Origin of the sequence: Lactiplantibacillus herbarum (assembly GCF_001039045.1) — a bacterium.
In the GTDB taxonomy this organism is placed as follows: domain Bacteria; phylum Bacillota; class Bacilli; order Lactobacillales; family Lactobacillaceae; genus Lactiplantibacillus; species Lactiplantibacillus herbarum.
Genome location: NZ_LFEE01000016.1, coordinates 1 through 55,871, shown reverse-complemented (window position 1 = coordinate 55,871; position 55,871 = coordinate 1). Strand labels below are relative to the sequence as shown.

General features: G+C 41.4%; 72 protein-coding genes, 1 tRNA gene and 1 pseudogene (1 of these 74 running past the window's edge). 9 read left to right on the top strand and 65 right to left on the bottom strand.

Annotated elements, in window-relative coordinates; all coding sequences use genetic code 11:
* The 48 genes from ACG95_RS04820 to ACG95_RS04610 form a co-directional block, all read right to left on the bottom strand.
* A protein-coding gene (locus ACG95_RS04820) for a tail protein (protein ID WP_047999422.1) crosses the window boundary here: on the bottom strand, positions 1–1,778 show its beginning. The gene continues 3,919 nt to the left of window position 1, outside the view; 1,778 of the gene's 5,697 nt are visible here — the first part of the coding sequence; the start codon lies at positions 1,776–1,778; its stop codon lies off the left edge, out of view.
* Positions 1,779–1,793: 15 nt separating this feature from the next.
* Positions 1,794–2,114, bottom strand: coding sequence for a hypothetical protein (locus tag ACG95_RS04815; protein WP_047999421.1), 321 nt, complete (start codon positions 2,112–2,114; stop codon positions 1,794–1,796).
* Positions 2,115–2,161: 47 nt separating this feature from the next.
* Entirely contained in the window at positions 2,162–2,563 is a 402-nt protein-coding gene (locus tag ACG95_RS04810; protein WP_047999420.1) for a DUF6096 family protein, read from the bottom strand.
* Positions 2,564–2,665: 102 nt separating this feature from the next.
* The gene (locus tag ACG95_RS04805; RefSeq protein ID WP_047999419.1) at positions 2,666–3,145 is read right to left on the bottom strand and encodes a phage tail tube protein; all 480 of its coding nucleotides are present in this window, start codon (positions 3,143–3,145) and stop codon (positions 2,666–2,668) included.
* Between the two features lie 16 nt (positions 3,146–3,161).
* Entirely contained in the window at positions 3,162–3,527 is a 366-nt protein-coding gene (locus ACG95_RS04800) for a hypothetical protein (protein ID WP_047999418.1), read from the bottom strand.
* A complete protein-coding gene (locus ACG95_RS04795) occupies positions 3,527–4,078 on the bottom strand; it encodes a hypothetical protein (RefSeq protein ID WP_047999417.1) in 552 nt (183 codons plus the stop codon). The genes ACG95_RS04800 and ACG95_RS04795 overlap by 1 nt, the downstream gene beginning before the upstream one ends.
* Positions 4,071–4,430 (bottom strand): hypothetical protein, encoded by a 360-nt coding sequence (locus tag ACG95_RS04790; protein WP_047999416.1) that lies wholly within the window; start codon positions 4,428–4,430, stop codon positions 4,071–4,073. The genes ACG95_RS04795 and ACG95_RS04790 overlap by 8 nt, the downstream gene beginning before the upstream one ends.
* Complete coding sequence (locus ACG95_RS04785) at positions 4,427–4,762, bottom strand: phage head-tail connector protein (RefSeq protein WP_047999415.1); 336 nt, start codon at positions 4,760–4,762, stop codon at positions 4,427–4,429. Before ACG95_RS04785 ends, ACG95_RS04790 begins: the two co-directional genes overlap by 4 nt.
* Before the next feature lie 11 nt (positions 4,763–4,773).
* Positions 4,774–4,947, bottom strand: coding sequence for a hypothetical protein (locus ACG95_RS04780; RefSeq protein WP_047999414.1), 174 nt, complete (start codon positions 4,945–4,947; stop codon positions 4,774–4,776).
* An 11-nt stretch (positions 4,948–4,958) separates the two neighbouring features.
* Positions 4,959–5,969 carry a major capsid protein gene (locus ACG95_RS04775; RefSeq protein ID WP_047999413.1) on the bottom strand — a complete coding sequence of 337 codons (1,011 nt, stop codon included), beginning with the start codon at positions 5,967–5,969 and terminating at the stop codon, positions 4,959–4,961.
* Positions 5,970–5,983: 14 nt separating this feature from the next.
* Positions 5,984–6,334, bottom strand: coding sequence for a hypothetical protein (locus tag ACG95_RS04770; RefSeq protein ID WP_047999412.1), 351 nt, complete (start codon positions 6,332–6,334; stop codon positions 5,984–5,986).
* Positions 6,335–6,346: 12 nt separating this feature from the next.
* The gene (locus tag ACG95_RS04765; RefSeq protein ID WP_047999411.1) at positions 6,347–7,021 is read right to left on the bottom strand and encodes a capsid assembly scaffolding protein Gp46 family protein; all 675 of its coding nucleotides are present in this window, start codon (positions 7,019–7,021) and stop codon (positions 6,347–6,349) included.
* Between the two features lie 169 nt (positions 7,022–7,190).
* Complete coding sequence (locus tag ACG95_RS04760) at positions 7,191–7,784, bottom strand: hypothetical protein (RefSeq protein ID WP_047999410.1); 594 nt, start codon at positions 7,782–7,784, stop codon at positions 7,191–7,193.
* 290 nt (positions 7,785–8,074) lie between these two features.
* On the bottom strand, positions 8,075–8,362 hold the full coding sequence (locus ACG95_RS04755) for a hypothetical protein (RefSeq protein ID WP_047999409.1): 288 nt from the start codon (positions 8,360–8,362) through the stop codon (positions 8,075–8,077).
* A gap of 1 nt (position 8,363) precedes the next feature.
* Complete coding sequence (locus ACG95_RS04750; protein WP_082137302.1) at positions 8,364–10,085, bottom strand: minor capsid protein; 1,722 nt, start codon at positions 10,083–10,085, stop codon at positions 8,364–8,366.
* Between the two features lie 3 nt (positions 10,086–10,088).
* Positions 10,089–10,385, bottom strand: a complete 297-nt coding sequence (locus tag ACG95_RS14170) for a ribosomal-processing cysteine protease Prp (RefSeq protein ID WP_082137301.1) — start codon at positions 10,383–10,385, stop codon at positions 10,089–10,091.
* Positions 10,306–11,817 carry a phage portal protein gene (locus ACG95_RS04745; protein WP_047999408.1) on the bottom strand — a complete coding sequence of 504 codons (1,512 nt, stop codon included), beginning with the start codon at positions 11,815–11,817 and terminating at the stop codon, positions 10,306–10,308. Before ACG95_RS04745 ends, ACG95_RS14170 begins: the two co-directional genes overlap by 80 nt.
* 11 nt (positions 11,818–11,828) lie before the next feature.
* A complete protein-coding gene (locus ACG95_RS04740; RefSeq protein WP_047999407.1) occupies positions 11,829–13,100 on the bottom strand; it encodes a PBSX family phage terminase large subunit in 1,272 nt (423 codons plus the stop codon).
* Positions 13,087–13,959, bottom strand: coding sequence for a terminase small subunit (locus ACG95_RS04735; protein WP_047999406.1), 873 nt, complete (start codon positions 13,957–13,959; stop codon positions 13,087–13,089). Before ACG95_RS04735 ends, ACG95_RS04740 begins: the two co-directional genes overlap by 14 nt.
* Positions 13,960–14,001: 42 nt before the next feature.
* Complete coding sequence (locus tag ACG95_RS04730) at positions 14,002–14,193, bottom strand: crAss001_48 related protein (protein ID WP_047999405.1); 192 nt, start codon at positions 14,191–14,193, stop codon at positions 14,002–14,004.
* 35 nt (positions 14,194–14,228) lie between these two features.
* On the bottom strand, positions 14,229–14,492 hold the full coding sequence (locus ACG95_RS04725; protein ID WP_047999404.1) for a DUF6275 family protein: 264 nt from the start codon (positions 14,490–14,492) through the stop codon (positions 14,229–14,231).
* Positions 14,493–15,261: 769 nt separating this feature from the next.
* Positions 15,262–15,321, bottom strand: a tRNA-OTHER gene (locus ACG95_RS14360).
* Between the two features lie 98 nt (positions 15,322–15,419).
* Positions 15,420–15,848, bottom strand: a complete 429-nt coding sequence (locus ACG95_RS04720; protein WP_047999403.1) for a transcriptional regulator — start codon at positions 15,846–15,848, stop codon at positions 15,420–15,422.
* Between the two features lie 12 nt (positions 15,849–15,860).
* Positions 15,861–16,013 (bottom strand): hypothetical protein, encoded by a 153-nt coding sequence (locus tag ACG95_RS14515; RefSeq protein ID WP_160300360.1) that lies wholly within the window; start codon positions 16,011–16,013, stop codon positions 15,861–15,863.
* 36 nt (positions 16,014–16,049) lie between these two features.
* On the bottom strand, positions 16,050–16,277 hold the full coding sequence (locus ACG95_RS04715) for a hypothetical protein (RefSeq protein WP_047999402.1): 228 nt from the start codon (positions 16,275–16,277) through the stop codon (positions 16,050–16,052).
* Between the two features lie 12 nt (positions 16,278–16,289).
* Complete coding sequence (locus tag ACG95_RS04710; protein ID WP_047999401.1) at positions 16,290–16,628, bottom strand: hypothetical protein; 339 nt, start codon at positions 16,626–16,628, stop codon at positions 16,290–16,292.
* 30 nt (positions 16,629–16,658) lie between these two features.
* The gene (locus tag ACG95_RS04705; protein WP_053072680.1) at positions 16,659–17,141 is read right to left on the bottom strand and encodes a hypothetical protein; all 483 of its coding nucleotides are present in this window, start codon (positions 17,139–17,141) and stop codon (positions 16,659–16,661) included.
* 11 nt (positions 17,142–17,152) lie between these two features.
* Positions 17,153–17,392 (bottom strand): DUF3850 domain-containing protein, encoded by a 240-nt coding sequence (locus tag ACG95_RS04700; RefSeq protein ID WP_047999400.1) that lies wholly within the window; start codon positions 17,390–17,392, stop codon positions 17,153–17,155.
* Positions 17,392–17,631, bottom strand: a complete 240-nt coding sequence (locus ACG95_RS04695; RefSeq protein WP_047999399.1) for a hypothetical protein — start codon at positions 17,629–17,631, stop codon at positions 17,392–17,394. The genes ACG95_RS04700 and ACG95_RS04695 overlap by 1 nt, the downstream gene beginning before the upstream one ends.
* A gap of 4 nt (positions 17,632–17,635) precedes the next feature.
* Positions 17,636–17,911 (bottom strand): hypothetical protein, encoded by a 276-nt coding sequence (locus ACG95_RS04690; protein ID WP_047999398.1) that lies wholly within the window; start codon positions 17,909–17,911, stop codon positions 17,636–17,638.
* Positions 17,901–18,362 (bottom strand): hypothetical protein, encoded by a 462-nt coding sequence (locus tag ACG95_RS04685; RefSeq protein WP_047999397.1) that lies wholly within the window; start codon positions 18,360–18,362, stop codon positions 17,901–17,903. Before ACG95_RS04685 ends, ACG95_RS04690 begins: the two co-directional genes overlap by 11 nt.
* Positions 18,363–18,528: 166 nt before the next feature.
* Complete coding sequence (locus tag ACG95_RS04680; protein WP_053072678.1) at positions 18,529–19,014, bottom strand: YopX family protein; 486 nt, start codon at positions 19,012–19,014, stop codon at positions 18,529–18,531.
* A 26-nt stretch (positions 19,015–19,040) separates the two neighbouring features.
* A complete protein-coding gene (locus ACG95_RS04675; RefSeq protein ID WP_047999396.1) occupies positions 19,041–19,553 on the bottom strand; it encodes a hypothetical protein in 513 nt (170 codons plus the stop codon).
* Positions 19,554–19,700, bottom strand: a complete 147-nt coding sequence (locus ACG95_RS14510) for a hypothetical protein (RefSeq protein WP_160300359.1) — start codon at positions 19,698–19,700, stop codon at positions 19,554–19,556.
* Positions 19,700–20,146 (bottom strand): DNA N-6-adenine-methyltransferase, encoded by a 447-nt coding sequence (locus ACG95_RS04670; protein WP_047999395.1) that lies wholly within the window; start codon positions 20,144–20,146, stop codon positions 19,700–19,702. Before ACG95_RS04670 ends, ACG95_RS14510 begins: the two co-directional genes overlap by 1 nt.
* A 159-nt stretch (positions 20,147–20,305) precedes the next feature.
* Complete coding sequence (locus ACG95_RS04660) at positions 20,306–20,539, bottom strand: hypothetical protein (RefSeq protein WP_237756454.1); 234 nt, start codon at positions 20,537–20,539, stop codon at positions 20,306–20,308.
* A gap of 201 nt (positions 20,540–20,740) precedes the next feature.
* Positions 20,741–21,526 (bottom strand): ATP-binding protein, encoded by a 786-nt coding sequence (locus tag ACG95_RS04655; RefSeq protein ID WP_047999392.1) that lies wholly within the window; start codon positions 21,524–21,526, stop codon positions 20,741–20,743.
* Positions 21,526–21,798: a conserved phage C-terminal domain-containing protein gene (locus ACG95_RS14995; protein ID WP_420324095.1), complete on the bottom strand. Its 273-nt coding sequence runs from the start codon at positions 21,796–21,798 to the stop codon at positions 21,526–21,528. The genes ACG95_RS04655 and ACG95_RS14995 overlap by 1 nt, the downstream gene beginning before the upstream one ends.
* Positions 21,799–21,902: 104 nt before the next feature.
* The gene (locus tag ACG95_RS13955) at positions 21,903–22,232 is read right to left on the bottom strand and encodes a helix-turn-helix domain-containing protein (RefSeq protein WP_053072674.1); all 330 of its coding nucleotides are present in this window, start codon (positions 22,230–22,232) and stop codon (positions 21,903–21,905) included.
* 41 nt (positions 22,233–22,273) lie between these two features.
* Positions 22,274–22,972 (bottom strand): putative HNHc nuclease, encoded by a 699-nt coding sequence (locus tag ACG95_RS04645; RefSeq protein ID WP_047999391.1) that lies wholly within the window; start codon positions 22,970–22,972, stop codon positions 22,274–22,276.
* 58 nt (positions 22,973–23,030) lie between these two features.
* A complete protein-coding gene (locus tag ACG95_RS04640) occupies positions 23,031–23,702 on the bottom strand; it encodes a DUF669 domain-containing protein (RefSeq protein ID WP_047999390.1) in 672 nt (223 codons plus the stop codon).
* Positions 23,703–23,704: 2 nt separating this feature from the next.
* Entirely contained in the window at positions 23,705–24,367 is a 663-nt protein-coding gene (locus tag ACG95_RS04635) for an AAA family ATPase (protein WP_047999389.1), read from the bottom strand.
* Positions 24,368–25,228, bottom strand: a complete 861-nt coding sequence (locus ACG95_RS04630) for a DUF1351 domain-containing protein (RefSeq protein ID WP_047999388.1) — start codon at positions 25,226–25,228, stop codon at positions 24,368–24,370.
* Positions 25,229–25,375 carry a hypothetical protein gene (locus ACG95_RS14580; RefSeq protein ID WP_173425504.1) on the bottom strand — a complete coding sequence of 49 codons (147 nt, stop codon included), beginning with the start codon at positions 25,373–25,375 and terminating at the stop codon, positions 25,229–25,231.
* A 179-nt stretch (positions 25,376–25,554) separates the two neighbouring features.
* On the bottom strand, positions 25,555–26,019 hold the full coding sequence (locus tag ACG95_RS04625) for a hypothetical protein (RefSeq protein ID WP_047999387.1): 465 nt from the start codon (positions 26,017–26,019) through the stop codon (positions 25,555–25,557).
* Between the two features lie 166 nt (positions 26,020–26,185).
* On the bottom strand, positions 26,186–26,461 hold the full coding sequence (locus ACG95_RS04620; protein ID WP_047999386.1) for a hypothetical protein: 276 nt from the start codon (positions 26,459–26,461) through the stop codon (positions 26,186–26,188).
* A gap of 11 nt (positions 26,462–26,472) precedes the next feature.
* A complete protein-coding gene (locus ACG95_RS04615) occupies positions 26,473–27,198 on the bottom strand; it encodes an ORF6N domain-containing protein (protein ID WP_047999385.1) in 726 nt (241 codons plus the stop codon).
* Between the two features lie 15 nt (positions 27,199–27,213).
* Positions 27,214–27,423, bottom strand: coding sequence for a helix-turn-helix domain-containing protein (locus ACG95_RS04610; RefSeq protein ID WP_047999384.1), 210 nt, complete (start codon positions 27,421–27,423; stop codon positions 27,214–27,216).
* A 241-nt stretch (positions 27,424–27,664) separates the two neighbouring features.
* Here ACG95_RS04610 and ACG95_RS04605 point away from each other — a divergent pair, with 241 nt between their 5' ends.
* From ACG95_RS04605 to ACG95_RS04570, 8 genes are all read left to right on the top strand, one after another.
* Positions 27,665–28,060 carry a helix-turn-helix domain-containing protein gene (locus ACG95_RS04605; protein WP_047999383.1) on the top strand — a complete coding sequence of 132 codons (396 nt, stop codon included), beginning with the start codon at positions 27,665–27,667 and terminating at the stop codon, positions 28,058–28,060.
* A gap of 9 nt (positions 28,061–28,069) precedes the next feature.
* Positions 28,070–28,546, top strand: a complete 477-nt coding sequence (locus ACG95_RS04600) for a hypothetical protein (protein ID WP_047999382.1) — start codon at positions 28,070–28,072, stop codon at positions 28,544–28,546.
* Between the two features lie 81 nt (positions 28,547–28,627).
* Positions 28,628–29,689 (top strand): LPXTG cell wall anchor domain-containing protein, encoded by a 1,062-nt coding sequence (locus ACG95_RS04595; protein WP_047999381.1) that lies wholly within the window; start codon positions 28,628–28,630, stop codon positions 29,687–29,689.
* Between the two features lie 43 nt (positions 29,690–29,732).
* Positions 29,733–30,608: a hypothetical protein gene (locus ACG95_RS14725; protein ID WP_237756453.1), complete on the top strand. Its 876-nt coding sequence runs from the start codon at positions 29,733–29,735 to the stop codon at positions 30,606–30,608.
* Positions 30,609–30,681: 73 nt separating this feature from the next.
* Positions 30,682–31,131 carry a hypothetical protein gene (locus tag ACG95_RS04585; protein WP_152668286.1) on the top strand — a complete coding sequence of 150 codons (450 nt, stop codon included), beginning with the start codon at positions 30,682–30,684 and terminating at the stop codon, positions 31,129–31,131.
* A gap of 98 nt (positions 31,132–31,229) precedes the next feature.
* Positions 31,230–31,646 (top strand): hypothetical protein, encoded by a 417-nt coding sequence (locus ACG95_RS04580; RefSeq protein WP_047999379.1) that lies wholly within the window; start codon positions 31,230–31,232, stop codon positions 31,644–31,646.
* Positions 31,647–31,835: 189 nt separating this feature from the next.
* Positions 31,836–32,981, top strand: a complete 1,146-nt coding sequence (locus ACG95_RS04575; RefSeq protein ID WP_047999378.1) for a tyrosine-type recombinase/integrase — start codon at positions 31,836–31,838, stop codon at positions 32,979–32,981.
* A 119-nt stretch (positions 32,982–33,100) separates the two neighbouring features.
* Complete coding sequence (locus ACG95_RS04570; RefSeq protein ID WP_047999377.1) at positions 33,101–33,748, top strand: deoxynucleoside kinase; 648 nt, start codon at positions 33,101–33,103, stop codon at positions 33,746–33,748.
* Between the two features lie 192 nt (positions 33,749–33,940).
* On the opposite strand, the gene ACG95_RS04565 is transcribed toward ACG95_RS04570, so the two are convergent.
* The 7 genes from ACG95_RS04565 to pepV form a co-directional block, all read right to left on the bottom strand.
* Positions 33,941–34,624 carry a glycerophosphodiester phosphodiesterase gene (locus ACG95_RS04565; protein WP_047999376.1) on the bottom strand — a complete coding sequence of 228 codons (684 nt, stop codon included), beginning with the start codon at positions 34,622–34,624 and terminating at the stop codon, positions 33,941–33,943.
* A gap of 20 nt (positions 34,625–34,644) precedes the next feature.
* A complete protein-coding gene (locus ACG95_RS04560; protein WP_047999375.1) occupies positions 34,645–36,009 on the bottom strand; it encodes an extracellular solute-binding protein in 1,365 nt (454 codons plus the stop codon).
* Positions 36,006–36,848 (bottom strand): carbohydrate ABC transporter permease, encoded by an 843-nt coding sequence (locus ACG95_RS04555; RefSeq protein ID WP_047999374.1) that lies wholly within the window; start codon positions 36,846–36,848, stop codon positions 36,006–36,008. The genes ACG95_RS04560 and ACG95_RS04555 overlap by 4 nt, the downstream gene beginning before the upstream one ends.
* Positions 36,848–37,813, bottom strand: coding sequence for a carbohydrate ABC transporter permease (locus ACG95_RS04550; RefSeq protein ID WP_047999373.1), 966 nt, complete (start codon positions 37,811–37,813; stop codon positions 36,848–36,850). Before ACG95_RS04550 ends, ACG95_RS04555 begins: the two co-directional genes overlap by 1 nt.
* Positions 37,788–38,894 carry an ABC transporter ATP-binding protein gene (locus ACG95_RS04545; RefSeq protein ID WP_047999372.1) on the bottom strand — a complete coding sequence of 369 codons (1,107 nt, stop codon included), beginning with the start codon at positions 38,892–38,894 and terminating at the stop codon, positions 37,788–37,790. The genes ACG95_RS04550 and ACG95_RS04545 overlap by 26 nt, the downstream gene beginning before the upstream one ends.
* Before the next feature lie 451 nt (positions 38,895–39,345).
* Complete coding sequence (locus ACG95_RS04540) at positions 39,346–39,852, bottom strand: universal stress protein (RefSeq protein WP_047999371.1); 507 nt, start codon at positions 39,850–39,852, stop codon at positions 39,346–39,348.
* A gap of 29 nt (positions 39,853–39,881) precedes the next feature.
* On the bottom strand, positions 39,882–41,285 hold the full coding sequence (gene pepV / locus ACG95_RS04535) for a dipeptidase PepV (protein ID WP_047999370.1): 1,404 nt from the start codon (positions 41,283–41,285) through the stop codon (positions 39,882–39,884).
* Between the two features lie 125 nt (positions 41,286–41,410).
* Here pepV and ACG95_RS04530 point away from each other — a divergent pair, with 125 nt between their 5' ends.
* Positions 41,411–42,250: an NAD(P)H-hydrate dehydratase gene (locus tag ACG95_RS04530; protein ID WP_047999369.1), complete on the top strand. Its 840-nt coding sequence runs from the start codon at positions 41,411–41,413 to the stop codon at positions 42,248–42,250.
* A 61-nt stretch (positions 42,251–42,311) separates the two neighbouring features.
* Here ACG95_RS04530 and ACG95_RS04525 read toward each other — a convergent pair whose 3' ends face one another.
* From ACG95_RS04525 to ACG95_RS14575, 10 genes and pseudogenes are all read right to left on the bottom strand, one after another.
* Complete coding sequence (locus ACG95_RS04525; RefSeq protein WP_047999368.1) at positions 42,312–43,052, bottom strand: pseudouridine synthase; 741 nt, start codon at positions 43,050–43,052, stop codon at positions 42,312–42,314.
* Positions 43,053–43,059: 7 nt separating this feature from the next.
* The gene (locus tag ACG95_RS04520) at positions 43,060–44,730 is read right to left on the bottom strand and encodes a putative polysaccharide biosynthesis protein (protein ID WP_047999367.1); all 1,671 of its coding nucleotides are present in this window, start codon (positions 44,728–44,730) and stop codon (positions 43,060–43,062) included.
* A 237-nt stretch (positions 44,731–44,967) separates the two neighbouring features.
* Positions 44,968–46,257 (bottom strand): hypothetical protein, encoded by a 1,290-nt coding sequence (locus ACG95_RS04515; RefSeq protein WP_047999366.1) that lies wholly within the window; start codon positions 46,255–46,257, stop codon positions 44,968–44,970.
* Positions 46,258–46,445: 188 nt separating this feature from the next.
* On the bottom strand, positions 46,446–48,233 hold the full coding sequence (locus tag ACG95_RS13945; RefSeq protein WP_053072672.1) for a CapA family protein: 1,788 nt from the start codon (positions 48,231–48,233) through the stop codon (positions 46,446–46,448).
* Between the two features lie 38 nt (positions 48,234–48,271).
* Positions 48,272–49,777, bottom strand: a complete 1,506-nt coding sequence (locus ACG95_RS04505) for a Mur ligase family protein (protein WP_047999365.1) — start codon at positions 49,775–49,777, stop codon at positions 48,272–48,274.
* Between the two features lie 309 nt (positions 49,778–50,086).
* Positions 50,087–50,284 carry a hypothetical protein gene (locus tag ACG95_RS04500; protein ID WP_047999364.1) on the bottom strand — a complete coding sequence of 66 codons (198 nt, stop codon included), beginning with the start codon at positions 50,282–50,284 and terminating at the stop codon, positions 50,087–50,089.
* Between the two features lie 21 nt (positions 50,285–50,305).
* Entirely contained in the window at positions 50,306–51,814 is a 1,509-nt protein-coding gene (locus ACG95_RS04495) for a glycosyltransferase family 4 protein (RefSeq protein ID WP_047999363.1), read from the bottom strand.
* An 11-nt stretch (positions 51,815–51,825) separates the two neighbouring features.
* On the bottom strand, positions 51,826–53,331 hold the full coding sequence (locus ACG95_RS04490; protein WP_047999362.1) for a glycosyltransferase: 1,506 nt from the start codon (positions 53,329–53,331) through the stop codon (positions 51,826–51,828).
* A 17-nt stretch (positions 53,332–53,348) separates the two neighbouring features.
* Positions 53,349–54,983: a hypothetical protein gene (locus ACG95_RS04485; RefSeq protein ID WP_047999361.1), complete on the bottom strand. Its 1,635-nt coding sequence runs from the start codon at positions 54,981–54,983 to the stop codon at positions 53,349–53,351.
* A 140-nt stretch (positions 54,984–55,123) separates the two neighbouring features.
* A pseudogene (locus tag ACG95_RS14575) lies at positions 55,124–55,871 on the bottom strand (hypothetical protein); the annotation flags it as partial.

Here is a 55,871-nt window from a genome sequence, read left to right as displayed (position 1 = left end):
CCCTCTGGCGTCGCTTGTTTATCTTGCGCCGTAAAGGTCTCATGCGGCTGCTTATCGTATGAAGAACTGCTGTCATTATTGTTGCTATCCAAAACGTTCAATTCATCAAAGCCCATCAAGGATTGCATCAATTCTTGATTTTTCTTCTTCGTAGCTTCCATTGCGGCTTGAGCCTTTTTATTAGCCACATCAATTTGTGCATTAGTAGCCTTTACTTGGGCTGCGCCCTGTTTGTTAGCCGCTACAATCTGTGCATTAGCTTCGCGCACTGATTTAGCTTGGGCTGCGTTTTGCTTTCTGATTTCCTCATTGGCCTTCTTAACAGACGCTGAGGCTTTACTAGAAGCACTGGCCGTATCGTTCATTGCCTTAGACTGTTCATACAATCCTTGGGCACCTTGTCGAGCTTTAGAATAGCTCATGCCCGTTAATGCTGATGAGACCTGTGCTAGCCATGATGTTGCCTTAGACAAGGCTGACATCAACGCGTTAACGGCAGGTAAAACGAAATTATAAATTGGATAGAACGCCGTTAACAGATTAACCTTGATTTGATTCAGACTGCTAGCAAACTGTGAATTAGTCTTAAACGCTGTCAGCATACCCGAAGCCAATTGCGTTAATCCTTGATAAAGCAATCCAAACACAATCAACTGTGACGGCAAATATCTTAATTGCTGAACAATCCCGCCCATGGATGAGCTAGCACGTTTAGCGCTTGAAGACGCCTTATCCATTGAAGAGCTGCTACTGTTACCAAAACTACGCATCCGATTAGTTGCGTTCTGAATGCTACTACCCATTCGACTAAACCAATTAGAGGGTCCTTTTCCAGCACCAGAAGACTCATTGGTAGCAGTCTTTGCAGCATTACCATAACGGCTCATCTGACTAGCGGATTTACTAGCAGCCGCACCAGATTCCCCCATTTCAGTATTAAGCTTAGCAACTACTGATTTAAGTTCATCTCCGCGATCAGATACATAAGCATAGGACTTGTTAAGTTCATCATTAGAATTGATAAGCTTGTTCATTTTATCCCGCGTACTCATGATTGATTTTTCAAGCGCGGTGCTTTGTTTAGTTAGCCGGTCACTAGCTCCCATTGTTTTTATGGAGTCTTGGACATCTCGGTTTGAGCTTTCCAACGCTTTCAACTGACGCCGATAAGTTTCAATCTTAGCTTCGTTCTGATCCATTGCCTTAGCAATCTGTTTAAGCGAGGTTGGCACCTCATTAAATTCACTTCGCATTGATTGAGCTAAAGCTTTTGCTTGATTCTGATAACGTGTCATTTGAGCCTGTGCCGTTGCTATCTGACTATCAAACTTCACACCTTCAGTACCGCTCTGTTGAGCACTACCCAACGAACTTTTACGATTCATCAAGTCACGCATCTTCGCCTGAGCAGCGCGGGCTTGATTCATTTTTGAATTGATTTCAGACAACATCGATTCAAGGTCTTGCTTAACCTTGGTCCGACTACCACTAAACATCTTGCTGGTAGCCTGACCAACTTTAGCCGATCCATTGGACGCAACGCTACTCATCTTCTCAAACGTACCGCCAAGTGTTTCGTTAAGCTTAGTCAACTGTTCTTTAATGGCTTGAACACCCTTGGACATGTTCATAGACTCTTCAGTCTTCTCCATACCAGCTTTAGCACTATCCGCGGTCTTACCCATGAATTTATCGATCATTGGTTGAATCTTAGCAAATTGTGCTTCCATTTGTTCGGTATTGACTTTAAACAGCACTTCAAGTTCTTCTAATTCCACGTTAATCCCTCCTCTCTATGTATTCTTTAGTTTCCGTAACTCTTTAATCTTTTGTGCCTGTTGCATTAATTCAGCTTGGTCAGCTTGCCATTCAGGTACCGGCTCAACTTGCTTAGGTGCAGTGATCTTAACAAACGGATATGCCTCTTCCACCTTTGGCATTTTACTAGGGTCATTAAACGCATACGCCATCATCTCAGCTTGCTTATGGTCCATCATTGCCCGCATCCGCATGTTTTCCATTCGCTTATGATTGTTAGCAATGATTTGGACCATGATTTCGCCAAAATCAAGTTCCCAAAAGTGATCAGCATCAATCCCAGACTGAACGGCCATCGGATAGATTGCCTGTAGCAGGTCTGAAATAGTTTCGTATTTATCTTCTACAATGTTGAGTCCTGATCCGTCATGTCGTTGTCGAGCGTTACTTCCGATTCCATACTCGTCTTCGAAGCCGAATCCGTCTTGCCGAAAAAACCTGATTCTTGGAATAAATCAGTTAATACACCGAATAAGTCCATTGGCGCATGTCCTTCATCGAAATACTTTTCAAAGGCTTTGAAAATATCCATATCCGTAACGCCATGAGCTTGATTAGTACCTTGTAATACAATCAACATTTCATTCAATGGTGGTAATTTCATCCCGCCGTCTGCACTCATAAACAGTGACATCATTGACTTACCTAATCGCTTTTCAACATTTAAAATATTCCGTGCCGTTACCTTTAGTTCTAGCTGTGTTCCGCCTAAATCAAATTTCTTAGTTGCTTGTTTCGTTGTCATTATAATTCCTCCATTATTTTGAATAATCGTTTCATATCCACCCGCAGGTTTGCTCGTCTCTTACATAGTTAGTGCTAGTTACTTGGATAAAAAACTACTGTCTTAAGCTCCGGCGCTACTACTGGGCGCAGCAACAAAATCGGGACCTTCTGACGTAATTACTGAGATAGTAAAATCAAGCGCACCATTGACGGCAACGTTCCCAACCTTAACGGTATATGAACCAGTAAAGGTTGCGACCATGCCATCAGGATAAGTGACCTTGAATTTGTATTGCTTATTATCACCATCATGCTGCAGAGCAGTGGCAAAGTTAGCGCCCTTATAAACAACACCGAATGCAAGCGTTGAAGTATTTTGAATACCGGGAACGCTCTTCTTTTTAGTGTCTGATAAATCAGTTACATCGATGTTTTCTGGGTCAGCCCCCATATCAGGGATAGTCTTGATACCAGCAATTTCAACAAACGCCGTACCATCCGTTGACATTTCTAACTTGGTACCAGTTGCAGCAAGCCCCGCGCTGGCGTTCGCTGTTGCATCAGCAAATCGTTGTAAATCAAACTTTGTTAATTTCTTCATTGTTTTAATCTTCCTTTCAATTCTGAGATACTCGACGTGTCTCATTGTCAATAACACCAGTAAATCGCAATACAGTTCGATTGATTCCCGCTACATTGCTATCACTGATGTCATTAGAAAAGCCCATGTCACCAAATAGTGACATGAGCTGATTAGTAATACTAGTTAAACTGCCTTCATTGATAAACAAGTCAATAGTGACTGTCCATTCAGTTTGTAACTCTTGTTGGTCACTATCGCGAAAATGAGCTTTATGTGTCGTGTAATAGACCGCACTGGGAAAGATAGTAAAGCTATCAGGGTAGGTAGTTGTAATCTGCTTAATATCAGACACACTCTTAAGCGCCTGATAGACAACTGTTTTAAGATTGACGATTTCCATTACTTACCACCTAACTTTCCCTTAATTGCTTCATTAATACTGGCTTTAATAATATCTGGTGCTTCCTCACCAGCCTGTTTAATAGCGGGTGTCAGAAATTGTCGTGCTGGTTGCCCATTAGTTCGATAGAAGACTTTTCCATTAATTTTGATTTTTGGCATTCCGTAGATTTCGTTAAGATCAATATCAACAGCATCCGCCGGAATGAACCAAGGCGTTTGCCTATAGGACGGTTCAAAACCGTCAGGGAGGTCTTTCTGTGACTCTTGACCAACACGACCGGTACCTAGTTCACGGAACAAAGCAACAGGATCATCAGACCACACTCGCCCAACAACTTTGCCACCTTTATCTACGACTTCGTATTTGAGATTGCGCGATAACTCACCGTTACCGTACTTCACGCTAGACTGTAGTTCTCTAACTGCATAGCCCTCAGCCTTTTCAACAACGTCAAAAGTTGCATCCCAGATAGCATCATGCACAACATCAGGTAATTGCTGTAATTTAGACTTCAATGAACTGTAGCCTTTCCACTCAATATCAGCCATTAACAACACTATCCTTACGCCGTTGCTCTAAAGTAACATTCTTATGTGTGCTGAATGTTTGAATGGAATTAATCAGATAATCAGGTTCAGCATCTTTGCTAACGTTCACGCAAAGGCCCCAGCCTTCCTGTTTACCCTCATTAATCTCATCACCTTGGTATTTGCATGACTTAATATACTTCAAGTCCTTGCCCCAAATTTGAGCGTTCACGGCCCCGCCTGCACTTTGAATATTCATCCACACAGCAACGGGGTCACTCCATCCATTAGTAATCACATTACCTTCGTCATCAGTATTTGTCTGTGGTGACCGCAAGTAAACCGCCACTAAATCGATTGGCCGTAATCTCATGAGAATCGCCTCGTTTTTGCTACGCGATAAGGTGCTAGCGCTGTTTTAATTGCACTCGGCATACCCACTTCAAACGACTGAGAGACGCCGCCTTCTGACCGAGACGTCTCACCTTCAGTCCCTTGCTCGTTGTACATAATAATCGCAAGCTTTTTAGCCTGAATCAGCACCGGCTTGGTCAGCTTTCCCCGCGTATAGTCGAGACACATTTGAATTGCATCATCAAACATGTCAGAGACTATCACAGCGTCTGATGAATCCGATTTTAAACTTAATCGTGTATACAGCCTAGCTAGTTGCTCCGCTTTATCTGGTGGACTTGGGATTGCCATGCTATCACCCTCTATTCTTCGTCTGTAGTCTCTTTGTGTTCGTTATCTACTTGATCATCGTCCTTAGTATCAAGGCAAACGAAAAGCCCATCATTGAACGCGTCTTGCGTAATGGTGAGCTCAGCATCCTTTTTATAACGCTGATCTTTATAACGGACTGGCATATCCTTTACACGTACTCGCATCTAGTTCACCTCTAGGCTAAGACTTGTGCTTGGAATACTTCATCAACAGCAGCAAACGCTGGTAATGCAACGGCTGATGCCTTTTCCCAAGTACCAATTGGATCATGCGTTTCGGTATAGATCATATCGTATACATTCCCAACAGCATTAATTTGAGCAGCACCATTGAATTGTGCTAATTCCTCCGGTGTTGGTCCAAATACTTTGTTGCCCAATGGATCATCGTTCATTAAGACAATTCGGTTTTCTGGGAAATAACGGTTAGACTTACCAGCCGCATCCTTGTATTTTTGATCGTACGTCCGAATAACTGGTAAGCCTTGTGCTTGCATAAATTGGTCGAAGTCAGCTTGACCCAAAGCGCGGGTTGAAGTGCCAAAGATTGCTTGTAATACCTTAGCATTTGTCGTAATTTGACGGTAAACTTTACGGCTAGTTAAGGCTCGTGTTGGTGTAATGTCCATTTTGTCACACCAATCGGTAATGTTCTTAAGAATGTCGACATCCGTGTTATCCCAAGTACTAGCACCAGTCAATGCTTCTTGATGTTCTTCTGGCACTTGATAGTCAACGGTCGAGTTTAACTTACCATCTTCATTAACTAACGTTGTTTTCCCAGTAGCCAACACATCCATAGCCATCTTTTCAACACGAGCAAGTACGCCTTGATTAAGTACATCAAAATCATTGTAAACATAGTTCTTCAAGTAAGCCGCTTCCGCTGGCGTCCGTGGATTTAACAACGCATATAAATCGCGTTCTTTAATCTGCATCTTACGCTTGATCAATGCTAATTCTTCAACGTTATTTTCTGCTGAACGAGAGCCAATTTCAGCCTCGGCATCAAACGCAGCAACTGAAGCAATTACTGGAGTTCGATTCTGACGCTTAAGAACATCAATTGTAAGTGAGTTCACTTTAATTGGTTCAAAGAGTTCATCACCTAACATAGTGGGGTACTGGCGATTTAATGTAAAATCAATCAAATCAGGTTGTGAAAATAAATCTGCAATAGTAGTCATTTACTTATTCCTCCTTAGCCTTGAACCGTAGCGCCAGCAGCTTCATCAACAAAAGTAATCTTTGCTAAAGCTGTCATTGCGGCTGCAACTGGTTCTTTTGGTAACTTCTTGCCATAGATGTACCCTTCAACAATCACGCCGACAGGTTGAGCACCATACGTTACATCTACTTCATCGATCGTAACACCTTCAGCCTTGTCATCATTAGTTGGATATACAGTACCCGCTGGGATGACCTTGTGGCCTCGTGAATCTTCCATTACTGCATAGCTAGTACCATCAACTTGTCGTGGAAATGATACGAACTTACTTGCTGCTAAAAAATTGATTTCGTTTACTACTTCTTCTGGTCGTACATAAGCCATAATTAATTCCTCCTATTTCGTTGTCCAAAGACTGGACTTACCTGATTGTTGTTCCTTGTTTAAAGAATCGGCCGCGCTGGCACCGCCAGACTTAGTAACTGAATCAGCACTCCCCGGTACAGTTGTACCCGATGCTGCGATGCGCTTATTAATGGCCTTCTGGAGACTATCCGTAAACGCCTTACTGATATTCGTATAAGCTTCTTCGATACCTTCATCATTAGCCAGTACATCGTCGCTAAAAGCCGCAATCAATGTAGTTGGTAAATCATCCGTACCTAATCGTTCAGTGAGCTTAGCTTTGTTCTCAACGATTGTGCCATGACGTTGAGCATCAGCTAACTGTTGTGTTAGTTGATCTCGATCATAGGTGGCTTTTTCCAAGTCCGTCATCTTGTCATAATCTTTTTGTTGTTGGTCCTCGTTGGCTCGCTTTTCATCATGCGTCTTAATCGCTGTTTGAATTAGCTTATCAACACTAGACTGCCATTCTTGTTCACTAGCGAACGCCTTGAAAGGCTTGTCAGCGCCATCCTGAGACTTATTAGCATCAGTTGTGTCACTGCCACCTTGCTGTTGCGTGTTGTCGCCAGTATTAGTATCAGTGCCTTGCCCGCCATCACCGTCGGCTCCACCATCGCCATCAGCAAACATTTGTAAGTCCATCTTTAGTTTAAGTAGCTTCATGTTAATTTCCTCCCGCCCACGCATTTCTAATAATTCAGGCCACAAAAAAAGCACCCCATGTATTGCTTTACAGCCCCACACATTGTGCAAATTTGACCGTGGCGTCATCACTAGACCCACGCATGCTTATTTAATTTGAATAGTTTAGTGACTTACTCAGGTCAAAAGCTCATTTATCAACCCTACCACTTTGAATTTCTTTTTTTGCTTTATCCCACTCAGATTTAAAAAAGGCTTGGACATTCTCATCTAGTGCCGTTTCTGCTTCCTTCTTATCTCCCATTGTTATCGGTTCATTAGCAAGCTGCAAATAATCATTCAATTGTTTCGTTATTTTTTCTTTTGGATTCAAATTAAACATAATCAGAGCATAGTTTTTTTCAACTTTTTGTTTTAGCTCTCTATATTCCTTTTTTATCTTATCATCAGCCATATTAGTATGGTTCATTCTATAGTCATACGTCACATTAACTGAAGTTATATAATTTGCAACATGCTCACGCATTTCTTTGAGCCAATCAATTCGGGATTTTGCAATTTGTTCAGCCACCAATTTCTGCTTCTGTCTCACTGAATAACCGATTAATCCTAGCAAAGTTGCGAATATTGTAAAAATTGGAGTATTAATTGTATGCTTACTGGTATCCACTAGCCAATATGTTTTCAACTTAATATCAAAAACAATAATTAGTACAAATAAAAGTACTGGAACTAACCACCATGCATTGTTTCTTAAAAACTTACAATCCGCATCTTTTTCCATAGTTTTTCCACCTTCATCATAATTTTGATTACATTTATAATATAACAAAAGTGGCAAATCATTTTACTTTAATTTAGAAAGAGTTTTTATGATTGATAATCACACTCCTTTAAACACCTTTTGTTCAGATACTTACCCTAACAAAATAACAATCGTCCAACACACAATGGCTGCAATACAAATAGCCGCGAATTGTTGATACTTTTGCCGGTCATCCAATAAACTTCTACTAAAAAGACCCAACAGTGATAAAACCACCGTTAGGCCCATAACTATCTGAAATCCTATCATTATTCATCATCCACATCTAAAGCATAGGCACCATCGTAAATCTTTTGTAATTGAATACCAGTAGCTGTCAAATTTTCTTGCTCTTCATCCATTCCAGATGATGCTTCAAACATGTCTACATACATCATGAAATTGTCAAAAGATTCAAAATCAGCAAAATGTAATGTCACCACTTTATCATTCTTTTTAATCCAATCAGTAGTACCAAATATATCTACTTTGGCTCCTGTATCAGCAATCTTTAGCAGTAGCTCGTAATCGCTTAGTAAAATATCGTATGTGTACATACTATTTTTTCTCCTTGTTTCGGTGTATAGGATTTACTTGAATTATATTCCCAGTCCTAAAGTTCAAGGCGACACGCGTATCTTTGCCTGAATACAACTTAACAGTGTCATCGGTAGAACTGGATATTGCTTTACCATTGATCAACGCATCTTTTATGCCCTCAACATGAACGCCTGTTCGAATTCTTTCAGCAGTGCCATTTGACTTCGGTAATGGGTTATTACTTGAACCAACAAATCGTTCCATGAAATGCTTACTTAAAGATTTAACTGTACATCCATCGAAAGTTGTTACTCCGATAAGTTCTTTGGATGCCATTCTATACAAAGCTCGATAATCCTTGAAATTCATGTGTGGCGACAACATACCTGAAACCCGCTGACGATGATAATCCTGCAGTTCATTCCAGTCCTCATCATTGCGGTACTTCATATTCTGGAAGTTATCGAGTGTAACAGGGACATTTTTATTGTCCATATCATCCTGTAGCTGATGATACTGCTTAGAATCACTACGGTAATTATCTACCTTTTTCTGGCCTAAATCTACTTCTTTGCGACCATGCTCAGCAACTAATCGCTTCTCCCAATCATGGTAGTTCTCATTAGGCTTCAACTTCATAGTCTTACCAGTAATTGGGTCGTTCACCGTACGCGATAACGTGTACTTGCTATCAGCACGATAGAGGATGGCTACAGTCCTACAATTCGGATGTAATGGCGGGTAGTTAACGCCCACACTTGCCTTAGCAACTTCGTAAACCTTACCATCAATATTTCGACAAATTGTTGACGTTCGCATATCAAGCACCGCAACCAATTGATATTGCTTTGAACCTCGTTGCTTCCACTCGTCAAGCTTAGTCTTATTGTGGAAGTAATTAGCTTCGGTACGAATCAAACGTCTAGCGTAATACGCTCCAACATTGAACTCTTTCATCAAAGCCTGCTCCATATCACGTTCACGCATTCCGCTCATTTGTTGAGCAGTAAATAACTCGCCCAATCGTTCGGCGAGTTGGTCCGTATTATGCCAGATTCGTTGTGAATAACTCTTACCTTCGAATGGTGTATCAAGTGCAGCCTTAACGTACTTACCAGACAATTCTTTAAACTGCGTTATCGGCTTATCTGGGGTAGTTTGAACTGCCACTATCTCTTTGTCCGTGGTCGGATTAACAATCCGTTTAACGGATGTTTCAGGCATTTCCTGCTTACTACTACTTGGCAACTCGATATCTTTACCAAACTCACCAAGCTTAATCTCACTATCAGCTTGCTTAAGCCCATCCTGAATAACTTTAGTGTACAAATCAATTGATTGTTCAACTTCAACGCTTGCTGCTTGCTTAACAGCAATATAACTCTTAGCTTTAAGCTCTTCCAGCCTAGTGATACGTCCTTTAGCAGCCATCTGCGACAAGTAATCAGTGACTTGCTTCATAGACTCTTTGTCAGTCACATTATTAGCTAATGCCCGCAACGTAACTAATTCTGTAGGACTCACTTTAGTATTAAGAATCTGCTTAGCTTCCGCCTCGGTAGTTTCAGCATCCCCAAAATATCGTTTGTAGATTTGATTAACTTCACCAGTCAAATAAGTTTGTGCTCGCAAGTATGCTTTAGCGATAATATCCGCCTTAGCATTAGCTGCATCATGCGCTCGTTGCTCGCTTTGTACCGCTCGAAGTTGCCAGTAGTCTAGCTTTCGCTTATCCGTCATCCGTTACACCTCCAAGTTCACCACTCGTAGGTTCTCAGGGTACTGCTCAGCAATGTCTAATAGACCGTGTAACAAAGTGTCACAAAGCACTGTATTCTTAGTATTCGGTTCAATTAGTCCAATAAAAAGGCCACCGTCTTCACTGACAGTGGCTTGTGATAGTTCATTAGTAATTGCTTGGCTCAATACTGAAACGGCTGCACATACAATGTCATAGCCCTTATTGGCCTGATGTGCGTGCCCCGTTATTTGGTAGCTTACTATCCGGTTTGTCTTGTACTGAAACTTTGCCAGAATCATCCGCGGCCACCTCCTGCTTATCAGTCTCCGGCTCACCACCAATTGCTTGCTGTTGTAGCTTGATGGCCTTTTGCTTTTCCTGATCCAACATATTCATTAATTCCTGAGGATCATTCGTTCCCGGCAACCATCCCAATGCTACAAGTTGTGGAATGACGCCTTCCGAGTTCTTAATATTGCTAATAATATCTGCCATGTTAACTGGAATATCAGGAACAATCGTAATTGGGGCGCCCGTAGCATCTACCTTTTGACCTTCAAACGTTAGCAAGTTCTGCATAAGCTGTAATCGTTGCCGAATACCACGTGTCAAATACCGCTGCTTAGTCGCTAGTAATTGAAGTAGACCAAACAGTTTATATTTCATTGCTTCACCGCTAATCGTACCTGCAAAGTTCTCATCATTCATATTAGGAACGTATGACGTTTGATGAATGTCGTCTTTAATTGACTTCACTAATACTTGTAGCTGTGATTCATCGAAGCTCTTAGTTAGCCATTCAACGCCAGCACCTTGATCACCTTTGCCAGGTGCTTCAAGTACACCATCTTTTAAGTTTGTTTCCTCACCGTCTTCGCTGTCGAGAGTGAACCCATAAACTACCAGCAATGCATCCACAAAGTTCCGCTTGTCAGTGATACGGTCTGATTGGAGTTCGTTATACGCATCAATCAAGCTAATGGTTTGTTCAAAGTCACCCTGTCGTTCTTCATTATTTCTATATTCAATTAGCGGGACGCCCTTGAAATAATGCTGAATGGCTTTTGGCTTGTCTACTAAATTAGTATCAGATAACACATAGCCTGTCTTAGTTCGGTATTGAATGATCCAGTTTGCCGTATAAATAGTAATTAGATATCCGTTAGTATTGCCCAGCAAGTCTTTCTTTTCAACGTAGTAAATCCCAAACAATGGATTCTTATCTAAAGTATCATCGGTAACTAGAACGCAGCCACGTGGGTCAATCTTTTCAATAGCTAGCTCAACGGCATCGCTTGACGTTTGCTTAACGTATAGCAACTCATACGCGCAACCAAACACACTTAAATCCTTTTCCAGTTCAGTGTTGTGTGAATCAACATCCATCCGGTCTTGTGCGTCCGTAATAGCTTTAATATCTTTGTCTTTCGCTGGTGCGATGCTAACGGGATTACCAGTTGTAAAGCCTGTAATCATATCAGTAATATACTTCGCATGATTAGTCATAACTTTCTCGTCCGCACGTCCTAATTTTTCACTATCAAGTGTCCGCGTTAAAACGTCTTGATTGCCTTCATAATAATGTTCTAGCGCGTTATAGCGTTCGAGTCGTTGCCGTTGCTGATTGATAGCATAATTGATTACCTCAAAACTTGGATTATCAATATCGCCCGCAAGCTCACGATCAACTGTTACATTAGAACCACGCTTCTCTTTTAAGTCAAATTGCATTCGTACACCTCCTATCCTCTCAATTGTCTTGGCTTCTTAGTTACTCGTGCCTTAATGCCTTCGTGCATGTTGTAGATAGCGTAACGAACCGCATCCATTACATCATCGTTTAGCTTGACTGGCAGCCCTGTGCCCTTGTCCCACACATACATATAAACTTCATCCAAGAAGTAATGATACCCGGCCTTATCAGTACCCACTTTTTTGTTATCCATTGCTTCTTGGACAACAAAAAAGTGGCCTTGCTTCATGCTCTTAGCCACTGACTCAATCCCTGATAATATAGACTTCTTTGCGTTATAGCACTTGATTGCTTCACGCTGGAATCGTGCAACGTGTTCAGGTCGCGCGCTATCAGCCCAGAACTTAATCTTGCCATACCGCTGCTCGATATCCTTAGCAACTTCTACCCAGTAATCAATCTCTTCATACTGCCGGGTATGTTCCTCAACTAGATACGTATTGCCAGCATGGTCATCCGCCATAACAATAATCGTACCCTTATGCTCATAGCCCCAATCGATACCCGCATAATAAGTTAGATTGCTTGGCAGTTTAGAATGTGGAATCATCATGGCTTCCTTATTGAAGTCACGATAAACCATACCTTCACCAGATACCCACAGACCTAAGATAGAACGGTCATAGAACATCCCTGACGGCGTACCGGCTTTCATATTCTCAACGTACTTAGTCGGTAGGAACGTGTTATCATCAATCGTAAAATGGTAGCTGACAACGCCCGCCTTGGGATCCTTATTATCGATGTAACTAGCTTTCAAGTAATGTGTAGGTACATCCGGGTTTGTATCGCATACAATGCGTGCGTCTTGTGCTGAACAACGGTTTAGAATTTCATTGAACACTTCTTCATTAGCAAGACTGGCTTCATTGACATACGCGCCAAATGACGTCATACCACGGATGGCACCAAGCCCAGCAATAGAGCCGGTAAACGTCTGAACAATCTTTACACCGAATAGCGTGAACGAATTATGCTTGTCGAACTGGAAATCAATACCATACTTGTTAGTTAGCTCTTGTAGGACGTTATTCTGTAGCGATTTACTAGAATACCCAGCAAGGATAAACATAGGCTCCTTGACGCCTAATCTATCAGCAACGGCCCGTACTCGACGTAACTCCATTAAAAACACATCATTATCGACTACCGTCTTACCTGAACGCACAGCCCCGTAATTAATCAACAAACGCCAATCAGTCCGCCGCAGTGTCTTTAATACTTGAACTTGCTTAGGCGTATATAACTCATTTATTGCCATCATTGTCACCATCCAACACATTATCTAACTTATCTAGATACTCAGCTACTTTAGTCTCTGTATTATTACCATCAACATTTAAAAGTCGTGCCTTGGCCTCTGCAATATCAGCATCAGCTTTCAGCTTGCGGACTTTCTGTTCGTTGACATTGTTGTCATCATCACCAATCAGCTTAGACAAACTATCCAATGCTTTCTGCTTATCGTACAGTTTGACCACTAAGCCATCCTTGCCACGGTGGATATCCTGTATTAGCGTCCAATCAATCTGATCACTCGGTTTCAAGTAAATGTCAGCAACATGCTTCTTGACTGGATTATCGTCTGTGTCGAGGAACACATTACCATCCGTATCTGCTACTAGTTCTTCATGCACCTTGTAATCTAGTACATCACCAAGGCTTGCAAAAGCCTGCTTAGCATACTCGTTGGTGATATCGTCGATGGTTACGAGCAACTCGGAACGCTGCTGCTTCTTTAACTCAGCGAGTTGTGCCTTTACGCTAACATTGGCTAACATCCTTGCACCACTCGCATGCGCTGTATCATAATCACATTTATAAGCTTTCATATATGCCCAGGTTGCGTTAAACCGTTGCAAATAAAAGAGGCAGAACAGTTTCTGCTTATCTGTAAGCTCACTGTTTGCCTCTAGTTCATCGATTATTTTAGGTGCAACCTTGGGTGCATTCCTTTTACGTTTTGGGTGTACCTCTTTGGTGGTAGATGCATCCCGTTTCCAATGATCGCGTGTTCGCCACGACTTAAGTGTATTGACTGGCACACCACACTTAGCTGAAATAGCTTTGTAAGCCATCCCTGACGCGTAGTCCTTACCAGCCTGTTCTCGTTTATTCATTACATACCACCTGCACCTCCATTTAATAGCTTGATTAATCTATTACTTTTCGAGTAAGTGAATTCGAATTGCTAGCACTTGTGCATATGTCTCCATGGCTTTTGCTTGAATACCGATAAGTTGTCGTTGCGCATCCGGAATCTCTGAGTTACCAGCAGCAGGCCAAGCTTTAGAAATCTTATCCATTAAATCGTCATATTCAACTTGTAACTTCTTCAACAATTCTTTGTTCATAATAATTACCATCCTTTATTTTCTGAATTAAAAAGTTAAATTTTATAGCAAATATTCTCAAACTTCTTGTAGGCATCAAGGTAAATCTCACTCTTATCACCGTTGTAGGTAAGCTCGTAGTACATTCCATCCGGCAATGTGGTACTTGCCATAGCTTTGTTATTCTGTAGTACCTTAGACAGCCAAACAATATATACATCATCTACTGTAACGGCATTACCATCCGTAGCATCTAAATGCTTGGTTGCATAGTCCGAAACTAATTGCTTACACTTTGTAATAAACTTTTCATTGTCCATTTTTATTAACCACCTTTTTATTCTTGTTCAAATTAAAAGCGCCCCGCTTTCGCTTAGGACGCTTCTTCTTATGTTCAGGCCAATTGGCTAAGTCATGATCTATCTTGCGGTCAATGGCCCATTCTAGGCCCTCCGGCGTGCGCTTGATTCCCATTACGACCACCAACCTTCATGACGACCAATCGCCAATAATACTTCGGTGACCAGCGCCACCACGACGATAATTACTAACGTTGACATTGCTGCCACCTCCTACATTTATGTATCAAAAAAGCCCGGGACCGACCGGGCTGCTAAACTAATAAACTCGCCATCAGTTCAAGAGAGGAGCTTCCTCCTTATTTACCCTGCTGGCTATGTGCTCGGTAGGGATTCGCACCCTACATGACTGTTGTAAATAGCTTAGGCACGGATATGGTCGTATTTCAGACTAACTCCACGGGCGAATTACTATCTATTTACTTTTGAAGGCTGGTAGCTACTCGAGCCATTTATGTGCCGCCATTTACCGCTACCTTTGCTCAAACCTTTGTCTCTCACCCGAAGCGTCTGCCTTATTCCGCCACAAGCACCATAATCAGTTTTAGGTCATAATCAGGACTAACGCTAGGTATTACGCTACCCGCGAAGCAACGTGATTGATGTGGAATCGAACCACATACGGAGGCCAATCCGCCCTCTCCCAGTACGTCTACCAGTTACAATCACACCTAGAACATCCACTCGTCATACAGTTTTGGCTCTCATGAGATACCGTTCTGCATAACTATGTCGCTGACGGGGGTCGAACCCGCATCTCACCGTGGCTTACCAATTAGCCCACAACGACTACCAGTCTGTAATTTTTTGGAGTCGTACTGCACTCAATTGCACTTGGCATACTACTAATTTATCATGTTTATAGGGGTCAAAAGTATCAGAATAGTCTCAACTTAGATCATATAATCCCATTCCCCTAGCACAGTCCGCAATGAATTGTGACTTTAGTCGAAATGCATTCGCACGACTCACATTAATTAAATGGTTGGTAATCAAGCCATCAATCGTGTATTGTGGCCGCCTGCAGAAATACAGCTCTTTAATAATAACCTCAGTATCGTTACCCACACCATTCAAGCAATCATCAATTATGTCTCGCTGTCGTTTCAGCGCGTTAATGCGCCGATCCTCATCAATCGTAATCAACGTGTCTAACGTCTGGGTACCATACTTATATTGAGCTTTGCCGCCACCCACGTTATCATCACCCGGTGTCACTGGGTAGCGCAGTTCTTGCTCACGTTCTTCGATATACTTGTCAATCTTTGGATAGTCCCGCAAGATATCCTCCACCTTGCGGATAGTCGAACGTTTCAAGTCCATCCCTCCTCATTCGCATCCGTGGCACTCGATGTAAGTAGCATCCGCCTGATCATCGATGCTCTCAATCCAATAATCATTACCGTGACCATCAGAAAAATATACTTTCGAGTTTATATTTTCACAGCCTTCTAACTGGCTGATTAGTTCTTCAACAGTCATGTCACCCTCCTACAAATTACAAATATTATTTAACATTCATAAGTTCATTAGCGCCTTTTCTATCTCTGCTGGCGTCTTGTCTTCCATGCCATCGAATTCCTTAAACCTGACTGCTCTAATATCAGTCCATGCTTCGGGATCAATGTCATATCCACATACGTCAGGCTGGTATGCTTTAGTCTTAGCGGCAGATACAGAACCTGCAAACACAATAGCATTGCCTGCATCTGGGAAATCATGAATAGATAGCCTATACGCTTTCACTAGCTATTCCTCCTACATAAAATAACGTTCAAACAAATCTCCGTGAATCAAGAATTGCTCACCATTAGCATCCTCGATAATCCGATCATCAAGTTCAATGCTCTGCCTACGATATTGGTTGTCCTTACCATAATTTGCCAAGAAACCATAGCCCCAAACATCATCCCAAATAAGCCCATGGAATTTATAAATTGTTTGCCATGTATGCCTTGGTCTATTATCACGGCTAGCCCGACTATCATCTTGCTCACGCGCTTTTTCAAACTCCGCACGCACTTCTTCACTAAGCCTTTTAGTAACTCTAATCACCTTGAATTCACTCGGTCTTGCGATACATGTTCCAATTTCCAAGTTACTCACTCCCTACATAAAATAAGAATTTTAATTAAAGTTTCGATCACCATGTGATTGAATAATTGCCCAAAGAATCTCTGCTGCAGGTCTTCGACGATGCGATTGTTGGCTTTTGACATCGAATTTTTTACATAATCCCGTCCAAGCCTTGTTAGGACAAAGAATTGCATCAATATTACGTGGGATTTTAAGTTCTGCTTGTAGCTGCTCCGCTAGCTCTGTAGTACAAACCAGATAGTTTTCATCACCGTAGAACGTAAGTCCATGACCTGATTCAAAATCTGCCATCGATGATTTAACCTCATAGAACACAAACGTGCCAAGTTCCACACTAGCGGGCTCGATAACATACCCCGGCGTGTACGGCTTAAAGCCAACATAATCAACTCGGCGTTCGCCCTGCATATTCTTGTCAAAGTTAACCTCTGGGCTCCAATACATGTGATTATTCCTTAACTTCTTTTCGATTAGGCCACTTAACTTGCCAGTGATCTCAGGTCGGTCACTCATTTAAACACCTCCTATAAAAATGGTCTGGTGCTCATCACCACATAACCGGGCTTCTGCTGATAAGAGGTAATGTACGTTACATATGCGGTGATTTCACGTCTCGTATACTTAGATCCGTCCCATTCACGCAACCGAAGCTGGTCGCCAACTTGAAAATCACGGTCGTTGTAGCGGATTTCAAAGTTTTTGATTCCTGCCAGCTGTGCAGCCATGTACTCTGGTGCAATCTTTAACTCATGTACTTTACTCATCATTTCGCCACCTTAAACAGTCGCTCACCGCATTCTGTACAATAGCAATACTTACTGGACTGGGTGCTGGTACTCGTAATGCTGTCGAACATTCCAGAATTGTCAACTGCCTCTCCATCACCACGAAAGCGAAAAATTGTTTCGCCTGAAACTTTCTCAGCTATGAAGAAATCATTCTCCCCACAAACTGGGCAATATGTGGTGTCATAAGAATCAACGTCACCGATTTTAGCTGTCATGTTGTCACTCCCATCCTTGAAAGAAACGATGTTCCTTACCCCAAGCGGTTTTAAAATAACGATTGAAGCACTCATATCGTCGCTCTGGCGTTAAACCATCGTAATAGAAACGATTCTGCTTGTACTTACGTCCTCTGGTGTGCAATGCACGAATCCAATTGCCACTAGGATAGGTGTTCATCATTAAGCGAATAAAACCTAGCAAGTGGTCATCCGTTCTTTCAGCTCTGCGTAAATATTGGAACCACTGTTCATCCGTAGTAATCGGTTTAATCTTCATGCGGTTCCTCCACTTGGTCCCAGTCCAACCACACACGGGCAAAATTATCTTGTAACGATATCCATAGCTCAATAGATTGGTAATTTCTAAAATAGTCTTGAACATCTGTGGGCATATCAGTCTCCACCAACGCAGACGCAAGTGAACGATGCTGGTACTTACATTTCTCAATATAATCAGCAACCGCTTGTGGAATCACCGGCAACTCAGCATACGTCTGCTTAAACACATCATCAGCAATCGCCCAGTGCTCGCCTTTATCCCCTGTGACAATCCAATCGCCGTAATTAATTCTCATATCACTATTTACTGTTGGTAAATGGAACGCTGCGCTAAAAGGTTCTGGCTGTGTTAGCTTATACTTTCTAACGATCTGAACAAACTTAGCATCATTCGTGTCGTTGAACTGCTCAGCCATGATAGTTGCCGTCTTGTGATACATTTTAATCATCACTAGCCCTCCTTAATTTCCTCAATACGCCCTGTAATATAGCTAACTAGTGCCATTAGCACAGCTACACCATAGAAAATGAATAAGTCAAAGTGCGAGGTAATATTGAACATTGAACGCTGCAATATATAGGTGACCAGAAACACCCACATCGCTCTTATATAACTCATTCACTTACCTCCAATAGGTCAGCATTGCGATGAATGTCGCCAATAACTTCAAATTGATTGCTCCAAGAGTCGTGTAGGCACGGTTCAATTAGATGTTGACCCGCTGGTCTTAAGAACACACCGGGACGACCAAACAAATCTCTTGCAACTATTTCATTAATGGTTGGCTTCATCATTAATTCACTAGCATTTGACCACGTCTTAACAATGCTACCAATATAGATTGGCTCGCCTTTAACGTCATCACCCTTACCGGTGTACTGCTCAACAGTCTTACGGTCTACTTCAACCCACCATTTAGGCAAAATATATTCGTCGCTAACATCTTCAACGTCTCCGATAATAAATTTACGATTGCCATAATTAATTAAGTTTCCATATACAAACGCACCATCATAATCAGCGTCAATAGATTCCATCCCTTCGCCATCAACTAACGGAATACCCCTGAACTTCGCAATTATATTTCCCTCTGCAATCATCTTTCAAAACCTCCTTAGCCAAAATCCTAATATAGGTGCTCTTCGACACTCGTTTTTAAGAAGCTATAGAACTCGGCGTATCGGTCAATCTGCTGAACTTGCTCAGTAGCCACCTTATCAAGCTTATTTAACTCATCAAATAAGTTACGGATATGCTGAACATCAAACTTTCCGTCGCAATCAGAATGCAGGAAGAAGTCTTGTAACATAGCAACTTCAACAGAATCATCACGATTACACCGAAGCCAGATATCCTCCCATGGTTGTCTGTCATTCTTTACGTAATATTCAAATCCAAGTGGGATTGCCAGCAACTCTCTAAACTTTTTGAAGCCACCATAACCAATGTCGAAGGTGTCTACCTTAGCATTGGATTGGTCTTCCTCATACTGATCAGATAACTTATCATACACATCACAATCAGCCTTAAACCTTTCAGGATGGTTGCGATAGGCGAAACTATTCGCATCCGGATAGTCCCAGATTCCCTCTGGATCCATTAACTTAGTCCGCTTCTTGGAAATAATTACCAGTCCCATTTAATCACCCACCTTATATGGTGCATACTCATGCTTAACTCGCTCACGTTCTGAAGTAACATGACTGTGCTTGTCCGCGTTCATCCGCATCCGTCGCCGTTTCTTCTTGATAGCTGACTTCTTAGTGTGCTTTCGTTGTTTAGTCATTAGTTGTCTCCTTTAAAAATTACTATTGCTGATGGAAAAGGCGCTGGGGCACTACTAATACCATTAACTTCAAACTTCAATCTTCCACGCAAAAATTCAATATCCGCACTAGGAAAAATATAATCATGCCAATAACTGGTGTCCGTTCGTGACGGTATTAGCATTACCAAACTTTGGCCAGTCCTTAGTCTTGTTTCAGCAGCCTTTCGCACCCACAACTTTAACTGTCTACCATATGGCGGATTCAAGAATAAGTTACCTTCCAATCCCCCCCAATTTTGTTCCAGCGCATTATCCTTGATAGTAAAATAGTCGTTACATTTAGCGTTATTATCACTAGCAGCTAGATCCCACCCAAAATGATACTGTGAATCAAGTTTGTTAAAAAATCTCTGAGGTGTTTCCCAATCTTCTTTATTCGATGTAAATAGTGACTGATTAATCATTTTAAATCCTCCCCGAACGCTTCAAACGCCCGCTTGCGTTCCTCGTTAGTTGGTTCCTTGATGATTATCATGCTGTGCTTTCTTCGCTTTCTCTGCATGCTCCTTCATGCGCCGGTGCTTCCGTTTAATCGTTGAACGCTTCTCAGTGTGTTTAGGCATTTAGTCCTCCGTAATGTAGTATTTGTTCTCGTCAATCGCGCGAATACGTCTATCAATCCAAACGTTACTGTGCTTTAGCTCCCGAGACGTCCTAGTTTTACCATGCTTGCCTTTCATGACTAATTTAATGGCATTATACTGGGTGCGCGTAATCTCCGTGTAATCGCCTGATACGGCCTTAATTCCGGGCATCTTATGCAGGTTAGCTAGTTTGCTAGGAGGTACGTTATCCATGCTGCCATATCTCGCTTCTAGCTTATGAATTACTTCCAGCTCTTTCGACCAATTTTTGCTCGCCATAGACTAACTTCCTTTCAAGCTCTTGTTCGTAATGAGCGTGTATCTCATTCGTACAATTCGGGCATGGGGCAAACGTGAAACCATAACTCCCAAGTGGTTGCTGAACAACTTTACTATCATGACATAATTCACAACTCATACACTTCTGACTCCTTCCATGTTGTCAAACAGCAATTGACAGCTAGTATCCTTAGTATATAGACGATCAACTGTTTTGCCGTCGTACATACTTTCTAATTGCTTACGTGTGTTGTTAGTCGTAATGATGGTTATATGTTTGACTTCGTTATGATCAAAATCGCAACGAGAATTCGCCACTTGATACATCAGTGTCTGCAAATCTTTGTGTACTGGCTTGTAGAACCCTTTTTCAGTTGGCTTACCGCCTTCAGTACCAAAGTCGTCTAAAACTAGAACATCAACGTTTTGCATGTCTTTTAAAACGTATAGTAACCGTTGACGTACGTCCGGTGCTTCGTATTTCTCATTTACCAGTCGTAGCAACTCAGCTGTTGAGACAAACATTGCTGTCTGCCCTACGCTCATTAGCTGATACATAATTGCTAGCGCTAATGATGTTTTGCCAACGCCGGGTCCGCCTGCAAGTGCTACGTTGAACTGGTTAGTCTCTAATTGCCTAGCTAACTTAAATGCTTGATTGCCAAGCTCTCTAGCTTTAGCTTGATTAGGCTGTTTATCAACCTGCCAATCATTAAAGCTAAATCGTAATGGCACACCTCCGGACCAGACTGACATACGATAGTAATACCGTTTCCGATTAGCAATTATGCCCGCATTAGCTCTATCAATCGTTTGATGATCCAATTCTTCTTTAGTTGGCAACTTATTCGTGTCAATGCCTCTAGCCGCTACTACTTTTTTAATCGTGGCTTGATTGAATAGTTTCGTTACGTTTTCCATTATCCAAACCAGTCCTCTCGTGATTGCGGTTGCCGGTTGTTTACTGACTGGTCATTGAGATAACCTTCAAACTTAGATGCTTGAAATAAAGTCACTGGACGCAAGTATTGATTCATTTCAGGATTGTTCAACCACTTAGCGCACTGGTTATCAATAACTTTTTTCATCTCGTCAACAGTAAATCCACCGTCTTTATAACGTGCAATAATCAATCGTTTATTAGCATCAGTGTGTTTGAAATGTTTGTCTGCTTTCTGGTTAAGATAATCAATGACAGTTTTCCAATCGAATTGTTCGGCGTCTGCCGTACTATGTTCTTTATTACTTGTATTATTAACTGTAGTATTAATACTTGTATTATTATCTCTCTGGTTTTTCAGTGTAGGGGTAATCTGGTTTTTAGGTATCCCCCAACCGAAATTCTGATATACCTATGCTCGATTTCAAGTGTACCCTCTTTATAAATTACATCACGTGAAATATGACCATTGATTTCTAGCGCCTTTAACCACGTTTGAATTGTTGACTTAGCCACACCATACAAATCTGCAAAGTAGCTATCACTTGCCCAGCAATACCCTTTTTGATTACATAAGGCTGTTATCTCGCCATACAATAATGACGCTTTTCCCGGAAGGTTATTGTCATACCTAACACTTGCGGGAATAATGGCGTAATAGTTTGGTCTTTCAACTTTTTTCGTCATATCAGTTCCTCCAATCATGGGCATTCCACCCACCCGGTGTATTAGTCACTGCTGTATTTACCTTTCAAGCCAATTCGTTTTAATGTTTCTTTATCTAGTTTTATCCCATCTACTGGTACATGGTACTTAGCGCTGAACTTATCTGGTCCAATCTGTTCAATCTCACCGTGATGCTTCCGGCACAATGCCATGACATAACGTTCTGAATGGTCGACCTTAGTCCTATCGCCACCCGAGCCAATCGTTGACCCAACTACATGATGGATATCAGCACGATTACCACAGATCATACAGACACGGTGACGGCAACACTGAAACAAGTAATACTCTTGATCACGAGGTAATAGCTCATAGCCCTTCTTGAACGGTACGTGCCACTCAAACATGAAGTCGATAACTAGGTCAAGGAGCACATTAGCATCACTCACGGAGGACGTAGTGACGTCTGAGAGACTAATATGCTTGCCAAATGTGAACGCTTCGTATTGCAGATAGAATAGATTCTTTAGAAAATCCGTTGGCATTCCCGACCATGTATAGATATCGCTCAGCAGAGCAAAGAATAGTCGCCGTTGTTGCGGTCTAGCTTTCCGTATATCAGCTAGCTCCCAGTCCATATAGAATTGTCCAGTCGTCCCGCTCACTGTCTCGATATGATCAAGATTAGGCTTCTCATCAAGCATCGTGACCAAGTAGTATTGTCCATCGTCCTCGATTAGCTGCGTTCGTGAGCGTTGCATCTAATCACTCCCATGCAAGGTTGAACTATTCTGCAACTTGGCACTTAGTCTCTCCCAATCAAAAGGGCATGCCGTTGGGCACCTGATCAAATGGTTGCCCGCCATTATATTCAGATCTTGGATTATTAGTCGTAGTCCCGGTATTACCTGATTGATTACCGAAGCCTCCGCTCGGCTGACCGCTTGGAGCACCAAAACCACTGTTAGAACTATTTTGATTACTACCAAAGCCACTACTTGATTGACTACCAAAGCCCCCGGTACTGCTGCCACCTTGTTGACCCTCAGGACGTCGTACCCCATTAGGCTTACTACCATCTTGCATGTATGGTTCGTAACCCTTAACAGTTAGATAGATTTTTCCGTTGTTTCCAACTTCCCAATCCACTGTAATTGCCAACTTGTTACCTACAGCTTGATTGACGAATTGTTCAATGGAATCAAAGGCCGAACCATTTTGGGCGCCTAAGGCTACTGCAATCGTGCTGAAGCGTTTGGCAGAAAGCTTAGCTTTATCCTCGGTCGTGCCATCCCAGATTTCGTTGTCAAAGCGGATCATGCCGCCTTTATACTGGCCGTCCAAAACCTCATAATCGAAGACTGCCATAGGCTTGTTGGTTGATTGGCTTTGCTTGTACTGAGAGCTAGACGCGATGACCACGTTGTATTTTCCCGCTTCCTCAACTGATTGACCAAAAGTATTGCTTGAATCTACTGTAAAAAGTGCCATTGTTATTTATCCCCTTTATTTTGTTTAATTAGTTCGCCTGCTTTGATTAACTTGCGATTGTCAATTCGGTTCTTTGCATGGTTGCCCTGTTCTGGGTCCATGTCGATCATTCGTTCACCACCACTGAGATAGATACGCCCAACTAAATCAAACATGCTCGTAAAGGCGTTAAACGTCTTCTCGTTCAAGTCGGCTTGGAATCGACCTTCGCCACTAATACCTGATGATCCATTATCTAATTGGTGAGCAGTCGCAAATACGGTCTTTCCACTCTCTTTAAGGATGGTGCCTAGGTCACGGAACCATAGTTGCAACTTCTGATAATTCTGCCGGTTGTCCTTCGCAGCATTATCAATGTTTTCTAGTACCAAGTTCTGTAATGCAGTAATGTTGTCTAATGCAATAATCTGATATTTAGCGTTTTGTATAGCACGCATAATGGCCTGTTCAACCATTGATTGAATTTGAGGCATGTCAGCATGTTCGAAAATAATAACATCAACATCTTTATCACCAATAAGCACGTTGCTCGACATATCGAAACTGAACAGTAATTTATGCCCGGTAAATTGTTTAATTAAACTAGTCTTGCCAGTGCCGCCGTCACCATAGATAAAATACATGTTTGGTATTTCTGGAATCTTTCCATCCTCATAAAATTTCATTTATTCCACCGCTTCAAATTTGATTCCGTTCTTTTTCATATAGGTTGCAAGTTCCCACATTTTGTCTTTGGTCGCTGTAATCTTCAAGGTACGAGTCAATGACACTACCTCACCCGTATTGGTATCTACAATCTTCCCGGAATTAGTTTCCTTTTGATGTTCCGCAGCAGCCTGTTGCTCAAGTTCCCGTTGGCGTTGACGTTCCTTAGCCATCTCAACTTGTCGATCAATTGCTTTTAGCAAGTATTGAACATCTTGTCCTTGTTTGAGTTGGTCAATCCAAGGAATCGAATCCACACCGACGGCCTTGGCATAATGCTCAATCATCGATGTGTCATTAGCCAACTTGTCCGCAGTATTCTTAATAGTTGTCATCACTGACGCAATCTCATTTGTGAGCTGTTTGTTAGTCATGGTCTTATTCAGCCAACGAGGATCAAATTCAATTACCTCAATCTCTACGCCATAGTTTGGGGCCATCTCCGCAATCAAGTCCCGCACATCGGTTTCACGCTTCTCACGGCGTTGCTCTTCCAATTCACCTAGTCCAGCGTCAATCGGATCAATAACTAGATCAATACTGGCTTCTAGTTTCTTAACTTCCTTTTCAAATGCTGCTAAAGGCTCGTTATACCCACGTTTAATTTCTTTGCGCCGTTCGTCTAGTGCCTTCTTTAGTTTGTTTAGTCCTGCTCGGACGTTCTTGGTATCTTTGACATTATCCTCAGTGATTACAAGATTAGAATAGCGCGATATATATTGCGCAATAGCCGCTTGCAATCCTTCCAAATTATTGATAATGATTGGTGCTGGTTGATATTCTACTGTGTAATCTGGCAAGTTAATCAATGAGTTATCCATTTAGGCAAGCCCCCGTAGTTTATTTAGTTGTTCGTTGTCAAAGTCTAATTGACGATACAGCTTAGTCAGTGATACAGTGTCACCAATCCAAATGCTGTCAATCAATGCCTTAACAATCGCAATATGCCACTCATACATTTCTTTCATGCTAGCCACCCCCACAGCCGTTGCAAAAGTGATTGCTTGGGCGTATCATTAACTCGAAAAATGATTTGATTTATATCTAATCTCGTACCCGACACTGGTTGCACCCGGTGTTGGGTATTTTGTTGTTCCAGCCAAATTTCAAATGGCTTTCGTGGTACTCTTCGCACTTGAATCACTCCTTAATTAACTACTGATAGCGCTGAGACAAATACATCGAATTGATGCCCTTTGTTTTCAACTACTGCAATCTGCCGTGACGACTTGCCAAATGAGTCCGGCTTGATTGCAACGACTGTACCTACACCACCGTTTAGCAACACTTGTCCAACTGACTTGGCTGTCGGATAAGTCACGCGGTCGCCTACTTTAATTTTTCCATCGGTATACCCCTCTAATTCCAGTAACATGAAATGCCACTTACCATCATCAGTTGTTCTTGGATTCCAATAATTAATACCACGCTCAACTAATTTATCTAAAAAGCATTTACGATATTGCTTACTGCCTTCCTTGGCAATACTGTTTTTATAGATTGTGTATCGAATGGAATTCAACAAGTCAGACTCATCCTTCACAATCTTTTCCCATTGTGCTTCCTTACTACGCTGTTCCAACGCAAAATCAATTTCATCCTCATTACGCATTAGTTTTGCCTCCTAGATTCCAAACCAATTTTTAACTTCGTGACGCTTACACCACAACGCTGTTAACGCCCATGTTAGTAGCACAGTTGCTACCCAATTTGGTAATACAATCATTGTTATTCCTCCATCCAAGCTGTTATCAATTGACGCTGCCCGCGTATTTGATTTATTCCATAATTGATAAAACTGCTTGTTTTAATTCGTTTGGCTCGTAGAACGTCTTAGCTGAATTGGGAATATGACGCTCAATAAGCTTTACTTGTGGTTGTCCCTTAACATACGTGTCAAAATACGAACGTGACATGCACAATATTTCAAATGCTGCTGCACGATCAACTAACAGGTATTCCCTGCTAAGCTTTTCAAGTAATGGCGCTAATATCGCATGAGCCTCCTGCTTAGCAATATCGTCATAATGTTCAACTAAAGCTGTGTCAGCCATTTTAATCACCTCTATTCAATGTCTAAAGCAGTCTGCCGAATAATCGTCTTAGTCGCTGTTGATGGTTCCCAGTCGTTGATGTAGTCCATTACCATTTGATAATGTTTCTTACGCAGCATTGACCGTGAACTAACACCAGCAATCTGTTTAACACCACCGTTGATATCTTTGAATAACTTGCCCCGCTGCTCTTGCGTAATACTTCCAAAACTATGCCCAACTTCTGATACTCGCTGATTAATGCGACGAGACAACGCAACGTAATCTGGATTGGCAATAACTTGATCCTCTTTTAAGCTATGCAAGTCCTGTTCAACGCCGTCTAATCGTTCATTTGTTTCCTCATTAGCATCAAGTGCTAGTTTTGCTAATTCACGCGGTGATGTTGGCAATTTAATTTGTTGTTGTGGACTGAAATAGTTTTCCTCTAATTCATCAAACATATCCCATGCTTTGTCAGTACCTAACATTTTTGAATGACGGCTTGCGCCTCGTTTTGTCCACAAGTAAAGAATATTTGCATTTTTACCAACAAGGTCGAAATCTTCTACCTTGTCCTTAAACTCCTTCAAGAGATTTCCTTGTAAACAAAAGAAATGCTTACCTTCAATGAACTTGTTTTTATTGTTTGCGAAATTTTGCTTAATTGCCGTTGCAGTTGTTTCGTAAAAATTAGCTAACTGTTCAGTCGTTAAAATCAAGTCGCCATTATATTCAATCTGCTGTAATTTATTCATTGCAATCCTTCCTTTTTAATCTTTAATGTTTAAAACTTTGTAGATCTTCTGCCGGATCTCAACTGACTTAGGCGACATATCCGCATGAATAGCACGATTAAGTTGCTGTACACCTTCACCAATCAAATTAGCTAACTCAACTTGACTCATATCACGTTCAAGTAAACCAATTTTAATTTTGTTAGTGATAGCCCTGGCACTAACAATTAATTTTTCTTCAGTCATTCTGTCACCGCCTTGTTATTTTTTAATCAAGTTATTGCATTAATTTAGACAATCGTCTATAATAATGGCATACTAAATAAGACAATAAGTTACGTTCTTACAAGAATGACCCGCCAAAGTTGCCTCTTGTAAGAGCTGTTTAATATTGCTTAATTACTTGATGAATTAACTATAAGACAATTGTCTAAATAAATCAAGATAATTGTCTAAATTAATTTGTCGTATCTGGGAGAATATTGATATGACACTGTTCGAAAATGTAAAAAAATTAGCTAGTAAGCGTGGAATTAGTCTGCTACGCCTAAATGATCAAGCCGGTTTGGGTAAAAACGCTATTTATAAATGGAAAAAACAAAATCCAAGTACTGAAAACTTGCAGAAAGTTGCTACAGTTCTTGGTGTCTCTACTGCTGAGCTAACTGGTGAAGAGGATAATCCTGCACCAAAACATATTGACGTTGAAGACATTGTTAATGAGTCAGCAATGCTCACATCTCGAAATCACGCACTTTCAAATGAAGATCGTACAGCAATTCGAGCTTTACTTGAAACTTACCTAAACAGTAAAGAAGGACAAGACCGCCTACGTAAATTTGGCGGCTATGGTAACGATGGGCAAAAAACTGACAAGAAATGAAGTGATTAGATGATCTATGATACTTTGGACGAAGCGTTAACCGATATGCAGACATTAGGTACGTGGGACCCAGATCGTCTAATTAGCCACTACGGAATAACTTATCACTACACTAATGGCTTGCCTGATAACATTAAAGGCAACTCCATTCCTCTCACTCGAACATTTTTTATTAACGAGAATGTTGCCTCGCCTGTATTTGTTAAATGTCACGAATTTTATCACTGCCTATTAGACGACAGTATTGAACCACTTATAGATACTAGTATGGTTTCCAATAGCAAGATTGAAGCACGCGCTAACAATGGTGCTTACTACATTATGCTTAAGGATTATATTAATATTACCGGAATTGAACCATCCGACTTTGATTTAACACGGTTTGTAAAGTTCTACAATTTAGATTCTAAACATCTACTATTTGTTCGTAACATCGTAGAAAATGCTCTTGGAATCAAAATCAACAAAGGTGTTTTTAGTCTGTAGATTAATTGACCAATAGTCTTATGTCATTAAAAGGTGCCTATGGGGAATTTTATTGGGGAATAAATTTTTGGAGGAAGTATCATGAAAAAGGTTACTTTATTTAGTATTGCAGTTCTATCAGCCTGCACGATTAGTGTTACTACACCACTTCAAGCAACTGCTGAAACCTACTACTCTGCTACTGTTTCTCAACCAGTTGAAGGTGACGTATGGTTCAGAAACGTTGGTGATGGTACAGATACATTAAGTTATGAAAACGGTAAATGGGTACTAGAAATGAGCGACTCTGCCCGTCGTAAGACTGCATACCATCAGTATGTAGTAAATATCTATGAACCAAACACACAAGCAATATCTGAGGCACAAGCAAAACAAGATGCTTATATTGACAGTGCCATTAAAAACCCTAGCCTTTATCAGTCTCTTCCTGATTCTGAGACAATGTCTGTCTATGCTATGAGAGTAACTGATGGTCAAATTTTTAAGGGGACTGTTAGGATTCCAAAGGTGATTGTACCCAATCAGGTACCAATCAAAACGGCTAGTACTTTTGTAAATGATGATGTTCCTGTAATGCTATCAGTTGTAAATGCTGGGTCAGCCACTGACTCTGGATCCGAAAGTGGTAGTGAAAGTTCGTCCAGTGCTAGTTCAGCGGAATCAAATACCTCTAGCTCAGCAACTCAGAGCTCATCGGAGTCCAGTACTTTAAATTCTAATTCAGTCGATACTAGCTCAGCAAACTCATCGACTAAGAGCTCCAAAACTAATACTGATAATCAAGCTCAAAACGATGGAAGCTCCACTGCCACTACAAGTGCAGTGAAAACAACCACAGACAATACTGCATCAGCTACTACAAAGGCAGCAAAGACAACCACAAATAGCACTACACCAACTACTACTAAAACTGTTAGTGTACAATCGTCAGTAGCAAGCTCTGACAATAGTAACAACAAATCAAATAGCCAAGCATCTTCATCAGTAAGCAGTACATCTGCAATTAAGAAAGGCATTAACAATATGTTGCCACAGACCGATGAAGCTAAAAGTAATTTAGTTACTTTCGGTATTCTCACAATGCTTGTTAGCATGATTGGTTTTATTTCCATTTTCCGTTATAAGGATGGATCAAAAATATAATGCTATAACTTGTAATATCACCATGCTTTGGAGGAAAGACACCTTGAAAAATAATAAACCATGTCCAATTGATAAAACACAGCTAACCACATTTAATCAGTATCAATTGCAAGATGGTATTATCTGCCGAAACTGTGCTACCAAAATTGGCTTGATTAACGATAAACAGAACAATCAGATTGCTTTGGCTGCTAAGTCACTATTAACCGTTGCTGTAGCAAATGACTATTACAATAGCAACAAAGCACTAGATATAAACGAATTATTGAATACTTACAATAGCGAGCAGTCTGTTCTCGACTCAGATGATTCTGATGATGAATCATCTGAAGACACTACTACTGATACAGAGCCAAGTGAAGATAACAACCAAGAGTCCTCAGAAGTCACTACCCATAAAACAAAGAAAGAACCGATTTTTTGGAAAGGTGACGGTGCTACTGGGTTTGGATTTGGTGTCGGTGTGGGAATTGCTGTAGGAATTGTCAATATACTATTTCTCCATATTCCTTGGTTAGGACGAATTATATTTATTGCTTGTTGGCTAATCATTGGGCACAGCAAATCATTAAGTGAGCGCGGAGATAAATTCCTAAAAAGCGGAGATAATTCTCACGATTTAAATAGGCATCCAGCGTCTCAGAAAGAAAATAAACCGAAAACAAAAGTAATTTCTGTTGCACAAAACGCTCCTGAAAAATCTAAAATTTCGGGCAAAGCCCCCCATTGCCCGAAATGCAAATCTAATAATATTCAAGTTCTTGACAACAAACGTAAATTTTCTGCTGGTAAAACTATTGTTGGTGGAGTTGCATTTGGTGTCGCTGGAGCTTCAATTGGTGCTTTTGCTGGTAAGCATGGTAAAAGTTATCATGCCATCTGTATGCAATGTGGCAAAAAGTTTCTAATCAAATTATAAACTGAATGGTGATTTTACTCTGATCACTTGGTGGTACACGATTAAATAAATCACGTAAGCATCATTGTCAGGTTTGAGAGAAACCATTTTACAGAAAATGAAAATAGAACAGCGCATCCTAAGTTTAAGATTAAGATGCGTCAATCTGAAAGAATGTGATGTTATTAAACAGGAACCATGGGGACTACCAGTTGTAATCAGTGCGATGATAGCTGCTTTAATTGGAATTGCAACTGCCGCAAAACTATATGGCCTAACTATATCCGCAATTGCTGGTCTTGTCATTATTGCCTTTTGGGGCTGGGTATTATATGACAATTGTAAATCAGTATACACTCGTTTAAGACTATATACTGACCGCATCGAACATGATTACAAAAACGCCAAAGAAAAAGCGGATAAATACGATAATCTACTTCTGCAACAAACGATTATTGTATCTCAATCTAACAATTCAATCGGAACAACTTTGGAATCAACGTCAGATAAATCTAAAAGCCATACTCAGTCCCGAATTGAATAGATTTTTCCACTTCAAAAACAAGTTAGCGTTTACCAATACACAAAAAAGAAACTCTTTAACATTTAAAAATCTGCTATTTAAAGGAAGTTGGAAACAAAGTGGCTGAAATACATGCAGAAAAAATAAACTATTTATATAGTACTGATGAAACTGATAAACCAATAGCAAGGTATGGAATATCTAGCTTCCCTGTATCAAATAATTTCATTTTACAATCCTTGCTATTTGATTTTGAAATCGATAAAACATATCAAATAGTCATTTCTATTAGAAATAGCGAAAATATAAGCATAGTAGAAACGAAAAATATTTATAAATTAGACAAAACTACTTTGAATGATATTAGTTTCACAAATAAAGAGCATACACGAGCCAGTACTGTTATAAAAATTCATACTCCTATTGTGAACATAGTAGCTGAAGATATATATGAGTTTACATTATCAGTTAATGATTCAAACGATATTAACCTCGATACCAAAAAAACTTACGCTGCAATTCAACAAGACAATTAATTGGAGTAATTAATTGTCTATCACTAAAAAAGCACATCCCCTCCCGCCAAGAAGTTAGATGTGCTTCACCTGAAATACATAATAGGGATATCTCTACCCTTTTTACAACTTAAATAATAACGAAAGAAGGTGTTGCCTGCAAGTCCTTATTAATTGACGCTGCCCGCGTAATTAAGGAGAGCTTGAACAATGAAACTAATTAAATCTAAAAAGTATCAAAATATCTACTCGTATGAATCTAAAAAAGGCACCAAATATGCACTTAGGTTCGTTTATTACGACTTTACTGGTAAACGCCACGAGAAACAACAACGTGGCTTCAAAACTGAACTATTAGCCCATAAAGCAGAGTTAGCGTTGGAGATAAAATACGCCAATAATGACGTTCAACAAATACTAGATTCTTCAATGACCGTTGCCCAATGGATTGAGCAATTCGTTGCAATGAACACTGAACATTGGCGCCCAAATACACGCGTTAATTATAAAAACTCATTCAATAGATATGTTATTCCCCTACTTGGAAATAAGCGATTGGATCAACTGACCAAGCCTAAGTACCAGCAGCTTTTTATCAATCCATTATTAGAAAACTTGTCGCCGGCCACGGTCGGTAATCACAATCGAATTATGATGGCTCTCATCAATAGCGCTGTAGAAAACGATGTCCTTGCTAAGAATAAGCTACGTGGTATTAAGCTACCAAAAGGAAAACCACGTCAAGCGCTTAGTAAACAGGACCTTATCAAATTTAATCAACAACTTCCAAAGTCGCAGCCAGAATTCCATACAATTTTTTCATTGTTAGAGCTTACCGGTATGCGTCTAGGTGAATCAATGGCTCTCAGATGGACTGATGTTAATTTTGAGAAGAAAACTGTTAATATCAATAAGACGCGCAATGCACTTGGTACCGGTCCAACCAAAACCATGTCCGGTACTCGTATTATAGCCTTACCACAATCGCTGATTAAATTGCTTAAGCACTATTTACTCATTCAGAAAAAAATGTGTCTTCGACTGAAACTAAGCTTTGAATCTGATCACTTAGTATTCACATCGTCTAAGCATAACGTCCCTCTCAGCAGTGCAATTATTGATTACAATTTCCGCCAAGTTCTAAAAGATTCTGATATTGAATCAGATAAGTATGTTGTCCATAGCCTTCGCCATACCCACGCAACCTATTTACTGAACTCTGGTATCAATCCAGTCGACGTTGCTAAACGTCTTGGGCACTCGAATGCAAACATTACATTAGGCGTTTATGCCCACTCTTTAGATGGCAGTGATCAAGAAATAGCTAGCAAGATTGACAGCATCGTAAATCTATAACTGTGGGACATTTTGCGGGACATTATTAAATTTCCATGTCAAATGGCTTGATATATATGGTATTGAGACCGTTTTTGTTATACAATATGTAGTGCAATTTTTTATAAAGAGGGGCTATCATGGTGATAATAACAGCAGGAATGATTGGTGTCGGCAAAACCACTTTAACAGGGATGATTGCCGATCATCTTGGAACTAAAGCTTTTTACGAACCCGTTGGTGACAACCCAGTGTTGCCACTCTACTACTCAGATCCTAAAAACTACGGTTTCTTATTACAAATTTTCTTCCTTAACAAGCGTTTTGCAATGATCAAGAAGGCATTGGCCGATGACAACAACGTTCTCGACCGTTCAATCTATGAAGATGCCCTCTTTACCGCGGAAAACAATGCGGAAGGTAATATTTCTGATACTGAACTCGATGTCTACTTACAATTATTAGACAACATGATGACCGAATTGACTGAGCTTCCTAAAAAAGCGCCAGACTTAATGGTCTATTCCGAAACCGACTTTGAGACGATTCTTTACCGGATCAAGAAACGCGGTCGCGATTACGAACAATTTGAAAATAATCCTGAACTAGAATCTTACTACTACAAGATGTGGTCAGCTTACCGTAAATGGTTTGATGAATACGATGCTAGTCCTAAGATGAAGATCGACTTACAACATTACGATCTTGAAGATCCTGAGAACCAAAAAGCTGTCTTAGCACAGATCGACGCTGAATTAGCTAAGATTCGCGATACAACTACGGCTTAGTAAGAGTGGGACAAAAGGCGGGTTGCTACCGAGCATAGCCTAGGAATACGAATGATTGTGCATTTTCAATCGTTTGTATTCTTTATGCAACCGAGCGGATGGAGCAGCCTTTTGTCACACGTTTCGACAGTAAATATTTGAAAATGCAAAAAGCGAGTTTGGGCTCAAACCCAAACTCGCTTTTTGTCGTCCTTATACCGTCGCTCTCACACGCCGAGCTAATTCAAAATCATTGGTAATAACCGCCACTGAAGCTGCAAATAACGGTTCCATGGCACTCGGTTCATCAACCGTCCAGACACGTTCGGCAACCCGTTTTACCGGCTGGTAATGTTCCAGATGCAGTCCTTCTAAGTGTTCACTAGCTGCAAACTCATCAGGATTACCGATATGTGCTGAGGTTAAAAAAGCATACTTTTGTTGTGGCTCAAGCTGATAGGCCCGTTGCAACGTCTTGAGATTAAATGACGAGAATACCACTGGATAGACCAGATCAGTTTGCTTAACTAGCTGCAAAACGATCCGTTCAATACCAGGATAGTAATGCCGGTCAGTCTTAAATTCTAAGTTAAGATGAACCGCCTCCCCACTGACTAAGGCCAATAATTCAGCCAGCGCTGGCACAGGTTCCCCATTCGCCAACCAAAACTGTCGTAACTCGTCAAAATCATAGTCTGCGATTGCTCCATGTCCATCCGTGGTGCGGTCAATTTGTTCATCATGCATAATGACCGGCACCCGATCCTTGGTTAAGTGCACGTCAAACTCCAAGCCATCAATCCGTTGACTGATTGCGTAGGAAAATCCTGCTAATGAATTTTCTGGAAACTTCACCGGAACACCCCGGTGCCCATAAATCAACGACGTACTCGTCATCACTATTCAACTCTTTCCAATTAATTACGCCCGTTTGCACGGTTATTTGATTCTAACACTTTATTATACGTGTTTTCAGCGGTCGTCAACGACTTCTTGATATCTTCGCCAGCAAAAATCTGCTGCATGGCATTTTGAATGGCAGTACGAGCTGGCACCCAACCATCGACAAAGACCCCTGAGTTAGTATTATTCGGCTTAGTTCGTGCCAATTGATCACCAGAAACTGCCAATACCGGCGACTTTTTGAAGAGTGCCTTCAATTGAGGTTCATCCTTAGACTGTTTATTGACCGCTAAGTAACCCGTCTTGGCTTGCCAATCTGCTTGATTCTGCGCATTAACTAAGAACTTGGTAAATTCCCAAGCCCCATCTTGCACGGCAGCTGGCTTATCATTGGCAATCCAGAGTGCCGCCCCACCAACCGCAATTCCGTTAGCTTTAGTTCCGTCTGGGCGTGGATAGTACGTGACACCTAGGTCATTTTTCAGCGTCTTATATAACTGACCCGTTAACGCTGATGACTGCATGAAGATCCCTAAGTGACCAGATAAGAATGAGGCCGATTCGTTAGCTGAAGCATTGCCACCAGAACCAAAGTTCATAAAGTCGCCGGCGTCAATGTTTTCTTTGACCCATTCCATCGCCTTAATCGCAGCGGGACTGGTAAAGTCAGCCTTAGTGGCATTCCCCGTATGACCATTGTCATGATTAGTTAGCGGTACGCCAGCATTGGCAACCAATTGTTCAAATAGCCACGAATAAGCTTCCATCGTCATCCCTTTGACCTGACCGTGGGACTTGCTGTGGATTTCCTTAGCCACCCGGGTAATATCACTGTACGTTGGATCAACGGGCGGTGGTGTAATCCCGTATTTGCGTAAAACGGCTTTATTATAGTACAGTGCCGTTTGCGAGGCATTAAAAGTCATTGCCAGTAATTGCCCCTGCCGCATATCAATCGCCTTGGCTCCAGGAATAATCTGATCTAAATCATAGTGATCTCGATCTACAAACTTCTGCATTGGCGTTGTAAAGCCACTGTGATACATCTGACTAGTCGAAATATCCATTGACTGAAATAATGCTGGTGACGCCGCGGTGCCATGGGTGTTCAGAATCTTCTGAATCACGTCATTATAGCCACCTTCAAATTCAGCAACGACTTCATACTTAGACTGTTTACGATTAAATTCCTTAACATAGCTATCCAGAGCCTTTTGTCCCGGGCCCTTCATTTCATGCCAGAAGACAACTTTGGTGCGTCCCGTATCAGCATGTGCGCGCGTTCGGTTGTAGGCAAAGCCCCCTAGTGCTAGCAACACAACCAGTACTCCTACTAACCATTGCCAGTAACGTTGCCACCCTGTTTTTAAACTTGTCATTTTACTGAGCCCTCATTCAATCCAGATTTGAAGTAACGTTGACCCCAGAATAAAACAATTAAGGTTGGGATCACGACGATTGCCGCACTAGCCTGAATCAAGCCCCAATTAGTAGCCGTTTCTTCAGAATGGAGTTGGCGCAACCCATCCTGAACTGGACGAAGCCGATTAGAGAACGTCGTTAGCATTGGCCATAAGTATTGATTCCAACTACCAAGGAAGCTATACGCCGCCAGCGTCAATAAACTGATTTTCGAATAAGGCAACGCTACTTGCCGGTAAAATTGCCAGTGCGATAAACCGTCAACATCAGCAGCTTCTTTCAAGTCCCACGGAATCTGCTTAAACGCTTGCCGCAACATAAAAATACCAAACGCTGAGGTCAAGAATGGAATCACCATGACGGCATAGTGATCAAGTAGGTGCAGTGACCGTACTGTTTGAAAATTCGGAATGACTTCGGCTTCGAATGGTAACATCATCGTTGCCAGTACCACGTAGAATAGCTGCTCGCGATACTTGAATTCCAGAAAGACAAAGGCGTAGGCCGCAATTGATGCGAAGAACAAGTGGGCCGCCATTTGAATGAGCGAGATTACTAAACTATTAAATAAGTAGCGTAAGATGGGAGTCTGCGTGAAAGCATCGTGATAATTTTGCCACGATAAGTGTCCTTGCAACGATCCCTTAGCAATCTCAGTCGTTGGTAAAAAACTTGTCCATAATCCCAATATAAATGGAAAGATAATGACAAATGCTAGTACAGCTAACAGGAGATACTTAAACACGAGTCCGCTTCGGCGCCGAATACTTGCTTGTCCAGCAGTAGTCATTTCCATTAGTAATTCACCCGCTTTGCTAAAAGTTTAAATTGGATTAATGTGATTAACGCAATGATTACCGCTAAAACAATCGATTCCGTGCTAGCTAAGGCATAATTGCCATCAACAAACGCATCACGATAAACACGATAGACCAATAAGTTAGTCGCGTTAGTGGGTCCGCCAGCGGTCATCAGATCAATTAAGCCAAAGCTCTTAAATGATGAGATTAGAGTGATTACCGCAACGAAGAATAACGTTGGTGAAATCATGGGCAGCGTGATGTGCCAGAACTGATAACGTGAATTGGTACCCGCGACGTCCGCAGCATCATACAGCGTTTTGGGAACGGACTGCAACGCGCCAAAGAATATCAGGAATGTAAAACCGAGATGCATCCAAACACTAGTCATAATAACCGCAACCATGGCCCAGTGTGGATCCGTCAGCCAGTTAACCACTGGCAAATGTAACCCAACAGCTAGCTTGTTCAATATTCCAATCGACGGGTTGAACATGAATAACCAAAAGATGGCTGATACGGAAACTGAAACACCCATAGTTGAGGTGAAAATAGTTCTAAAGAACTCGATCCCTTTGATTTTTTGATTCGCAACGGCAGCCAGTAACAGCCCCACAATAATCGTGAAAGTGGCCACACCCACCACGTAGATTCCAGTCGCTTGCAAACTTGCTAAGTAACTCTTAGTCGCTAGCAGGTTCACGTAGTTTTGGAAACCAACAAACACTGTTGGTCGACCAAAGTTATCCGTCAAAAATAAGCTTAAATAAAACGTCCGTAGCATCGGGTAAAAGACAAAGATACTCAATACTAATAATGATGGCCCTAAAAATAGCCACGCGTAGTATTTATCATTACGTTTCAGTTCAAAGTTCTTGATTCCAGCCGTCACTTGACTACCGGTCTCCGGAGTAAGCTGTGGCTGAGGACGTCGCTTACTTGGCCGTAACGAGCTGATCATCAGTAATCCCTCCCTGCTCAACGATTAATTGTTGGTGGTCATCAAATATAAAAGCAGCACCCTTCGCAGTCACTTCAATTCGTTGTTCAATATCAATTTGAACTTGACCGGCCTGAACAATGCGTACTGGAACCCCGCTATCCAAGATAGCCTCAATAATCGTTTGTTCTCCCAACGTCTCCACGTTGATCACTTGGGCATTGCCAGTATCCCCGATCACTGTTGTTGCGATTAGTTGGTTTGGCCGAATCCCTAACGTATAAGTGCCAAGCGCTAGCGGTTCCTTTAACACTACTTTTAAGGCGGAATCTACTCGCAACTCATGTGTAGCTTGCTGTTCAGCCTTGACCGTCAGTAGATTGATCTGTGGCGTTCCGAAGAATTGCGCCACAAAATGGTTAGCCGGATGGTTATAAATATCTAGCGGTGTATCAATCTGCTGAACTTGTTGGTCATTTAAAACCATCACGTGATCGGCCATCGTCATTGCTTCAGTCTGGTCATGAGTAACATAGATTAGCGTTAACCCTAATTTACGTTGAAGCTCACGAATTTCAGCCCGCATCTTGACGCGTAGCTGGGCATCCAGATTAGAGAGTGGTTCATCCATCAAACAGATCTTAGCGTCACTCGCGATTGCGCGTGCTAAGGCAACTCGTTGCCGTTGTCCCCCGGATAATTCCCGGGGTTTACGTGCTCGATACTTAGTTAAATTAACCATCTCTAAAGCTTCCGTCACCCGCTTTTTAATCTCAGCTACCGGCATTTTACGTGCTTTCAATCCAAACGCCACGTTAGCGGCAACATCCAAGAAAGGGTACAGCGCATAACTTTGAAAGACCATTGACAGCTTACGATCCTTAGGTGGAACACCATTCATCACTTGACCATCAATGGCGAGCTGCCCGGCCGTAATCGGAATAATTCCCGCAATCATCCGTAGCAGCGTACTCTTACCACAGCCAGACGGACCTACAATGACAAATAACTCCCCGTCTTGAATCTCGGCATTAACTTCCCGTAACACCGGTTGCGCTGCGTGTTCATACGCCTTCGTGATCCCCCGTAATTCAATTCCCATATCTACTTACCCCTCTACCCCTAATTTGCAATTCACTGAATTACTACTTAAATCATGGCAGACCAACGTATCAAAAATGTGAGGTTGTTGTAAAAATCATGTATGGGTTATGTATTATTTTCATAAAAAATAAGAGTGTGCTAAAAGCCGGGTAGTTTGCGAGCATTAACGTGGAATCAGGGATTATTCCGGCCTGGGGAATGCTCACTGATTTCGGGTTAAGCGGAACAAACTGACTTTTAATGCACGTTTCAAAAGAGTGTGCTCAAAGCCGAGTAGTTTGCGAGCATTAACGTGGAATCAGGGATCATTCCGGGTTGGGGAATGGTCCCTGATTTCGGGCTAAGCGGAACAAACTGGCTTTTAGTGCACGTTTCGACCACTACCGTTCAGAGCACACAAAAAAGGAGCTGCGACATCCGTCACAACTCCCTTCGTATCAAGATAACAATTAAAGCTTATGAAATAATCGTTTGGGCACGTTAACCGTCTTCTGATCCATGTCAGTCTTGACAACTAACACATCACAACTGGCATTACGAATAATGTAAGCCGCGTTCGATCCAATCAAGACTCGTGAAACAGCATTTAAGCCGGTCGCACCAACTACAATCAGCGTCGTCCCATAACGTTCAGGCAACGTGTTTGCGAGCAATGTTTTAGAATTACCTGAGTGTAGATGGACTTGAACATCTTTGACCCCTGCCTCAACAGCTTTCTGACGAGCTGCTGCTAAATTTTGCTTTAGATCAGCCGTCAACTCATCCAATAACTGTGGGGTCGTCGCACCAAAGCCCATCGGCCCCTGCGTCACACCAATAAACTTTTCAGTGTTGATCACGGTCACAATGTCTAGTGCTGCACCCTGCTGCTCCGCAATGGCAATTGCCTTTCTCAAGGCAAACCAGGCTTGCGGACTCGTATCGATACCAACTAGAATCCGTTGTACTTTGGTCATCACGATCACCCCTTAGTATTTGACTGTCCTTACTTATCTTCTGCTAAAACTGCGATTGATTCGGCATAAATTGCCATTGAAGCCATCAATTGATCGATTGGTTGGAATTCATTCGCTTGATGCATCGTATCTTCGGTCTCTGGGAAGAGTGCACCGAATGCAACCCCACGTGCCATCATCCGACCATAAGTCCCACCACCAACGATTTGTGGTTGTGAAGCCGTGTCACCGGTTTGACGACGGTAAACATCCATTAAGTCCTTAACGATTGGATCTTCAGGATCAACGTAATGTGGCACCATGAAGTCGCCTTGGCTAACCGTAGCATTGGCTGGTAATTGTGCTTGAACCTTAGCCGTCAAATCAGCTGGTTCAATGCCCTTAGGATAACGGAAGTTAAGCGTTAAGTCACCACCCTTTTGATGATCGAAGCTGAGTAAGCCGACGTTCATCGTCAAGTCACCCATCACGTCATCCGTGTAAGCTAATGCTAATTGGTGTGCCCGTGAGTCGTCATGTAACTTGTGAGCAACGAAGTCTAAGAATGCAGCTGCATCATCTGCAAAGGCGTACTTAGTCAAGAACATTGCCAAGTAAGTCCCAGCATTGATCCCGTTACGAGGTTCCATACCGTGTGCAGCTTTACCAACAACTTCTAACTGAACGCCTTGATCAACGACCTTGAACTCACCAGTAACGGGTTGTTGGTCTAAGAAGGCCGTGAAGTCAGCAGCTAAAGCTTCGTTATCATCGGTTGTGACAATCGCAATCGCATCACGTGGGACCATGTTTTCACGTAAACCAGCATCGAATGACACTAAGTTAAAGTCACCGTTGTCTTGGTTGCCAAAGTGTAATTTCAAACTAACATTACCCTTTTCACCGTTGATCAATGGGAACATCGCGTCAGGTGAGAACCCTAACGTAGGCGCTGGTTCAACTTCAAAGTAACGTTTCATCCCTGTCCAGTTACTTTCTTCATCGGTACCAACAATGAAACGAATCTTCTTGTTGAGTTTTAAGCCTAATTCCTTAACGATTTTCAAGCCGTAGTAAGCAGCCATCCCAGGTCCCTTGTCATCAGAGACACCGCGGGCGTACATCTTACCGTCCTTGATGGTTGGTTCAAATGGATCAGTGTCCCAACCTTTACCGGCAGGCATTTCATCTACGTGAGCCAAAATGGCTAAGGTTTCGTCGCCTTCACCGTATTCAGCGTAACCAACTAAGTTATCGATGTTCTTAGTCTTGAAACCATCGCGTTCGGCGATAGCCAAGAAAGTCGTCAAGGCTTCCTTAGGACCAGGACCAAGTGGTGCATCGGCCGTTGCCTGACTGTCGTCACGAAAACTTGGCACCCGTAACATGGTGGTTAAATCTGCTAAGTAATCATCCTGATGCTTTGCTGCTTCATTTTTCCAATCAACTGACATTTAAAATTCCTCCCAGATATTATTACCTTAATTTTATCATAGCTGGCGCCAACTTAATAATCTGAAGTAACCGCTTTTAGAAAATGGTATACTCAAACTAAACTTATCTGAAAGCTGGTGAACCGATGCAGCCCATTACAACAACTATTATTGCCGACACCATTACTAAACGACCGGCAGAATCACACAAAGGCTCTTACGGTCGCGTCATGTTAATTGGCGGCAATCAACACTTCGGTGGCGCAATTATCATGGCCGCCACGGCCGCTACTTACAGCGGTGCTGGACTGGTAACCGTTGCAACTGATCCGGTTAATTTCACTAGTCTACATGCCCGACTACCAGAAGCTATGGTACTAGATTATCACGACACGACCTACTTACGCGAGCTATTAGCAGAAATGGATGTGATCGTGATTGGCCCCGGTCTGGGAACCGATGACGTGGCAGCGCAACTACTCTCAATCGTCTTAAGTGACGTTCAGCCTGAGCAACGTTTAGTTATTGATGGCTCGGCACTTACCCTACTAGCCAATCAGCCACAGTCCCTACCAGCCGTTCCCATCGTCGTCACGCCTCATCAGATGGAATGGCAACGCTTGAGTGGCATTCCAATCGCTGAGCAAACCCCGACTGCTAACCGACAAGCGCAACAACGACTAGGCGTTATCGCAGTCGTTAAAGCCCACCGAACCACTGTCTACACGGATCAACAAGTGTGGTTCAATCCGGGCGGTACCCCCGCGATGGCAACCGGTGGTATGGGTGACACCTTGGCCGGCATGATTGGTGGCTTTGTCGGCCAGTTTGCCGACTTCACGAACGCCATTTTAAGCGCCGTCTACCTGCACAGTGCGATTGCTGATGACTTGGCCGCAACGCGCTACGTCGTGTTACCGCACCAGATTAGTGTGGAGATTCCTAAGTATATGTATAAATTAAGCCAAGATCATTCGAGCAACTAAATAAAAGCTCTGGCAACTCATCCAAATGATGACTTACCAGAGCTTTTATTTTACATATTAATTATTCCGCAACCGGCTGCTCAGCATCCGCCTTCAAAGCCTGTAATTCATCGTCCGTCAACGCACGATAGTTACCTGCTAATAGACCGATTGGCAAGGCCAGTGAGCCAAACTTGATTCGTTTCAACTCAACGACCCGTTCACCAAGCGTGCCCACCATCCGTTTAACTTGGTGGTACTTACCTTCATGAATGGCAATCCGAATCGTCGTAAAGTTCTCAATTTCATGGAACGCCACTAATTCAGCTTCCGCTGGTTTTAACAAAGTGCCATCTTTGAGCGTGATGCCCGCATTAAACGTTGCTAGTTGCTCCGCCGTAATCTCACCGGTCACCTCTGCTTCATACAGCTTAGTAACGTGGTGTGCTGGTGACATCAAGGCGTGTGACAAGGCACCGTCATTGGTGATCACTAGGATCCCCTCAGTGTCCTTATCCAAACGACCGACTGGGAACAGATCGTCCCGAAAATCAGTCTTATTGAATAAGTCCATCACCGTTTTGGCCGATGAATCAGTCGTCGCAGTGATCACGCCCAATGGTTTATTCATGACGTAATAGAAATATTCTTGGTAACGGACCTGAACATCGTCCAAACAAACGACATCACTACCAGGATTGATCTGTTGCTTACCAGAAATAACGGGTTCACCGTTAGTCGTGATCTGACCATCCTTAATGAGACGCCGAACCTGGGTCCGCGTTCCAATTCGCATTGCGTGTAAAAATTTATCAATTCGCATAATTCACCTATTTAATTCGTAATTTTCGCCGTAAGCCCGCTGCTCGTGATCCAAGCAACGAGTCTGCCAAACGTGATCGTAGTGCAAGGTAACCATAGACTGCGCCACCTACTGCGACCGCTAAGATAACAATCAGGAACGACTGGGTCTTACTCTGTTCATTTAAAATCAAGTTGAGTAAGTAAACAACGGCCCGTGCTCCCACGTACGTTGCAATGGAATAAACCAAGATCCGATTGATTCTTGGTAGTAACTTCACGTACCGAATCCCAAAGTTCACTTCCAAGTCGTACATCGCCATGGCACTAGCAACTAACATCCCAATCGCCGTCGCAACCAATGGCCCCGCCGTTGAAAGAAAGTAGATACATGGCCACTGAACAATGATCTTCACCAGTAAACCAATTAAGTAATAACGAATAATGTCGCGATTTCGCGATAATCCCTGCATTAGCGCTGAGATAACCGTGAAGAAACCGAGTGTAATTGCCGTAAAGGCTGAAATTTGTAAAATTAAGGTTCCAATCTGATCATAACTGTAAAATAGCGTATTTAAAGGTTGGGCTACGGCAGCCATGCCTAGCGCACCAGGAATCATAATGAACAGAAACAATACGATTGAATCTTCTAATTGTTTCCGAATATTACGCATATTATGACTCGCTAACGATTCTGATAAGAGTGGCACGACCGTCACTGCAATAGCGGAAGCCAGCGAAACGATGATCATAACCAATTTGTTCGAATTAAACGCAAAGTACGCGTATAACGTATTAATCTGTTCGGTACTCAGATGATAAATCATCTTCATCATCGGCTGGAACGTCGCCTGATCTAACAAGCTAAATACCGTAATGGCCGTATCAATGACAATAAAAGGAATCGCTTGAATAATGATATCTTTGAATAACTGACCAATCGGAATGGCAATGTTGTTATTACTCTGTTCAGCTAACAGATTCAACTCTGAACGTTTTCGGTAATAATACCAACCGAGTAATAAGAAACTAGCAGCTGCACCGACAAACGCCGCAAACGTTGATTGGGTAATCGCGCCGACCCAGTCCCCGTTTTGCACCTTCATAATGAAGTAAGTGGCCCCAAGCATGTAGATTACCCGGAAGACTTGTTCAATAAATTGCGAAATGGCGGAAGGAGCCATCTCTTGGTATCCTTGGAAAAAGCCACGTGTCAGTGACATTGAAGGAATAATTACCAGCGCAATCGCTAACGCATGTAGAACGGGAATAACGTCAGGATCATACCCACCAAAGATGGTTGAAATAATCCCAGCACCAAACCACATGACTAGCGCACTGATAATCCCAAACGCCGACGTTAGTAGTAGGCCACGTTTGAACACCCGCTGCCCAACCGCATACTCGTTAACCGCGTTATATTCCGAAATCTGCTTAGAGATGGCGGAAGGAATCCCACCAATCGCAACTAACAGGAAGAAGCTATAAATATTGTAGCCCTTAGCGTATAACGCATTACCCTGCGCATAGTTAGCACCCATCCACAGTCCCCACGGAATAATATAAATCACTCCGAGCACTCGTGAGAAGAGACTACCCGCCGTCATCCAAGCTGATCCACGGACCATCTTCTGATGTGCTTCGGCTTCAGAATTAACGTGCATTCCCTGCGGCTGATTAGCCTTTGGTTCCTCAGACATGTTCGTAACCTACTTTCTTAATTCAATCCTAACTATTTTAGATGAAAAAGCGCTAAGTTGCAATTCAATTCCGGGCTTATCCCAGAGTTTAACTGAACTTTAATGATGATTCGAACAGTTTTATTAAGTAATTCGTCGAACTTAGTGAACTTTAAAGTGAACTTTAAATAGTTAAAAACACTTGTGAATATACAAAAAATGCTGCTAATCACTTAGCAACACCCTTTTCTCAAACTATTAATCGCTCGTTAAGGCATTACCATCTTCATCTAAAGTAAAGTCACCAGTTGAAGATAATCCATTCACGGATAAGACCTTTTCAAATTTAGTCTTATCTGAATTCGTCAAGACATACTTATTCTCGATGTATTGCAGGAATTCGCTTAATGACTGAGCCTTTGATTGCATCATTTCAGCGTAAATAACGCCAAAATTGATCTTATCAATCTGTTTCTCGGTTAACGTGTCATCATCTAGATAGCGTTCAGTTACATAAAAGTTTTCATCTTCACCATTAGAATTAACATCAAGCAAATCATATAAAACCTGTTCAACCGTCATATTTGTTGATTTTCCAAATAAACGGTTAACGCCGTTCAAACTATCCGTTTGTACTTTAGTATCAGTACTACTCATATCGTAGTCATAACGGAACATATCTCCAGCAAACAATGCCAGACCTTCCTTATAGCTCACTTTAAAATTAGTATTGTACCCATAATGTGACGTATATGATCCACTTGGTAAGTTGGCTGTTCTATATAAGTTCCAATGCGTCCATTCATGCATGACATTAGCCATCAAATAACTATCTGTAAATGAACTCAAACTTGTGCGATCAGCTAACACAATGTCTGGTGTCCCACTGCCATCATGACCATTGCGATAAAATGCATTACTTTCATTTAAATGATAGCCACGCTCATAGTAAATATTGATTGGTTCATTTTCAAACGTTGAAATTCCAGAAAGATGCTCGTGTGCCTCATCAATTGCACTAGTCAATTCATTAACAGATTGAACATAGTAATTATTAATTCGCGTCGCCATATAATTGGTAGCATACAAATCATCATTACCGACAGCCCCGAATTTTGAACTAGTGGTATAGTCAATCGTATTATTACTTGGTATCGATCTAGCATACGTAAACTGATATTTTCTCCCAGTTGACCTTAAAACATAACCTCTTTCAGCAGTACCTAATGTATAGTTAAACTTGATAATTGAAACATCACTTGGTACGTCTACGGTCACATCAGTAATTGCCCCATTCGCATCCGTTTCTCCAGTTGCTACTTTGACCGAATTTCCATTTGCATCGGCATACGTAATCGTATAGTCACTATCCGGCATTGCTACCGCTTGGTCTGCATCATCATAATAAACACTCATTTTTAGACTCTTAATTGTCACAGTCCGTGTATCGTCGGCATGACTATTAGTTGCTAAATTAAATAACATCCCAGCGGTTACAAATATTGCTAATAAACTTCCCAATACTAACTTTAATCTATGCTTTTTCATTTTATAATAACTCCCTGTTATCTTTTAATAACTCGTAAAAATGTACTTACTTGATTGTCGAAGTGCACGCTAATAATCTAAGTTTAACTACAAAGTCTAAACGATTGAAATCCCAAATCATTCAGATCTCTAAACTAGAATTGACAGCAGCTCATCTTTTATCCCGCTCTTGTTTATTCCTGATTATATTAATTAAGTTCAAACTGTAGCAATTGTTTGTTTTCAATTATTTTACAACTGTCTAATGGACTCCCCTGTGACTTCAATCTATCTAATACAACACCAAACTCCTTTTGATCTACAAAACGACTTTGATATTTAGTTTCTTTATTAACTGTATTCAACAATCGTAAGTTTAATATCACTTTTTCCTTTACGATTTCAATTTCAATAACGCCGCCAAAAGGGATCGCATCTGGATGCTGTTCAAAAGTACCATTAAAGTTAAAAACTGCATTTCCTAACCCATAAAATACAAGCTTTCCTTTAATAATTTCAAACGATTGTAACGCATGTGATCCATGTCCGACAATCAAATCCGCACCGGCGTCAATCAATTGACTAGCCAACATTCTTTGATAAGAAGAAACATTTTGAAAGTCACCACCCCAATGTGGCGAAACTATAATTTTATTTTGAGGATATTTTTGCCGTTCTCTCGAAATTTTTTCTTTTAACATCATTGTTAACGGAGAAACACCTGCTTTACTTATTCCCGCATAAAATTCATAGTCACGATAGTTAACACTTCGATACCAATATGCATTAAACAGCGTAATAGTCTGTTTCCCAATCTTAATGCGAATAGGATTGGTAGCCTGATCAATATCCCTCCCTGCACCAATGTGTGATACACCATTATTTGATAGATAATGTAAAGAGCTGAGCACGCCCTTTTCACCATAATCAGCCCCATGATTATTTGCAAGTAATGCCAAATTTAAATTTGCATTTTTTAAAGCCCTTATTGTTTCTTTCGGTTTACTTCCTAACACAAAAGTTTTTAATTGCCAAAGACGGGAATCTTGTAAATCATCGACTAGTGCTGATTCCATATTAAATATATTTACATTCCTAGTTTTAAAATAGTCTACTAATTTCTCAAATGAATAATCATAGTCGGCATCAACTAAAGGATCCCATAATTTTTTTTGTTCTCGCCTTTCACTATAGAACTCTCCTAAATACACATCTCCCATAATAGTCAGCCCAGCATCGTTACCACGAACTTTAAGGCTCTCAATACTATAATTAGATGCTTTCTTTAAATTTGGCATTAATTCTTTATTATCGATTAGAGCAGTTAAACTCATATCTCGATCAAATCCTGAGTTTGCACCTACAATTATATATAAGTAATCATTATCAAACGCAAATGCATCTCCATGATTAGGCCCAAAGAAATATCCACCAAGTAATTTATTTTGTCTTAATAACATTGTTTGGTTAGTATAGTATACATTGTTTTTTACAATATCAGAGGTGTGCAACAAATCGCGTACAGGTACTGACAAGTTTAAAAACATTTCTCCAAAATAGTGTAGTTTTCCAACGTCATAATTCTGCGGAACTCCCACTCTAACATGGCCAGTTTGATTTATTAGTGAAGATTCTAATTGATTATAGTATTCAAAATCATGATAGAAATCGGCTACTTTTTTACGTCTTTTCTCTCTTATCAACTTGCAAATTGCAAGTGCAACTACAGGATCCGAGGTCACTAACATTAAATTAAGTAACATTTGTGTATCGACAGTTTCGTTACGCTTAAAATATTTTTCTTTTTTATCATATTGATTCACGAACTTTTCATCTAATAACGTCGTATCTGAAAATAAAATTTTACGCGTACCAATCAATTTCAACAAAACTAATAGTGTCCCAACATTTCCTAGTCCATAATGTTGTTGCTCATTATCCGTTCCAATTTTTTTCACTAATTTACCATTATCTAATCTGTACTTTTTAGCTTCCATTGCGGTCTTCCTTATATCAAATTTATTAATCTAACTTTTTAAGATATGGTTTTAGCCGGCTGCTTTAAAAGTTTAGGCGTTAATTTCCACAAATCCGAACCATATTTCCAATGCTGCCCTTTCACTATAATCAATGAATCTGTTGGTAAGTTTTCAATATACTTTTCAATCGATTTCATATCTGGATAATAAATTGCCTCACTGATTTTCCCATTTAAACTGTCAATTAACGGTTTAATGGTTCTATCCCGATATCCAATAACTATATCGATTTCACTTTCTAAAATTTTATCTTGATAACTAAGATTAAGCTGTTCTGCTTGTTTTTCAGTAATGTCATCCCCAGTTTCCAAGACTAGTACCTTCAATCCTTTATAAAATTTCCCTTTTTTCTTAAAAATAGATAAAACATTTTCTACCGAATATTTTGTAGAATTATAAGTATCATCAACTAATGTCACTTGTCCAGTTGGCGTCTTCAAATTGTGGAATGTCAATTCACGATTTAATGGTTTAAACTTAGAAAATGCCATTGTTAAATCCGGCAACTTCAACCCTTGAGCTTTGTAAGCTAAACAAGCAGCCAAAAGATCTATTACTGATCCATCACCAGGAATAGTCATTTTTACAGTTTTAATCTCATCTAACACTCTAATTTTCACTTCAGAATATTTTCGATACTCCGTTTGCTCCATCACGTATGCGTCCGCATGTTGATCCTTTTGACTAAAAGTATAAACATGTGCAACCTTTTTAGATGCGACCTGCTGTAAATATTTAAAAATACGTGGTTCCATATCGTAATTCAATATGGCTTGGACATTGGGATTCATATTCATAAATATATGAGCCTTTCTTCGTGCCACGTCTAACTGTGGATCACTAATATTAGTTCGCTGCCCTGCATGTGCACCTCCAATTTGTGTAATCACTGCAGTATCAGCATTAAACAAAGTTGAAATAGGACCATTATTAGCATCCACTGTATTAAGAGTTCCAATTGAAAGCTCTGCTACCATTGCATCAGGTACCTTCAACAAAGACGTTAATAAGTGCGGTAATACGTGCCTTGCATTTTCATTTCCCAAATTAGTGATTACCTCGTGATTGCTGGCTTTTATTAATTGCGCCACCATTAATCGAGTTGTTGTCTTGCCAACCGAACCAGTCACAGTAATCATTGAGCCAACAAATCGCTGACGAATATATCCAGCTACTTCTTTATAAAACTCCCATGTATCGGGTACAATAAATTGTAGAATTTCATCTGGAAGATCTTTAATTGGTGCCTCTAATACAACAAGCCTTATTCCTTTTTGGCCTTGCACCCATGTTTTTAGATCAAAATTATCCGGTAACAAACGGGCATGCATTCGAGCACGATGTGTATTATTTAAATCAATAAAAGCACCATTTTCAACTGTACTAATGTGCTCAAAATGCATGCCAGGTTTATGTCCAAAATAGTCTATCGACCAATCGGTATCAATCTCATTATAAAAGTTGCCTGTTAAATGTTTAAAATCATTACTATCTAAACGCATATTATAAAACCTACTTTCTAAGACAAGGATTTTTATCAAAAATATGGGTTACTCTTTTGTGAACAGTTATTACGTGTAACATCGTCATTCAAAGAAGAAAAATCTATAGTTTTGCTACCTGAATTTATTTATACAAAAAACATTTATATTTTATTACTATGGATGTTTTTTCAAAAAGAACGCCTAACTCTATCGAGTCAGGCGTTCTAAGCAATCTTTAGCTGACACATCCACAACTTCGTTAAATAGGTTTTATAATAATAACTATTCCCAGTTATCATCAACGGTCTCACTTTTATCTACCTTATCCTATTTTTCCCAAGGATATTTTCCATTTTCATCTTTTGGTGTATTTCGCATCATTTTTTTAGTACCTTCATCCATCTCTTTACGCGTCTTCTTGCGATTGCGATGACGAATATAGAGCACTAGTCCACCTAAGACAATATAGATGACTAGTCGAATTCCCATCTTCAATGAGTAATAAATTGATGCCCCTAATATCATGATAGCCCTCCTTGATTACTTTTACTTTTCAAAGTAGTCAATCAATCCTTGCCACTTCTCAAAAACGGCATCTTCCGAATAACGTTTGGCATTTTTGTAAGCACCAGCGCTGTATTTGGCTAACTTATCTTGGTCTTTCAATAACGTCAGCATCGCATCAGCTAAGCCTTTTACGTCACCATCAGTCGTTAAAATCCCACTCTTATGATCTTGAATAATATCACTTGGACCATATTTAACGTCATTAGCAACCATTGGCAGCCCATGTGCTTGTGCTTCTAGTAGCATCAATGAAAAACCTTCAGCTCGACTCGGTAATAGCCCAATCTGCGCACGATTATAGACGCCGTTAACGTCATTAGTGTAGCCCTTAAAGAGCACGACATCTTCTAGATGCGCTGCTTTCACTTGTTCACGTAATTGCTTCTCAATATCGCCATTCGCATAACCCCAGAATTCTAACTGGGCATCTGGGAAGTCGTGATGTACTTTTTTGAAAGCTTCAATGGCATGATCCTGTTGCTTTTCAGGTGCTAACCGAGCTACTTGAACAACTAAATGCTTTTGTCGTTTCTTGAAGTCTACCGCAGCCGTTGCCAAGGTATCATCCGTCACATAACCAACAGGAATCGTAAAGGCTGGAATCGACTTGCCATAACGAGCTTCAACATCGGCACTTTGTTCAGGGGTCGCTGAAATAACTGCGTCCCATAAGTTCCAGTTGTTCAAGGCATTCGCATAATTATTGTTCAACGTTGAATGCAAGACGTCATTACCATCACTGACATGGTTATTGTGTAAATGTAAGACTTTCTTTGCTGGCGTAAGCATGTTGAATAGGCCCCAAGCACATTCAACCGTTCGATCACAAATAAACACATTATTTTCGTCATTAGCATTCAATTCATCATAGAAGAATCGGGTCATTTCATTCATACCATTAAAAGTACGATTCTGGCCCTTATAATTAATCACGCGCCAAGTTAAGCGTTCTTGACCAACATGATTCAGTAGATGCAACTTTTCAATGTGAATCTGACCATCAGGGCCGAAGTAAGACTCTTGCGTAATCTTACCGTCCCAATCGAAAAGTTGTTCCAGACACTTGAAACCCCGGGTATCCCACCAGACCATCTTCAGCGTCTTTCCATTCACATCAAAATATTGCACATTGCTAATATTGTCCGTATCGTCACGCAAGTAAATAATCATCAACAACTTACCTTGTTGCATGACTTGAACTTGCTTATCTTTGCGTGTCTTAATTGCATTGGCCGGCACTTGGAAATCAGCCAACGTAAAGGTCCGCCGCGGTACCGTCATCGCACCATTGAAGAAGTCGAACAGATTAATGAAGTCGCCTTCTGCAATCTTGGCTTGATCAAGAACATCATGTAAGTTCATGGCAAACATCCGCGTCACAATCTTTGAGGACACATGATGCTTGTTGAATAAATTCAACCGATTAATTTCAGCATGTTCAATCCCTGACTTCGAGAATTGCATATTATCATTTAAAAAGTAATACATCGAACCGCCTCCTATAATCCTAGTAATTGTTGCCAACGGTGCCAAACTTTCAATTCGGTTTGGTCCGTATGCAACTTGTTGTATGCTGCTTCACTAAACGCTGTCAATTGCTTGGTATTCGTCAGCAGTTCACAGATATGGTCGCGCAACCCAATCTGATTACCAGGATCAACGATATACCCATCTTTCCCATCATTAATAAAGTCACGTGGACCATAATTAAAGCGATAACTGATAACCGGAATACCATGACTCATGGCTTCTGGCATTGCCATTGGACCACCATCAACCAAATCAGTGTTGATTAAGAGTTGGTAATCATCGTAACGATTTTCTAAATCAGGATGATAGTCCAAGAAATGGATATTCTCCACTAGGTTCAGCTCTTTAACCAAGTCTTGCATTTCCTTCACGTAATCATCGGCGCCATAGCCATAAAAGTCACACTGAACATTTGGGACTTGTTGTTTTACTAAAGCCACCGTCCGAATAATATGATCAATTTGCCGATCAGCCGACAAGCGGCCAACGACTAGTAAGTGTTTTGGCCGTTCCGTAATTGGGCGTAACTTGCTTTGTGACTTTGGCTTCGTCGTCACAGCTGGAATCACCGTGACTTTAGCATTTGGTAAGCGAGTCCGTAAGTGTTGCGCTTGGCTTTCAGTTGACGTCACAAAACCGTCAAAGTGGGCCACGTTGTCGAATGCCGGTAATAAGAAACCGTCTAATGGGGCATGTAACGGATCGTTTAAATCTTTTGCATGATAGATTGGCACCGTGATGTACTTGTGCGCATCATCAGTTAAGGCCAACAATGGCTTAACCCCAGTCCCCGGACGATCACTGATAAAGGTAACCCGTTCGGCACTTCGATGGCTGAGTTCGGCAATAAAGAAGTCAAATAAGTCGTCCGTGTTTTGGAAGAAGCGTTCAGCCATCCCTTCATAGCCGTGTAGGATAATCCGTGACGCTAAGGGATTGCCATTGGTGTCAGGCACAAAGAATTGTTCTAACACCGTCTCACCAGTTGGCGTATAGTAGCGTTCTTGCGCTAACTTACCGTTTTGGCCGAAGAATTGGGTGCTAGACTTAAAGCCTCGCCAGTCCCATAAGTCGGTCGATAAGCGATTCCCTTGGTTGTCTAAGTATTCACGATAAAAGACACGACCGATTGTACCCGGAATAAAGCCGATATTTTCCACCAAGTCATCACCATTGAAGACCTTGCTAAAATTCGCGCCTACTTCAACTGCATATTCCACAGGCAGATTTAAATCATCAGCATGCATCACTTTGGTAGGCATCTCAGTGGTTCCTTGGAAATAGTCAAACATGTTCAAGACTTCGTCGTTGTCGACACCGAATCTTCCAATCGTCTGATGTAACAATCGATCGTACATCTTCGTCACAATCTTGGCTGGTGTTTTTTGCTTATTGAACAGCTTGACCCGCTTCATGGCGGCGTGTTCAACACTGGAGTTTTTTCCTAAAATATATTCGTTAATAAAATAAAACATAATCTCACCCTTTCCGTTTAGTCCTGACCATAAGTATAGTTATAATAATTAACTAACCCTGACAAGAAGTGCTCGCAATCATCGATGCGTGTTCGGAAGTTATCATGCCGGGCATAGAAGCCACCGATGAATTTTTCTGGTCGGTAGAAATACATCGCAATTTCTGGCAAGAAACTTCCTGTTGTGATCTCATATTCTGCCCGTTGCCGTAACACTTGGCGTAACGCGTTCAAATCATAGGGTTCTAATAAATCTTCATTACCCGACGCCTTAATCATATCTGTCATCTTCACAGCAGCATCAACTAGTTCCAATAAAGTTGGGTAAGTGGTATCCCGTTCCGAGATGAACTTCATATGAATGAAGACATTCTTTAAACCGAGCTTCATATACTCACGATTATCTGGGAACACTAGTAACGCTTCATTAATTGCATATGAGATCCAGTGATCATGATACTTACCGTAGTCGTTTTCAACCATGTAATCCAAGATCCCCTTTACATAGTCCATCACAGCCGGATCATGGTTTAGTTCATACAACCGCGATAACCCAAAGGCGACTTCCCCTTCATAATAGATTGTCCGATAGGCAGCCTTTAAGGTTAAGTCCGTGTTCAACACGTGATTAAGCTTGCCAGAGGCTTCACGGAAGTACGGCACACCATTGAAAGCCTTCATTAGATATGGCATAAAGGTCTCATCTTTTGTCACTTCTTGATATTTACTCAACGTCAACATCAGTAAGGCTTGTCCACCCAATTTCAATTCGTCGTTATCATTAATAAAAACGGCGCCTTCGCGTTCAATGGTGGCATTATCTAAGCCCCATTGAATCGCTTTTTTGACGCGAGCAAAATCTGCGGTCCGCCCCGTAAATGGAATAGCTTCCAATAAAGCATAGAGTGATGAGAAATGCCGCACAGAATTATAACTCGATAAAACCTTTTGTAATGCGGGATAGTAACCGTAGACAAACTTGCCATCTTCTTTGATTTGGTTGACTAAGAACCTTTCACCTTCACCAATATAGTTAGCAATCTCGGTCTTCGGATCAGTCAAAATCCGAATGCCTTTGCTAGTATCCTCTTTTGTTGATATTTCCCAGACCTGTTGTCCATCAGTGAAAATCCCAGACGTTGTAAAGGTCCAGACATAGTCGGTCTTTTGAATGTCAACCGGCAATTTACCACGTTGTCGTTCTAAATATGGTACTAAGCGGTCATAATCCACCCATGAACCGGAACGTGTCTTTCCAATTTTGTGATCTTTACTTGGCCGAAAGAAGGCTTGACCATTGATTTCCATCTCAAGAATCGCGGTCTTAAAATCAGCATCGAAGCTAACGCCCATTCGCCAATAGTTCATTCGAAATGTTGCGGCCAACTCTTTTTCAAATTGTGCTCGAGGTAAGCGCTTGGCTGATTGAACACTCTCTAAGCGTACCCAACTAGTAGCCGGAATCTTTACAAGCCGCTGAGCCACTACGTCCCAGGCTGCAGCAAAGCTTTCACGGCGAATGAATTCAACGTGAGCTCGATGTTTGTGATCAGAAATTGACAACGCTAATGTCACCGTCTTAGTGCTGTAGTCGACTAAGTTTCCAGACGCGATAAGTGCTTTTTTCAGTTGTTTGACAATGGTCTTCTGCATGTTAAACCCTCATTCTATCTATATTTATTATTCTATGTAAATCAAAATGGGCAGCTTCACCCATTTTGATTCTATTTATTACTTCAATTTTATTCTTAATATGTGGTGAAAATTAAACAAACCAACTTGGTTTTTGTGAATTAATTTTGATCATCATCATCTTTCCGACGACGTTTGCCAGCTACCAAGTACCAGCCACCAAGACCAAGTGCGGCCAAGGCTGCTAAGGTGCTACCGAAGATTGTTGTTGCAGTGTCATTACCATCAACCGCATCCCCCTTGCTGGACTTCTTCTTGTTCGTACTTGAATCTGTCGAAGTATTGATTGAATCACCGTCATTTGAACTGCTCTTAGTCTTCTTCTTAGAATCAGAAGACTTCGATGAACTGTCCGCCGTTGAGCCAGTGTCGCTATCAGTACTTTGGCTAGCAGCCGCAGCTAAGGTTGCCGCTGAAGTTGTGCCAGTCGTATTTACACTAGCAGCTACCGCTGGAGCACTTGCTGAACTGGCCGTTGCAGCAGCTACATTCAAGTTAGCAGCAGCCGCTGTAGCCATCGTTGCTGATGTTGCTGCAGCACTTGCGACTGTAGCTGTTGAGTAGCCACTGTTGTCAGTTCCTGAACCTGTGTTTGATCCAGAACCATTACTTGAATCAGTATTGGTGTTGGTATCCGTGTCCGTATCAGTATCGGTATCAGTATCGGTGTCAGTATCCGTGTCGGTATCAGTATCCGTATCAGTATCTGTATCGGTATCCGTATCGGTGTCAGTATCTGAGTCGGTGTCGGTGTCGGTATCCGTATCCGTATCAGTATCGGTATCGGTATCGGTGTCGGTGTCGGTGTCCGTATCGGTGTCAGTATCCGTGTCAGTATCTGAGTCGGTA

What these genes read in the sequence shown, in the direction of transcription:
- ACG95_RS04635 (WP_047999389.1), bottom strand. Translation starts at nt 24,367, where the DNA reads ATGAAATTTTATGAGGATGGAAAGATTCCAGAAATACCAAACATGTAT.
- ACG95_RS04565 (WP_047999376.1), bottom strand. Translation starts at nt 34,624, where the DNA reads ATGACGAGTACGTCGTTGATTTATGGGCACCGGGGTGTTCCGGTGAAG.
- ACG95_RS14580 (WP_173425504.1), bottom strand. Translation starts at nt 25,375, where the DNA reads ATGAAAGAAATGTATGAGTGGCATATTGCGATTGTTAAGGCATTGATT.
- ACG95_RS04625 (WP_047999387.1), bottom strand. Translation starts at nt 26,019, where the DNA reads ATGCGTAATGAGGATGAAATTGATTTTGCGTTGGAACAGCGTAGTAAG.
- ACG95_RS04765 (WP_047999411.1), bottom strand. Translation starts at nt 7,021, where the DNA reads ATGAAGCTACTTAAACTAAAGATGGACTTACAAATGTTTGCTGATGGC.
- ACG95_RS04530 (WP_047999369.1), top strand. Translation starts at nt 41,411, where the DNA reads ATGCAGCCCATTACAACAACTATTATTGCCGACACCATTACTAAACGA.
- ACG95_RS04550 (WP_047999373.1), bottom strand. Translation starts at nt 37,813, where the DNA reads ATGATCAGCTCGTTACGGCCAAGTAAGCGACGTCCTCAGCCACAGCTT.
- ACG95_RS04740 (WP_047999407.1), bottom strand. Translation starts at nt 13,100, where the DNA reads ATGGCAATAAATGAGTTATATACGCCTAAGCAAGTTCAAGTATTAAAG.
- ACG95_RS04600 (WP_047999382.1), top strand. Translation starts at nt 28,070, where the DNA reads ATGATCTATGATACTTTGGACGAAGCGTTAACCGATATGCAGACATTA.
- ACG95_RS04495 (WP_047999363.1), bottom strand. Translation starts at nt 51,814, where the DNA reads ATGTATTACTTTTTAAATGATAATATGCAATTCTCGAAGTCAGGGATT.
- ACG95_RS04555 (WP_047999374.1), bottom strand. Translation starts at nt 36,848, where the DNA reads ATGGAAATGACTACTGCTGGACAAGCAAGTATTCGGCGCCGAAGCGGA.
- ACG95_RS04775 (WP_047999413.1), bottom strand. Translation starts at nt 5,969, where the DNA reads ATGACTACTATTGCAGATTTATTTTCACAACCTGATTTGATTGATTTT.
- ACG95_RS04505 (WP_047999365.1), bottom strand. Translation starts at nt 49,777, where the DNA reads ATGCGTTTAGATAGTAATGATTTTAAACATTTAACAGGCAACTTTTAT.
- pepV (WP_047999370.1), bottom strand. Translation starts at nt 41,285, where the DNA reads ATGTCAGTTGATTGGAAAAATGAAGCAGCAAAGCATCAGGATGATTAC.
- ACG95_RS04575 (WP_047999378.1), top strand. Translation starts at nt 31,836, where the DNA reads ATGAAACTAATTAAATCTAAAAAGTATCAAAATATCTACTCGTATGAA.
- ACG95_RS04615 (WP_047999385.1), bottom strand. Translation starts at nt 27,198, where the DNA reads ATGAATAAATTACAGCAGATTGAATATAATGGCGACTTGATTTTAACG.
- ACG95_RS04795 (WP_047999417.1), bottom strand. Translation starts at nt 4,078, where the DNA reads ATGGCTGATATTGAGTGGAAAGGCTACAGTTCATTGAAGTCTAAATTA.
- ACG95_RS04605 (WP_047999383.1), top strand. Translation starts at nt 27,665, where the DNA reads ATGACACTGTTCGAAAATGTAAAAAAATTAGCTAGTAAGCGTGGAATT.
- ACG95_RS04750 (WP_082137302.1), bottom strand. Translation starts at nt 10,085, where the DNA reads ATGACGGATAAGCGAAAGCTAGACTACTGGCAACTTCGAGCGGTACAA.
- ACG95_RS04735 (WP_047999406.1), bottom strand. Translation starts at nt 13,959, where the DNA reads ATGAATAAACGAGAACAGGCTGGTAAGGACTACGCGTCAGGGATGGCT.
- ACG95_RS14515 (WP_160300360.1), bottom strand. Translation starts at nt 16,013, where the DNA reads ATGACTGTTGAAGAACTAATCAGCCAGTTAGAAGGCTGTGAAAATATA.
- ACG95_RS04780 (WP_047999414.1), bottom strand. Translation starts at nt 4,947, where the DNA reads ATGCGAGTACGTGTAAAGGATATGCCAGTCCGTTATAAAGATCAGCGT.
- ACG95_RS04560 (WP_047999375.1), bottom strand. Translation starts at nt 36,009, where the DNA reads ATGACAAGTTTAAAAACAGGGTGGCAACGTTACTGGCAATGGTTAGTA.
- ACG95_RS04695 (WP_047999399.1), bottom strand. Translation starts at nt 17,631, where the DNA reads ATGACAGCTAAAATCGGTGACGTTGATTCTTATGACACCACATATTGC.
- ACG95_RS04660 (WP_237756454.1), bottom strand. Translation starts at nt 20,539, where the DNA reads ATGGATAACGTACCTCCTAGCAAACTAGCTAACCTGCATAAGATGCCC.
- ACG95_RS13945 (WP_053072672.1), bottom strand. Translation starts at nt 48,233, where the DNA reads ATGGAAGCTAAAAAGTACAGATTAGATAATGGTAAATTAGTGAAAAAA.
- ACG95_RS04540 (WP_047999371.1), bottom strand. Translation starts at nt 39,852, where the DNA reads ATGACCAAAGTACAACGGATTCTAGTTGGTATCGATACGAGTCCGCAA.
- ACG95_RS14170 (WP_082137301.1), bottom strand. Translation starts at nt 10,385, where the DNA reads ATGATTCTGGCAAAGTTTCAGTACAAGACAAACCGGATAGTAAGCTAC.
- ACG95_RS04810 (WP_047999420.1), bottom strand. Translation starts at nt 2,563, where the DNA reads ATGACAACGAAACAAGCAACTAAGAAATTTGATTTAGGCGGAACACAG.
- ACG95_RS04640 (WP_047999390.1), bottom strand. Translation starts at nt 23,702, where the DNA reads ATGGCACTTTTTACAGTAGATTCAAGCAATACTTTTGGTCAATCAGTT.
- ACG95_RS04645 (WP_047999391.1), bottom strand. Translation starts at nt 22,972, where the DNA reads ATGCAACGCTCACGAACGCAGCTAATCGAGGACGATGGACAATACTAC.
- ACG95_RS04700 (WP_047999400.1), bottom strand. Translation starts at nt 17,392, where the DNA reads ATGAGTAAAGTACATGAGTTAAAGATTGCACCAGAGTACATGGCTGCA.
- ACG95_RS04485 (WP_047999361.1), bottom strand. Translation starts at nt 54,983, where the DNA reads ATGCAGAAGACCATTGTCAAACAACTGAAAAAAGCACTTATCGCGTCT.
- ACG95_RS04690 (WP_047999398.1), bottom strand. Translation starts at nt 17,911, where the DNA reads ATGAAGATTAAACCGATTACTACGGATGAACAGTGGTTCCAATATTTA.
- ACG95_RS04705 (WP_053072680.1), bottom strand. Translation starts at nt 17,141, where the DNA reads ATGAGTGACCGACCTGAGATCACTGGCAAGTTAAGTGGCCTAATCGAA.
- ACG95_RS04670 (WP_047999395.1), bottom strand. Translation starts at nt 20,146, where the DNA reads ATGATTAATCAGTCACTATTTACATCGAATAAAGAAGATTGGGAAACA.
- ACG95_RS04515 (WP_047999366.1), bottom strand. Translation starts at nt 46,257, where the DNA reads ATGAAAAAGCATAGATTAAAGTTAGTATTGGGAAGTTTATTAGCAATA.
- ACG95_RS04755 (WP_047999409.1), bottom strand. Translation starts at nt 8,362, where the DNA reads ATGTACACATACGATATTTTACTAAGCGATTACGAGCTACTGCTAAAG.
- ACG95_RS04570 (WP_047999377.1), top strand. Translation starts at nt 33,101, where the DNA reads ATGGTGATAATAACAGCAGGAATGATTGGTGTCGGCAAAACCACTTTA.
- ACG95_RS04520 (WP_047999367.1), bottom strand. Translation starts at nt 44,730, where the DNA reads ATGTCTGAGGAACCAAAGGCTAATCAGCCGCAGGGAATGCACGTTAAT.
- ACG95_RS04685 (WP_047999397.1), bottom strand. Translation starts at nt 18,362, where the DNA reads ATGATTAAAATGTATCACAAGACGGCAACTATCATGGCTGAGCAGTTC.
- ACG95_RS04815 (WP_047999421.1), bottom strand. Translation starts at nt 2,114, where the DNA reads ATGGCCGTTCAGTCTGGGATTGATGCTGATCACTTTTGGGAACTTGAT.
- ACG95_RS04790 (WP_047999416.1), bottom strand. Translation starts at nt 4,430, where the DNA reads ATGAGATTACGGCCAATCGATTTAGTGGCGGTTTACTTGCGGTCACCA.
- ACG95_RS04725 (WP_047999404.1), bottom strand. Translation starts at nt 14,492, where the DNA reads ATGGACAATGAAAAGTTTATTACAAAGTGTAAGCAATTAGTTTCGGAC.
- ACG95_RS04525 (WP_047999368.1), bottom strand. Translation starts at nt 43,052, where the DNA reads ATGCGAATTGATAAATTTTTACACGCAATGCGAATTGGAACGCGGACC.
- ACG95_RS04655 (WP_047999392.1), bottom strand. Translation starts at nt 21,526, where the DNA reads ATGGAAAACGTAACGAAACTATTCAATCAAGCCACGATTAAAAAAGTA.
- ACG95_RS04760 (WP_047999410.1), bottom strand. Translation starts at nt 7,784, where the DNA reads ATGGAAAAAGATGCGGATTGTAAGTTTTTAAGAAACAATGCATGGTGG.
- ACG95_RS04730 (WP_047999405.1), bottom strand. Translation starts at nt 14,193, where the DNA reads ATGAACAAAGAATTGTTGAAGAAGTTACAAGTTGAATATGACGATTTA.
- ACG95_RS04490 (WP_047999362.1), bottom strand. Translation starts at nt 53,331, where the DNA reads ATGTTTTATTTTATTAACGAATATATTTTAGGAAAAAACTCCAGTGTT.
- ACG95_RS04595 (WP_047999381.1), top strand. Translation starts at nt 28,628, where the DNA reads ATGAAAAAGGTTACTTTATTTAGTATTGCAGTTCTATCAGCCTGCACG.
- ACG95_RS13955 (WP_053072674.1), bottom strand. Translation starts at nt 22,232, where the DNA reads ATGACGAAAAAAGTTGAAAGACCAAACTATTACGCCATTATTCCCGCA.
- ACG95_RS04675 (WP_047999396.1), bottom strand. Translation starts at nt 19,553, where the DNA reads ATGGGACTGGTAATTATTTCCAAGAAGCGGACTAAGTTAATGGATCCA.
- ACG95_RS04770 (WP_047999412.1), bottom strand. Translation starts at nt 6,334, where the DNA reads ATGGCTTATGTACGACCAGAAGAAGTAGTAAACGAAATCAATTTTTTA.
- ACG95_RS04785 (WP_047999415.1), bottom strand. Translation starts at nt 4,762, where the DNA reads ATGGCAATCCCAAGTCCACCAGATAAAGCGGAGCAACTAGCTAGGCTG.
- ACG95_RS04745 (WP_047999408.1), bottom strand. Translation starts at nt 11,817, where the DNA reads ATGCAATTTGACTTAAAAGAGAAGCGTGGTTCTAATGTAACAGTTGAT.
- ACG95_RS04620 (WP_047999386.1), bottom strand. Translation starts at nt 26,461, where the DNA reads ATGGCTGACACAGCTTTAGTTGAACATTATGACGATATTGCTAAGCAG.
- ACG95_RS04610 (WP_047999384.1), bottom strand. Translation starts at nt 27,423, where the DNA reads ATGACTGAAGAAAAATTAATTGTTAGTGCCAGGGCTATCACTAACAAA.
- ACG95_RS04805 (WP_047999419.1), bottom strand. Translation starts at nt 3,145, where the DNA reads ATGAAGAAATTAACAAAGTTTGATTTACAACGATTTGCTGATGCAACA.
- ACG95_RS04800 (WP_047999418.1), bottom strand. Translation starts at nt 3,527, where the DNA reads ATGGAAATCGTCAATCTTAAAACAGTTGTCTATCAGGCGCTTAAGAGT.
- ACG95_RS04680 (WP_053072678.1), bottom strand. Translation starts at nt 19,014, where the DNA reads ATGATTGCAGAGGGAAATATAATTGCGAAGTTCAGGGGTATTCCGTTA.
- ACG95_RS04630 (WP_047999388.1), bottom strand. Translation starts at nt 25,228, where the DNA reads ATGGATAACTCATTGATTAACTTGCCAGATTACACAGTAGAATATCAA.
- ACG95_RS14510 (WP_160300359.1), bottom strand. Translation starts at nt 19,700, where the DNA reads ATGACTAAACAACGAAAGCACACTAAGAAGTCAGCTATCAAGAAGAAA.
- ACG95_RS04500 (WP_047999364.1), bottom strand. Translation starts at nt 50,284, where the DNA reads ATGATATTAGGGGCATCAATTTATTACTCATTGAAGATGGGAATTCGA.
- ACG95_RS04545 (WP_047999372.1), bottom strand. Translation starts at nt 38,894, where the DNA reads ATGGGAATTGAATTACGGGGGATCACGAAGGCGTATGAACACGCAGCG.